Origin of the sequence: Pseudomonas sp. NY15463 (assembly GCF_048068415.1) — a bacterium.
Classification (GTDB): Bacteria; Pseudomonadota; Gammaproteobacteria; order Pseudomonadales; family Pseudomonadaceae; genus Aquipseudomonas; species Aquipseudomonas mosselii_C.
In genome coordinates this window covers 114,384-171,110 of the sequence record NZ_JBLUQD010000009.1, presented here as the reverse complement: position 1 = coordinate 171,110, position 56,727 = coordinate 114,384, and the positions used below count along the sequence as shown (strand labels likewise).

The window sequence follows — 56,727 nt, the reverse complement described above, 5'->3', positions numbered from 1 at the left end:
GCGCCTGTGTCCGGGTTGACCTCGGTGTACGGCGCGCCCAGGCCGCGCAGGAACGGTCCGATGTTCCCGTTCAGCGCACCGCTGAAGTTGCCAGGCGCGCCAATGCCGATGTCGCGCGTCAGGTTGATGGCTCGACGCCCAGGTGTGGTGACATTGAAGGTGTCCACGCCGAAGGGGTGGGTAACGGTATAGGTGCCGGCCGTGGGCACCGAGACGCGGATGCGAATGCGCGCGAAGCTTTGTTGATCGCCGTTGACCGGGTTTTCCGCCGCGAAGGCGGCCTCGACGCCCGCGACATAGGCGTCGAGCGCGTAGCCGCTATTGCCCACAGCCGGGAGGGTGGCCTCGGCGAGGAACCAGAACATCTCAGGCGGCCAGTTGTCCGGGAACACCAGCGGCAGTGCATCGTCGTAGATGCCCGGCTCAGGCAGCAGGGTGCACATGTAGGACGGTGCGCCTGGGGCGCCGGCGACCCGCGAACTGGTCGCGCGCGACTGGCACAACTCCAGCTTGCGGCCTTCGGCATCGCCGTACCACATCGGGAAGCCTCCGGTGGCGAAGGTATAGGGACCTGGGTCGACCTCGCTCAGCGCGGCCCAGGCCATGCTGCTCATGCTGAGGGTGAAACCGGCGGCATACAGCGCCTGGCGCGACCACGTATTCATACTGCCTCCTTGAAGGCGGGGGCTTTGGCTGTTCATGGCTTGAGCACCACGTCTTCGATATCGCTGCCGCCGTGCGCGCTGGTGACTCGTACGGTGGCGGGGGGAATCGGGGTATGCCCGAGCGACAGGCTTTTGGCCGGCCCGTCGCCGCTCAGGCCACCGATCGTGGTGCCGTTACCGGTGGTGGCGGTCAGGGCCGGTGGCGAGGTTTCGTCGCTGGTACTGGCCTCGATGCTCAGTTGGCCGCTGGCCAGGCTGTACTCGGCACGGGTGATGGTCACCAGGTCTGTCAGGGGCATGGGTGTGGTGGTGGGGGCGCTGGTGGCAATTGCCAGGCTGTTGTCGGCGGTCACCAGCAAGGTTTGCGGCAGGCTGGGGTCGAGCGCCGACTGGACATACCAGCTACCGGTCCCGTTGGCCTCGGTAAAGGACAGCGTCGGCGACTGGCTGTTCAGGGTGACGCTGGCCGGGGCGGGCGGGGCGAGCACGAAGACGTCCTGTTGGGCCTTGAGCGTGCCATTTTCGGTATGCCGGGAGTAGGTACTGCGCAGCGCAATCTGCGGGGTTGGCAGGTTGACGCTGGACAGCTTGCCGGATACCGCGAACAGCGTGGTGCGCAGGTCGATGCCGTTGGGGCCCTCGATGCGTACGAAGTTGGTATTGAACGGGCTGCCGGTGACGGCCTCCTCCAGGTTGGGGTCGCCCAGGAAGCGCTCGCTGGCCCCGGTGTTGGGATCGGTCTCGGTGTACGGACCGTTGACGCTACGCAGGAACGGCCCGACATCGCCCTTGAGGGCACCGGTGAAATCGCCCGGGGCGCCAATCCCGATATCGCGGGTCATGTTGATCGCACGGCGACCGCCAGCGGGTACATCGAATACTTCGACGCCGTACGGGTGGGTGATCACGTAGGTCCCGGCCACAGGTACATCCACGCGGATACGAATGCGCGCGAAGCTGATCTGGTCGCCATCGACCGGCTCGTCGGTACTGAACGCCGCCTCAATGGCGGCGCCATAACCCAGGTCGATGCCTTGGGCGGCGTTGACGATCGAGGCGTCAGCGGTGAACCAGAACGCCTCGTCAGGGAAGTTGCTGGGGAAATTGATCGGCTGGGTATCGTCGAACACGCCAGGGGTTGGCAGTAACGTGCACATGTACGAGGGCGCGCCGGGCGTACCGGCGATTCGCGAGCTTACGGCCTTGGACAAGCACAGGTCGAGTACGCGGCCGTGGCTATCCTGGTACCAACTGGGGAACTTGCCGGTGGGCTGGGCATAGGGGCCTGTGTCGACCGCATACAGCGCAGCCTGGGCCGGTAGCTGGAGCAGGCTGGCGAAAATCGCCGTAGCCAGCAGGTGGGGGGTCGGTCGGTGCATGAGTCGAATCTCCTGCAAACGGGCCCAGGGTATGGGGCGTCTGAGGAGGTGGTGGCAACAGTTGTGCCAGGTGTTGTGAGCACGGCTGCGGCCCTTGTCGTACAAGGGTTCACGCGTGAATGCGGGGGCGTGCGGGGGAAGCGGCGCAGTGGGCGGGGACACCCAGCTTTGGGGAATTGGGTACAACTGCGGCAGGGGTCAGCGCCAACCCTCGGCGACTACTCTGAGCGCTGCGCTGCGCTGCGCTGCAAAAGCAAAGCCCGCCATGTAGGCGGGCTTGCGGATATCGGCCTGGCTTCAACGCTGCGGGTTGAGGGTCAGGTGCACATGACGGTTGACGTCCTTGTACAACAGGTAGCTGAACGGACCTGGGCCACCGGAGTAGCAAGCTTGCGGGCAGAATGCGCGTAGCCACATGAAGTCACCGGCTTCGACCTCGACCCAGTCTTGGTTCAGGCGATACACGGCCTTGCCTTCGAGCACGTACAGGCCGTGTTCCATCACATGGGTCTCGGCGAACGGAATCACGCCGCCAGGCTGGAAGGTCACGATGTTCACGTGCATGTCGTGACGCATGTCGGCCATGTCGACGAAGCGGGTGGTGACCCAGCGACCTTCGGTGCCCGGCATCTCGATCACGGTGGCGTTGTCACGGTGGGTGACGAACGATTCCGGCACCGGCAGGCCTTCGACTTTCTGATAGTGCTTGCGCAGCCAGTGGAAGGTCACGTTGGCTTTGCTGTTGTTGCGCAGGCTCCATTCGGCGCCCGGTGCCAGGAAGGCGTAGCCGCCCGGGACCAGGGTGTGGTGCTTGCCTTCGACGGTGATGTCGATCTCGCCTTCGACTACGAACACCACCGCTTCGGCGTTCGGGTCCAGCTCGGGACGCTCGCTGCCGCCTTCGGGAGCGACTTCGACGATGTACTGCGAGAAGGTTTCGGCGAAACCGGTCAGCGGGCGGGCGATGACCCACATGCGCATCTTGTCCCAGAACGGCAGGTGGCTGGTGACGATGTCACGCATCACGCCCTTGGGGATGACGGCGTAGGCTTCGGTGAACATGGCACGGTCGGTCAGCAGCTCGGTTTGCGCCGGATGTCCGCCGTGGGGAGCGAAGTAGGAAGGTTTCGACATGAACGGTCTCGACTTGTTGTTCTCTCCCCAATGCCTGGGACCACACCGGCCGGTGCGTGCAGGGGATGTGCGGACAGCATAAGAGCCTGTCCGTAGCATCCACAAATTAAATGTTGAAATACAGCGTATTCAATTACTGAATGTGCGTCTGGCGCCCGACATGCGCTTCGGGCAAACCATCGCCCTGGCCGAACAGCTTGTGACGCAAGGTGCCGTCGCGGTAGGCGGTGGGATAACGGCCACGCCGTTGCAGCTCGGGGACCACCAGCTCGACCACCTGTGTCAGGTCGTCCGGTTGTACGGCGTAAGTGAGGTTGAAACCGTCGATGCCAGTTTGCTCGAGCCATTGCTCCAGCTGGTCGGCGATTTCGACGGGATCCCCCACCAGCACAGGTCCGCGTCCGCCCAGGCCGACGAATTCGGCGGCCTCGCGGACCGTCCAGCGACGATTCGGGTCGGCGGCAGTGAAGGCTGCCAAAGCGGTGCGTCCGGCGTCGTTTTCGACATATTCGATAGGTTCGTCGGGGTCTAGCCCGGCGAAGTCGATGCCGGTCCAGCCCGAGAGCAGGGCCAGGGCGGCGTCCAGGTCGACATAGCGGCGATATTCGGCGAAGCGGGCCTGTGCCTCGGCACGGGTGGGTGCGACGATCAGCAGCGCCTGGGCGTAGATCAGCACTTGGTCGCTGCTGCGTCCTGCCGCCGTGCTGGCTTGGCGTACCCCCTCGACGTAGCGGCGCAGCACGCTGGGCGTGGGCCCGCTGATGAATACGCACTCGGCGTGGCGGGCAGCGAATAGCTGGCCGCGAGCCGAGGCGCCGGCCTGGAACAGCACCGGAGTGCGCTGTGGTGAGGGCTGGCACAGGTGTATGCCGGGTACCTTAAAGTGCTCACCTTGGTGCGCGATGGCGTGCACCCGCGACGGCTCGATGTAGCGGCCAGTGTCGCGTTCGAGCAGCACTGCGTCATCGTCCCAGCTGCGTTCCCAGAGCTTGTACAGCACTTGCAAGTACTCTTCGGCCAGGTCATAGCGCTGGTCATGGCCCAACTGGCGAGCCAGGCCCAGGTTGCGCGCGGCGCTGTCGAGGTAGCCAGTGACGATGTTCCAGCCGACCCGCCCGTTGCTCAGGTGGTCGAGCGTCGACATACGTCGTGCGAACGGGTAGGGGTGTTCGTAGGTCAGCGAGAAGGTAACGCCGAACCCCAAGTGGCGTGTTACGCCGGCCATCGCCGGGACCACCAGCAGCGGGTCGTTCACCGGCACCTGCACGCCGCCGCGCAAGGCCGCCTCGGAGCTGCCCTGGTAGACGTCGTAGATACCCAGCACATCGGCGATGAACAGCGCATCGAACAGCCCGCGCTCCAGCAGGCGCGCAAGGTCGGTCCAGTATTCCAGGCGGTTGAAGGACACGCTGGTATTGCGCGGGTGGCGCCACAAGCCTGGGGACTGGTGGCTGGCAGCGTTCATGCTGAAGGCATTGAAGCGAATCGGGCGAGGCATTGTCGGGGTCCTATCAAGGCAGCACGGCAGTCGGGTATACCGCTTCGGCCACGTTCAGCTTGCGCGGAATCAGTCCCAGGCCCTGGAAGGTATCGGCCAGTTTCTGCTGTTCGGCGACGATCTGCGGGGTGATCGCCACGGCGTTGTAGTTGCGCCGTTCGCTGGCCACCTCCAGCACGTTGGCATTGATGCCCAGTTGCGGCGCCAGCAGGGCAGCCACTTCGCTGGGCTTGGCGTTGGCCCACTGGCTGACCTTGGCCAGCTCGGTGAAGAAGGTCTTGAGCAGGTCGCGATGCTGGTCGGCGAAGGTGGCGGTGGACAGGTAGAAGGTACGGTTGTTGGACAAACCGCTGCCGTCGCGCAGGTTCTTCAGCCCCGGCTGGCTTTCGGCGGCGGCAAGGAACGGATCCCATAAGGTGACCGCCTGCACGCTGCCCGACTGTAGGGCAGCGACGGCGTCGGCGGCATTATTGACGTAGGCGGGGGTAATGTCCTGGTAGCTCAGGCCGGCCTGCTCCAGGGCCACGGCCAGCAGGTACTGAGCATTCCAGCCGCGGCCGGTGGCCACGCGCTTGCCCTTGAGGTCTTCGACCTTGGCGATGTGGTCCTGCTCGCGCACCACCAAGCCGATACCGCGTGGGTAGGGCTGCTCGGCGGCCAGGTATACCACCGGCTTGCCGGCGGCCTGGGCGAATACCGAGGGCGCGTCGGCCGCATGACCCAGGTCGATGGCACCGGTGCTCAGGGCCTCAAGCAATTGCGGACCGGCGGCGAACTCGTGCCAACTGACTGTCACCCCTTGCGGGGCGAGGGCCTTTTCCAGGGCGCCGCTGCCCTTGAGGATGTTGATGCTGTTGAATTTCTGGTAGCCGATGCGCAGCGTCTTGGCATCTGAGGCGACCGCGAAGGACCCAGGCAACAGGGCGCTGGCGAGGCTCGCCAGAAGGCCGCCGAGCAGCAATCGGCGTAGAGCGGAGAAAGGACGGGCAGGCACGATGAAACTCCTTGGGATGGGCAAAGGACGTGCTTGCAGCCTAAAAAGGAAGTGGGATGACTTTCAATTTTTTTATTACTTAAAGTTAGAATGTTTTGTTATTTTTATATCCTTTTATTTTCACAATGAGCCGCGACTGGACGCGCATGACATTTTTTTCACATACCCTTGCTAGCATCGCCGCGACTTTCTCGGGGAAATCGAATCGATGATCAAGGTCTTGCGCAAGCGCGGTGTCAAACTGGCTCTGGCCAGCGCTGCCGGAGTGCTCGCCAGCGCGTTGGGATTCTTTGCCTGGCAAACGTTCTATCCGGTGCAGGCGGCCGACGGTTGGCAGGTGAGCGTGTTGCACGATTCGTTGGCCAAAGCCGCTTCGCTGCTGCCACAGGCCGATGGCAGCCTGCTGGTCAGCCGAGAGCTCAGCGCTGGGTTGGGCAGTATCGTGCGCATTACACCCGAAGGTGACCGGGTAGTGCTGATCGACGGTCTGTCCAAGCCCGACGGCATGGTCGCGGTCGACGGCGGCTGGGCGTTCAGTCAGGAGGTGAATCAGGCACCGGTCAGCGTTTCGCGCAATGGCCAGGTGCGGTCGCTGTTCCTCGGCAACAACGTGCAGGGCCTGTTCAATGAGGGCGACTACCTGTACGCCATCGAGGATCGCAAGGGTGACGGTCGTTTGATGCGCTATGACTGGCGCACGGGCCAGCTCGATGTGCTGCGTTCGGGGCTGAGCGAAAGCGAAGGCCTGACCCGCTGCAGCGACGGACGCCTGCTGTACACCGAGAAGGCCGCAGGCAAGATCCGCGCACTGACCACGGGCGGGCATGACCCGGTGGTGGTCGAGGGGCTGAAGAACCCTACGTTCCTGCTCTGCGACCAACGTGGGCTGTGGATCAGCGAAGATTCCACGCACCGTGCGCGTTTGCTGCGTATTGATGGCGACGGTTCACGCCACACGGTCCTGAGCTTCCTCAAGGCTCCACAGTCCATCGTGCCCGATGGCAAGGGTGGCTATTTACTCGCCGAAGGCGGGCGTGACCGGGTGCTGCGCCTGACCCCAGCGCGTGTGGCGCGCATGGCCCAGCTTTAGAGGCGCAACCTGCGCCGCGCCGTCACGCCATAGCCTTGCCATGGTGTAACACCCAAGCGATTCGGTAAAAGAGCACTGTGCAGAGACAGATCACCCGACAACGCCGTATGGCAACCATTCAAATGAATGCGTGGCGAATGGTCATTTCTGGTGCACACTGTTCAAAGGTATAAGGGCCAGCCGGTCGTTCAAGACCTTAGCGCGCCCGATTCGTATAGCAATCAATCGGGAGTGCGAGGATCGCAATGAGTGCACGGAGTGTGTGCCAATCGGTGTGGTTGTTCCTCGTCATGAGCTGTTTATCGGCAACGGCCTGCGCCCAGCAGGAGTGTCAGCACTTGACCGCCACGGGCAATCCTGAGTACCCGCCGTACCTCTGGCGCGACCCGCAAAACCCCCGGCACTTGATCGGTGCCAATGCCGACCTGCTCAAACAGGCGGCCAAGGCGCTAGGCCTGGAGGTGGACGTGTTGTACGTGGGGCCCTGGTCACGGGCCCAGGAAGAAGTCGCCAGTGGTCGTATCGACATGATGGCGGGTTACTTTCGCACTCAGGCGCGCGAACAACTGATGGACTTCATCAGTCCCGCGTTCCTGTACAACGCCAGTGTGGTCTGGGTGCGTCAGGGCGAGGCATTGCACTACAGCGATTGGGCTGACCTGCAAGGGCTGCGGGGCGGAACCTTGGTCAACAATAGCCATGGCCAGGCATTCGACGATTATGCCCGCGCGCACTTGTCCCTCGAAGCGGTGCCCAGCGCCACCCAGGCTTTTGAAAAACTACTGCGCAAGCGCAGTGACTACGTGATCTTCGAGCATTACCCCGGGCTGGCCCTGGCTCGCACCTTGGGTAAAGCGCAGCATCTGCAGGTGCTGGAGCCGCCGATATCCAGCGAAGGCTTGTACGTGGCGCTGTCGCGTAAATCGGCCTGCAATGTGCCGCAGTTGCGTGAGCAACTGGCGCGCCAGATCGAGGCGCTGACGGCCGGTGCGTTGCCTGAGCAATTGGTCGCGCACAACCTCGAACGTTGGCAGCGCCAGCAGCAAGAGGATCGCTAACGAGCGTCAGCGCGTGACGTTTTGCGTTGCGTGCCGTCGATCTCGACTGACCAGTCGTCGGACGCATGATCCACGCCGATCAAAGATTTTCCGCGCGTAGACAGGTGAAGTGCCATTATTCGGTGCCAGCATGGCTGCGCGCCAGGGGGAACCCCCCGTTTCATGCCGCTTCCAGATCCATTGCAAGGTGTGAAAACTCCGTGCGTTTGGTTAAAGCTTGAGTACAATCATCGGCTTTTTCGGGCCTTTCCCTGGCCTGTTCCTGGGTGTGCGCATGCTGACCGGTAGCTACTCCTCCTCGCTGGTGTTGATCTCTCTGTGCGTGGCTATTCTCGCTTCCTACACGGCACTTGATCTGACCGGGCGTATCGCCACGGCCAAGGGCCGTGCGGTGCATCTGTGGATGGCCGGGGGAGCGCTGGCCATGGGCATTGGCGTGTGGTCCATGCACTTCATCGGCATGCTCGCGTTCAGTCTGCCGATCAGCTTGGCTTATGACGCCGCGTTGACGGCACTGTCGCTGCTGATTGCGGTGCTTTCCTCGGGATTCGCGTTGTGGCTGGTGAGTCAGCCGAAGCTACCGTGGCTGCAATTGACCCTTGGGGCATTGGTGATGGGCAGTGGCATCGCCTGCATGCACTACACCGGCATGGCGGCGTTGCACATGCAGCCGGGCATCGACTACGACCCCAGCCTGTTCGCGGCCTCGTTGGCCATCGCTGTGGGCGCTTCGGCGGCGGCCCTGTGGATCGCCTTCCGTCTGCGTCAGCACACGCCCTACGTCCGTCAGATCCGGGGGCTGGCAGGGGGGGTGATGGGCATCGCCATCGTCGGAATGCACTACACCGGCATGGCGGCGGCGAATTTCCCCGAGGGCAGTTTTTGCGGTGCACTGCCCGATGGGCTCGCGGGCGACGGCCTAGTCTACCTGGTGCTGATCACCACCCTTGCGGTGCTTGCCGTGGCACTGGTGACCTCGGTGCTGGATGCACGCCTGGAGCTTCGCACTGCCGAGCTTGCGCGCTCGCTCACCCAGGCTAACCAGGAACTCACCCAGCTTGCCTTGCACGACACCCTCACCGGGCTGCCCAATCGCACGCTGCTGGCTGATCGCATCGACCAGGCCATGGGCCGGGTGGCCGAACAGGGTGGCTGCTTTGCCTTGATGTTCATCGACCTGGATGGTTTCAAACCAGTCAACGATGCCTTCGGCCACCATGTCGGCGATCAGTTGCTCAAGGCGGTGGCGGCGCGCTTGCGTGGCCACCTGCACAGCCAGGACACCCTGGCGCGCATCGGAGGCGACGAGTTCGTGCTGTTGGTTGAATTGCAGGAACCGGACGACGCCATGGGCGTGGCCGTCAAGCAGGTCAACCTGGTGGCCCGGCCTTATCGGGTGGCCGAACATGACCTGCAACTGTCGGCGAGTGTCGGCATCGTGCTGTACCCCGGCAATGGCGTCGACCAACAGGAGTTGCTGCGCAACGCTGATGCGGCCATGTACCACGCCAAGAGCGCCGGTAAGAACGGCTACAGCTTCTTCGACGCGTCGATGAACAGCAATGCCCGTCAGCAACTGCAATTGCTGCAGGACTTGCGCGTGGCGCTGGAGCAGGGCCAGTTACGTCTGCACTATCAGCCCAAGTTCGACGCCGTCGAACGCCAACCGATTGGAGCCGAAGCGCTGTTGCGTTGGGAGCATCCGCAGCTTGGCCTGATGCTCCCCGACCGCTTCGTCGGCCTTGCCGAAAAGACCGGGCTGATCATCCCAATCGGCGAGTGGGTGCTGAACGAGGCCTGTCGGCAGATGCGCGTGTGGATGGATCAGGGGCACGCGAACTGGCGCGTCGCGGTGAACTTGTCGGCGGTCCAGTTCTGCCACGCCGGGCTCGTCGACACGGTGGCGCGTTGCCTGAACCTGAACGGCCTGCCGGCCAACCGGTTGACCTTGGAGATCACCGAGACCACCGCCATGCGCGATGCCGACGCCAGCCTGACAGTGCTGCAACGCTTGTCGGACATGGGGGTGGACCTGTCCATCGATGATTTCGGCACAGGTTACTCAAGCCTGATGTACCTCAAGCGCCTGCCTGCCAATGAGTTGAAGATCGATCGCGGGTTCGTGCGCGACCTCGAACAGGGCAGCGACGATGCGGCGATCGTCTCGGCCATCGTCGCCTTGGGCCAGGCGCTTGGGTTGCGAATCGTCGCCGAAGGTGTGGAGACCGACCGCCAGCAGGATTTCCTCACTCAGCTGGGTTGCGATTCACTGCAAGGCTATCTGCTCGGCCAGCCCATGCCGGCAGACCGCTTTCTCGCCGGGCTCGGTGCGCGGTACGCGCAGGTGAGCTAGTCAGCCCACCGCTGGCAGGGGGCAGGGCACCAGGTCGAAGGTGTCCAGCTCGGCTTCCACGGCTTCGATGATCCGCTCCACATCGCTGGCGGCCATTATCGCGGCGCAGGGGATCCCGGCGATTGCCAAAAGCGTTTGCCCGGTGGCTCGGTCGAACAGCCGCGCCACCATGCTGCGCGGGGCGTCCATGCTGGCTTCGAAGCCCAGGGGATGGAAGTGCCAGCGCATCACCTGGCAGGCGTTGGGGAATGTCATCTTGTTCATGCCAGCCTCCTTGTTCGTGGGTTCTGAACGCGGTGATTCGTCTTGCTTGAGCCTTGCCTCAGGAAACTAACCATAGCACCGGTGTGACGCACGATCCGGGAAAAATATGACAAATGTGCCAAGGCATGACGTTGGTCACAGCCCCGATATCCGGGCGTGGGCCGCTGATGCACTGGGCAAACGTTTTCGCTGCGCAGCCTTGACCGGCGGGCTTGGGCCGCTTTCGGACCGGCGGTCAACCCAGCAGGCCAGCGGCGATGTTGATCGTGAAGCCCAGAATCGCGGTGTTGAACACGAAACCCACCAGCGAGTGCGCCAGCACTACCCGACGCATGGCGCGCCCGCCGATACCGACGTCGGAGGTTTGTACCGCGACGCTGATGGTGAACGAGACGTAGTGGAAGTCCCAGTAATCGGGGTTGCGCTCGCCGTCTGCGAAGCGCAGCAACGGCTCGCGGTCGCTGCCGGTGTAGAACAGCCGCGCGTAGTGCAGGCTGAAGATGCTGCCGATCAGCAACCAGGAGCCGGCCACGGTGAGGCCGGTATACAGGTAGTGCAGGGCCAGGGCACTGCCGGAAAGCCCCCGACTGGAGACCAGTTGCAGGGTGACCGCTGCCAGGCTGGCAATGGCCGCGACACTCACGGTGACCAGCACCAGCGCTGCGTTTTCGTCTTCGACGCAGGCAACCCGGCGCACCCGCTGGGCATCGGCGCGCAGGCTCAGCCACAGGACCATGGCCAGGTACAGCCATACCCCCAGGTTCCAACCGGCAAGGATATGCTGCACGGTGTCGGCTGCGGGTATCAGCCAGGCGCCGACGAGGCCGGCCAGCGTGGCGATACTCAGGCGCGGATGGGTGCGGGTAAGGCGGTGGAAGGCCATGCTGCCTCGCTGGCAGGGGTATTGCGAGCAACTTTAGACCATGTGCGCCACGCGCGGGACTTGCCTGCGAGCAGCGTGGCCCGGCGCCGAGGTTCGATCAAAGGCGTCGGATTGGGTTACCATCGTCGTCGCTTTCATTAATGAAAAGCCTTGTATGTCAAGGTGATAGCACGTGATTTTCGTAACAGGATTGCCGTTTTGACCGATCTTCTGCGCAACCCGCTGTTGCAGTACCTGGCCCGCCTGGCGCCATCGAGCCAGCTGACCATGCGCTATATCCTGCAGGATGTCGCCGACCGCCTGGGCTTCGTCGACGCCGACATCGCTGAGGTGCCCTGGCATCACCTGGAACCTGGGCATGTGGTGGCGTTGGTCGCCGCGTTGCGAGCCGACGGCTATGCCCCCAATACCTCGTCGCTGTACGTGAATGCCGTGCGCGGGGTGATGAACGAGGCCTGGCGCCAGGGGCTGATCGAGCATGCGCAGCTGCTCAGGATTCGTGAGGTCAAACCGGCCAGTGGCAGCCGCCTGCCGCCCGGGCGCAACCTTCGGCGTAGCCTGATTCGCGAGTTGATGGAGGTGTGCGCGGCTGACCCGCGTCCCCAGGGGGTGCGTGATGCGGCGATCCTGGCATTGCTTTACGGCACCGGGATGCGCAAGTCCGAGTCGGTGGACGTGGACCTGGCCCAGGTCGACTTCGAGCAACGCAGCGTGGTAGTGATGGGCAAGGGCAACCGCCAGTTGCTCAAGTATGCCCCGCCTTGGGCCTTCGACAAGCTACAGGCCTGGCTCGACCTGCGCCGCCAGCATTTGCCGGCTGGTGAGCGCGATGACAGCTTCCTGTTCAACCGCATTCGGCGGGGCAGCCATATTACCCGCGCACGCATCACCAAGCATGCCATCTACTACATCGCACGCCAGCGCGGGGCGCAGGTGGGGGCTAAGATCATGCCGCATGATTTCCGTCGGGCGTTCATCACTCGGGTCATCGAGGAGCACGACCTTTCGATTGCCCAGAAGCTGGCGCACCATGCCAATATCCAGACCACCGCGGCCTATGACCGGCGCGACGACAATGAGCGGCGCCGCGCGGTAGAGCAGTTCGACTACTGAAGCGGTGCCGGCACCTCGATCAGTGGATGCTTGAGGCCAGTTCGAAGATCGGCATGTACATCAGGATGACGATCAGGCCGATCAGCAGGCCGATGAACGTCATCAGCAGCGGCTCGAACAGCTTGACGAACCACTCCACCCAACGACCGATCTCCTGGTCATGGAAGTCCGCGCAGCGTTCGAGCATCTCGCCGAGGTTGCCGGACTGTTCGCCGGCGCGCAGCAGGCGCAACGAGACCGGCGTGACCAATTGCCCGGCTTCCAGCGCATCCGATAACGCCAGGCCCTCGGCGACCCGCCGGCTGGCGTGCTCCAGGCCCTCGCCAGCGGCGTTGCCCAGTAGCCCGCGCGCCATTCCCAGGGCGGTGAGGATGGGGATACCGCCTTGCAGCAGGATCCCTAGCGAGCGGTAGAAGCGCGCCAGTTCGTACATCATCAGGCGCTGGTGCAGCGCCGGCACGCGGCGCAACTGTCGGCTGGCCCAGCGGCGCACCGCCGGCTGGCGGCGCAGGGCCAGTAGCCACGCCACGCCGCCTGCCGTGCCCAGGGCCAACGGCAGCTGCTGGGCATGCAGGAACAGCCCTATCTGCATCAAGACCCGCGACAGCCACGGCAACTGCGTGCCCATACCCTCGAACACCAGGCTGAAGCGCGGCACGACATACCCGAGCAAGAACAGCACCACGCCACCGCCGACGAGTAACAGCAGCAGTGGATAGACCGAGGCCCCGACCAGTTTCTGGCGCACCAGATCCAGGCGCTGGCGATAGCCGATGTAGCGCGTCAGCGCTTCACCCAGCGCGCCGGTGCGTTCGCTGGATTGCACCAGGGCCACATAGAGCGTTGGGAACACCCGCGGCTGCTGTGCCAAGGCCAGCGACAACGACCTGCCTTCGTACAACTGGCGCACCAGCGCTTCGAGGGTCTTGCGCGGCGTGCCGCTGGGTGCTTTTTCGGCGAGGCTTTCCAGCGCGTCGATCAGTGGCAGGCCGGCATTGAGTAGGGTGGTCAGTTCCTGGCTGAACAGCACCAGGTCGAACGCCGGGGCGCGGCGCCAGGCAAGGCGCCCGAGACCATGGCCAGGCACACGCACGCTCAGCACGCGCAAACCTTGGTCTTCGGCTTGGCGCCGCGCTTGGTCGCTGTCCTCGGCGTCAATGTGCAACTGCACTACGCCCTGGCGACCCAAGGCTTTGAGTTCGTAGCGCATCGCTTTGCCCCTCATTGCCAACTGGTGATTTCGGCGTTCTCGCCGTCGCCGCCGGGCTGACCATCCTTGCCCATCGACAACAGGTCGTATTCAGCGCCGTTTTCGCCAGGCTGGCGGTAAAGGTAGGGACGTCCCCACGGATCTTGCGGTACCGCCTTTTGCAGGTACGGACCCGACCAACGCGCCTCGCCATTGGGCGCCACCACCAACGCCTGTAAGCCCTGCTCGCTGCTGGGGTAGTGGCCGACTTCCAGGCGATACAGGTCTAGGGCCTTGCCCAGGCCCTCGATCTGCGCCCGCGCCACCTTGGCTTCCGAGCGCCCGAGCTGGCTGAAGTACTTGGGTGCGACGATGCCGGCCAACAGGCCCAGCACCACCAGCACCACCAGCAGTTCGAGCAGGGTGAAACCGCGTTGGGCATGGATTCTGCGCTGCATGGTGAAATCCTCCGTTGCGTGTGCACAGCGTCCATGCAACAGGCGTGCACGGCTGCGTCGCGGCCTTGCGCCATGGGCTGTGCAGCGCAGCGTGTGCTCGGCACGCTGCTTGCGTCAGAGCCTTGCACCCGGATTTTCCGGGGCATATCCCCCCACTTCGGGGGGCCATGAATTGGAGGCGACCGGCATGCGTGGGCTGATGCTGATAGCGACAGGGGTGGCGGCCGGGCTGATGGCCTTGGGCGCCGAGGCTGATGTGTACATTTCCAGCGATGGCAAGGGCGGCTTGATTCTGTCCAACGTCCATCGCCCGGGGCGCCAGTACGAGCGGGTGGTCAGCGAGGTGCCCGGTGGCAGTGGGCCGGTGAATGCACAGTGGATCACTGGCCGCCCCTACGCCGAACTGGTGGCCGCCGCTGCACTGGCCAACGACGTGCCGCAGGCCTTGCTGCATGCGCTGATCAAGGCTGAGTCGGGTTACAACCCCAAGGCCCGCTCGCCCAAGGGGGCGCTGGGGCTGATGCAGTTGATGCCGGACACGGCCAAAGCCATGGGGGTCAAGGATGTGCTCGACCCTGAGTCCAACGTGCACGGCGGGGCACGTTACCTCAAGCGTATGCTGACCCTGTTCGACAATGACATCACCCTGGCGGTGGCGGCCTACAACGCCGGGCCCGAGGCGGTGCTGAGCCGGGGCCGGGTGGTGCCGCCATTCGCCGAGACCCGTCGCTACGTTCCCGCAGTGCTGCGCGACTATCGATTGCTGCAGGGGCTGGCCGAGCCTTGACCCTGATTCCCCAACTCTGGGCTATAACCAATGAATCGTGCCCAGTTGCGGAGCCCGTCATGGACCTCGTCCATCGCCCTGATTCAACTGCGCCCAGCGCTGAGGCGGGGGCCGTGCGCAAACCGTTCAACTTGCTGCGCTGGTACGCCTGGGTGAGCCTTGCGATCATCCTATCGGTGGCGGCGGGGCTGGGGCTTATCTCCAGCCGCTTCATCATCAACGAAAGCGTCGAGCGTGACGCCTTGCTGACTGCGCAGTTCATCACCGCCATTGCCGACGCTGAAGTGCGCCATGTCTCGATTCCCAACGTGCGCACCATGGGCGAGTTGCTCGACCCGCGGACCGACCGGGCCATGCCTGATGTTGACCCGGCCGCCCGGCGTAACGCCAGAGGTGAGTTTCTCGACCATATCGCCCACCTGCCGGACATACTGCTGGCGAATATCTATGCCCCTGACCGCACAGTGATCTGGTCGAGTAACCCGGCCTTGATCGGCAAGCTGATCGAGGGTGACGACGACCTGAGCCGGGCTTTCGAGTACAAGATGCGCGTGTCGGCCAGCTACCACAATGCCGAGCGCGCGCGTAGCGAGCAGGAGTTCGTCACCCCACCTGAGCAACTGTTCATCGAGAACTACATCCCGCTGTTCGACGCCGGTGGCGAGACGGTTACCGCGATGGTCGAGATCTACAAGGAACCGCACGACCTGATTGTGCGCATCGAACATGGCCTGATGCTGATCTGGCTGGCTATCGCCGTAGGGGGGGGGCTGGTGTACGTCGGGCTCTACGGCATCATGCGTCGCGCTGCGCGGCTGGTGGCCGTGCAGCAGAAGCGCCTGATCGGTAATGAAACCTTCGTTGCGTTGGGGGAGGTGTCCTCGGCGGTGGCCCATAGTTTGCGCAATCCATTGGCCAGTATCCGCTCAAGCGCCGAGCTGGCGCAGGCCTTCGACGAGGGGCCCGCACAGCGGCACGTCAACGACATCATCAGCCAGGTCGACCGCATGTCGCAGTGGGTGCGCGAGCTGCTTCAGTCGTTGCGTCCGCTCAATGACGAGGCGGTGGCTGTGAACCTGGCTCAGGTCCTGAATGAAAGCCTGCAAGCCTGCGACGGGCTGCTGCGTCGCGCCGGGGTGCAGGTGCGGGTGCCCACGATCGGGTCTGTGCGGGTGTTGGGGCAGCCGGCGCTGCTGGGGCAGATTTTCAGCAGTTTGATTGCCAATGCGCTGGAATCGATGGAGCAGGGTGGGCAATTGCACATCGAGTGTGTGCGCCACGACCGGCGGTACCTGGTGTTGCGTTTTGCCGACACAGGCAAGGGCATGAGCGAGCAGCAGCAGCGCATGGCCTTCAGGCCGTTTTTCAGCACCAAGCAAGGCGGACTGGGAGTGGGGCTGATGCTGGTCAAGCGCATCATGGAGCGCTTCGGTGGTTCGGTGCGATTGAGTAGCCGCCAGGGCGGTGGGACTCGCGTATCGCTGAGTTTTCGCGTAGCCAACTCTTGATTCTTTGCATTATAAAAAATGTAAATATTTGATTTTATTAGTTTTAAATTTTGGGGGAAATAGTACCCAACATTGGGGGTATATCTAGAATCTAGATTGCATAAAGTATTTAAGTTTTTGTTATTAAATACAAAATATTTTCAATGGATACTGGCTAGCTTTTTGCTACCTCATCAAGCAGATCCTGGCGGGGATCGCGGCGATATGTGGTTATCCACTGCCGTAGGGCGCCGCCATGGGATGCCCCTTCACCTCGCTGACAGGTGGATTCGACGCCATGCAGACATTTGAGCACGACGCCCATGGTGCGGTGCAGCCTACCCCCGCGGGATTGGCTGCGCCCTTGCGCGAATTCAACTTGCTGCGCTGGTTCTCGCTGGTCAGCCTGCTGATTATCGCCTCGGTGGCTGGCGGGTTGGGTTACGTATCGACCCGTTTCGTGGTGCGCGACAGCGTCGAGCGCGATGCGGTGCTCACTGCACGCTTCATCCAGGCCATGGCCCTGGCCGAGGTGCGTCACTCGCAACTGCCGCCAGGCACTACCATGGGCGAGTTGCTTGATCCACGCTTGGACCATGGCCATCTGCAGTTCTCCGCAGCGCTCGCCCAATCGACTCGCCTGGAGTTCCTCGACCATATCGAGCACCTGCCCGACACGTTGCTGGCCAACGCCTACGCCCGTGATCGCAAGGTGATCTGGTCGACCAATCCGCACCTGATCGGCAAGCACATCGGTCGCGACAGCGACCTGGAGCACGCCTTCCGTTCGCGCAAGTCCGTGTCGGCCAGCTACCACAAAGCGCACGATGACCGGGAAGAACAGAAGTTTCAGCGCGAGCCGCGCCACCTGTTCATCGAGAACTACATTCCGTTGTTCGACAGCCAGGGCGAGCATGTGCTGGCCATGATCGAGATCTACAAGGAACCCCAGGACCTGGTGCGACGCATTCAGCGTGGCTATGTGCTGATTTGGGTTTCGACCCTGCTGGGAGGGGCGCTGGTGTATTTCGGTCTGTTCTGGATCGTGCGCCGCGCTGCCAGCTTGATGCACCATCAGCAGGAGCGGCTGATCGCCAGCGAAACCTACGTCGCCCTGGGCGAGATGTCCTCGGCGGTGGCCCACAGTTTGCGCAACCCGCTGGCCACGATCCGCTCCAGTGCCGAGCTGGCCCAGGAAATCGCCAACCCGGCTGCGCAGAAAAATATCAGCGACATCATCACCCAGGTCGACCGCATGTCACGCTGGGTACGCGACCTGTTGGTGTCGTTGCGCCCGACCAGTGATGAGCCCGAGGCCGTGGAGCTGGTGGCGGCCATCGAGGATACACGCCAGACCTTCGCCCCCCAGATCGAACGCAATGCGGTGCGCTTCGTCTTGTGCGGGGCTGCCGAGCTGCGCGTGGCCAGCCAGCCACTGCAACTCACCCAGATACTCAATAGCCTGTTCGCCAATGCTTTGGAGGCCATGCCCCAGGGCGGCGAATTGCGCGCCGAGGTGCAACGGCTGGAGGGTGGCCAGGTGATGCTGTCGATCAGTGACACCGGCAAAGGCATGAGCGAGCAGCAGCGGCGCATGGTATTCAAGCCGTTCTACACCACCAAGCAGGGCGGGCTAGGCGTTGGCCTGGCCCTGGTCAAGCGCATCATGGAACGTTTTGGCGGCTCGGTCGAACTGAGCAGCCGCGAAGAGGAAGGAACCCGTGTCAGCCTGATCTTCAATATCGCAGTGGGAGGGGACCATGGAGCACAGCATCCTGGTGGTCGAGGATGATGAAATCCTTGCCGAGAACATCAGTACCTACCTCAAGCTGAAAGGCTTCGAGGTCGCCGTGTGTCACAGTGCAGAGCTGGCCTTAGAGCACGTCGCGCGGGCCTTGCCTGACGCGGTGTTGACCGACAACTCTCTGCCGGGCATGAGCGGCCACGACTTGCTCCGCGCCCTGGTGACGCAGGCGCCGGAGCTCAAGGTGGTCATGATGACCGGCTATGGCAACGTCGAGGACGCGGTGCTGGCCATGAAAGAGGGCGCTTTCCATTACCTCACCAAACCGGTGGTGTTGGCTGAACTCAAGCTGATGCTGGACAAGGCCCTGGCCGCCGAGCGCCTGGAGCGTACCTTGTCGTTCTATCAGGAGCGCGAGGCGCAGAAGTCCGGGTTGCAAGCCTTGATCGGCGAGTCCCCGGCGATGCTTGAACTCAAGCACACCTTGCGCCAGGTGCTGGAAGCCGAGCGGCGCATGGCCAGCGGCGATCTACCCCCGGTGCTGGTGGAAGGCGAAACCGGTACCGGCAAGGAACTGGTGGCGCGAGCACTGCATTTCGACGGTAGTCGGGCCAAGGGGCCGTTCATCGAGTTCAACTGCGCCTCGATTCCGGCCAACCTGTTGGAGGCCGAGTTATTCGGGCATGAGAAGGGCGCCTTCACCGATGCCAAGGAGCGCCGGGTGGGCCTGGTGGAAGCCGCTGACGGCGGCACGCTGTTCCTCGATGAGATCGGTGAAATGGACCTGGTGCTACAGGCCAAGCTGCTGAAGCTGCTGGAGGATCGCAGTATCCGCCGGATCGGCGCGGTGAAGGAGCGCAAGGTCGACCTGCGGGTGATCAGCGCCACCAACTGCAACCTCGAACAGATGGTGCAGCAGGGCAAGTTTCGCCGCGATTTATTCTTCCGCCTGCGCATCATCGCCCTGAAGGTGCCGCGCCTGCACGCGCGGGGTCAGGATATCCTGCGCCTGGCCCGGCATTTCCTGGCCCACCATGGGCGTCGCTACGGCAAGCCGAACCTGCGCTTTTCGGCCGAAGCCGAGGCGTTGATGCTCAACTACAGCTGGCCTGGCAACGTACGCGAGTTGCGCAACATGCTGGAGCAAACCGTTTTACTGGCACCCTCGGAGGTGATCGGTGCGCACCAGTTGAACCTGTGCCTGACGTTGGTCGATGACGTACCGGCCCAGCCGGCCGCCGTGCTGGCCTTCGAGGCCCCGCGCCGCGAGGTCGACGCCAGTGCCAATTTGCCGGACATGGAACGCGACATGGTCTGCCGCACCCTCGACCGGACCGACTGGAATGTCACCAAGTCAGCCCGGTTGCTTGGACTGTCGCGGGATATGCTGCGCTACAAGATCGAAAAGCTGGGCCTCACGCGGCCCGACAAGCGGCAGTGGTGAGCGTGATCTGAAGGGCCTGACCGGCTTCACGGCTTGCCGGTACTGCCGCCGTCACGCCCCATGCCTTCCGAGCCACTGCCGCCATCCATGCCTGGGAGGTCACGGTCATCGTTGTGTTTGGCCGGTGGGCTTTCCGGGTCGTTGCCCTTGATGCGTGGGTCGGTGTCCCTGGGCACGGGTTTCTCGATGGGGTTCAGGGTGCTGTCGACCCCCGGCTGGGGCGCCGGGTTGTGCGGGTCGTCGGGGTAGGTGGTGCCGGTCCCCACGGCAAAGGCCATGGGTGAGGCGAGCAGGGCTGCAAGCAGGAAGGCACGTGTCATCGGTCAAACTCCCTTGCGCTGGAAAAGTCAAAGGCCCTGCTCGGGCAGGGCCTCTGTCTCACTTGGGCCGTGGCCCGCTCAGCAAGGTGCCATCATCCCGATCAACGGTCACACCACCATCGACAGCAGCATGATGAAAATGATGCCGACCACCGACAGGATGGTTTCCATCATGCTCCAGGTCTTGAAGGTTTCGGCCACGGTCATGTTGAAGTATTGCTTGACCAGCCAGAAACCGGCGTCATTGACGTGCGACAGGATCAGCGAGCCGGCTCCGGTGGCCAGCACGAGCAGTTCGCGGTTGACCCCAGGCACCAGGTCGATCACCGGAGCGACGATGCCGGCGCCGGTGATGGTCGCGACGGTGGCGGAGCCGGTGGCAATGCGGATCACGGCCGCTACCAGCCAGGCCAGCAGAATCGGCGAGATCTCGGCCTGAACGGCCATTTGCCCGATCACGTTGCCAACGCCCGTGTCTACCAGCATTTGCTTGAAACCTCCGCCGGCGCCGACGATCAGCACGATGGCGGCCGTGGGGGCCAGGCTCTGGTCGAGCATCTTCATGATCTGCTGGCGGCTGAAGCCACGGGCCGAACCGAAGGTGTAGAAGGCCAGCAGCAAGGCGGCGAGCAGGGCGGTGATCGGGTGGCCGATCAGGTCCATCCACTGGCGTACGATGTGCTCGGCTGGTAGCACCACGTCGGCGAAGGTCTTGAGCAGCATCAGCACCACTGGCAGCAGCACGGTAACCAGGGTGATGGTGAAGCTTGGCAGGTTCTGCTGGTTGGAGTCCCGGGCGATCTGGTCCATCAGCTCCTGGGACGGGTTGCCGGGGATGTAGCGGGAAATGAAATTACCGAACAGCGGGCCTGCGATCACTGCCGTGGGCAACGCCACCAGCAGGCCGTAGAAGATGGTCTTGCCGATATCGGCGTGGAAGATGCCGATTGCCAGCAACGGGCCCGGATGTGGCGGTACCAGGCCGTGCACCACCGAAAGCCCCGCCAGCAGCGGAATGCCGATCTTCACCAGCGAAACCCCCGAACGGCGGGCGACGATGAACACCAGCGGGATCAGCAGCACGAAGCCGATCTCGAAGAACAGCGGGATGCCCACCAGGAAGGCGGCGAACATCATTGCCCAGTGCACCTTCTGCTTGCCGAAGGCGCGAATCAGGGTCTGGGCAATCTGGTCGGCCCCCCCGGAGTCGGCCATCAGCTTGCCGAGCATGGTGCCCAGGGCCAGGACGATGCCGACAAAGCCCAGCACGCCGCCGAAGCCGTCCTGGAACGATTTCATCACCTTCGCCACCGGCATGCCGGAGGTCAGGCCAAGGAAGCCTGCCGCCAGGGTCAGGGCAACGAAGGGATGGACTTTGAAATGGGTGATCAGCAGGATCAGCCCGACGATGGTGACCAGCGCGTCGAGCAGCAGGAAGGTATCAGTAGCTAGTCCGAACATGGATCGTCAGCCTCGGTCTTGTCGTTGTTTTAGGGGCGTAGCGTGGTGCGGTAACAGGGTAAGACAGCGCTATCTTTGGTGAGCTGGAGAACTGCCCGATCAGGCCGTGCGCGCCAGGCTCCGCTCACCGTGGGGCTTTAGCCAGTTGTCCACGGCATCAGCGAGGCGCTCGATGGACTGGGTGGCATCCAAGGCCAAGGTGAGCGGCTCTCCATGTGGCGCTTCGAGCGTCGCGAACTGGCTGTCGATCAAACTTGCGGGCATGAAGTGGCCGGGGCGTGCCAGAACCCGCTTTTCAGCTTCCTCCGGCGTCAGTTCGAGAAACACGAACCTCAGGTTCGGCACTGCCTCGCGCAAGGTCTCGCGGTAGCGGCGCTTAAGTGCAGAACAGGTCAGGATAGGGCGCTCGCCAGCGGCGAGGGTGTCCTGTAGTGCCTGACCCAGGCGTATCAGCCAGCCGGCGCGGTCGTCGTCGTTCAGGGGAATGCCAGCGCTCATCTTCTGGATGTTTTCGGCTGGGTGAAAGGCATCGCCTTCGATCAGGCGGCCGCCGCTGTGCCTGGCAATGGCGTCGCCGACGCAGCTCTTGCCGCAGCCAGCAACGCCCATGACCACGATCGCGGACAGGGAAGGGTTCATCAGTACCTCCTGCTGGGTGAGATAGCGCTGTCTCGGTCAGGCCGAGATAGAGTTGCGTGCGCCACCCTCCCGGGTGTTATTGGTCTTGTCTTAGGCAGTATGGACGCGTGCTGCATGACCGTTACCAGGTTTGCATTGCCTGCGTCCTGAGACAGCGCTACCTTAGTGACCGTTCCCCATTCCTGCAAGTAGTAAAATTACAACATCCATGTCCCGTATCGGCTCGCGCACCACAGGTCGTCCCACTCTGGCAGAAGTCGCCCGACTGTCCGGGGTCTCTCCCATTACCGCCTCGCGCGCCCTGCGTGGGGTCAGCACAGTGGCGCCGACGCTTGTCGAAAAAGTCATGAGCGCCGCCGCCAGCCTGGGTTACGTGGCCAACCCGGCAGCCCGCGCGCTGGCCTCGGCGCGCAGCCAGTCGGTGGTGGTATTGATTCCGTCACTGTCCAACCAGTTGTTCATCGATACCTTGGAGGCCATTCACGAGGTCATGCGGCCGCGTGGTCTTGAAGTGCTGATTGGCAACTATCACTACGATATCGCCGAAGAAGAGAACCTGATCCGCAATTACCTGGCATACCAGCCCTGCGGTATCCTGCTCACCGGCTTCGAGCGTAGCGACGGTGCGCGCCAGTTGCTGGCGGCCAGCGGGGTGCCACGGGTGCACATGATGGAGCTGGTTGGCGAGGCCGGCGAGCTGTCGGTTGGCTTCTCCCAGCACGAAGCAGGCCGGGCGGCGGCGCGTCACCTGATTGCCCGGGGCCGACGGCGCCTGGCGTTCATCGCCGCGCAGCTCGATCCACGGGTCATGCAGCGTGCCGAGGGGTTCCGTCAAGGGTTGGTCGATGCCGGATTGCACGCGCCCGAGTTGGAAATGCTCGACCCGCAGCCGTCATCGATCGGCCTGGGCGGTGCATTGTTCAGCGGCTTGTTGGCCAAGGCACCGGATGTCGACGGCATCTTCTTCTGCAACGACGACCTGGCCCAAGGCGCGGTGCTACAAGCCCTGCGTCAAGGCATCGAGGTGCCGCGTCAGGTGGCCATGGTGGGCTTCAATGACTTGCCGGCTTCTGCGCATATGGTGCCGCCGCTGACCTCTATACGAACGCCACGGGCAGCGGTGGGGCGGGTGGCCGCCCAGGCGCTGCTGAGCCTGCTCGATGGCAAACGGGTCGCAAGCGAGCGCCAGGACCTGGGATTCGAACTGGTGGTACGCGAAAGCTCCTGAGCAGTGCCGCGCGGTAGGGTCCACGCCGCGGTGATGTCAGTTCGCTTGCACGGTGCGCACGCCGATCTATGCTCAGGAACATCCTGTGGGCAGAAGGAGGCCCGGTCATGTTCGAGTACCATCGCAAGTCCGATCTGGTCGAGATTCAGCGTTGCCACCAAGCCCTGGAAGGCATTGAGGCAAAGTTTGCCGCGATCAGCCGTTCCATGGCGATGATCGAGTTCGCGCCCGATGGCACGATCCTCGATGCGAACGAGAATTTCTGCAAGACCATGGGTTACGCCGCCGACGATATTCGCGGCAAGCATCACCGCATCTTCTGTGACCCCAGCTACGCCAAGAGCGCCGAGTACAAACAGCTGTGGCAGGAATTGGCTACAGGCAAGGCCATCAGTGGCACCTTCGAGCGCTTGGACAAGAGCGGCCGCGAGGTGTGGCTGGAGGCGAGTTACATGCCGGTGCTCGACGCGCGCCAGCAGGTGACCAGCGTGATCAAGATCGCCTCCGACATCACCCGTCACGTGATGGAAGAGCACGAAAGCGAGAGCCTGCTCAAAGCCATCGGTCGATCCATGGCGGTGGTCGAGTTCACCCCGCAGGGAAGGGTCATCAAAGCCAACCCGAATTTCCTCGACACCATGGGCTACCGCCTGGAAGAGGTGGTTGGCCGCCATCATGGGCTGTTCTGCCTGGCCCACGAGCGCGAGTCGGCGCAGTACCGCGAATTCTGGGCTTCGCTCAACCGCGGCGAATACCACTCTCACCGCTTCGAACGGGTCGACAAGCACGGTCGCACGGTTTATCTGGAGGCCTCCTATAACCCGATCTTCGACAACAAGGGTCGTTTGTACAAGGTGGTGAAGTTCGCCAGCGACATCACCCAGCAGGTCAGCACCCAGCAGACCGCCGCCGATGCTGCCCATGCCAGCTCAGTGCAGACCGACGCCTGCGCGCGCAAGGGGACTGAAGTCGTGCAACAGACCGTGGAGGTGATCGAGCAGATCTCCGCCGAACTCAACGATGCCGCGCGCAGTATCGATGCGGTGAGTCGCCAGTCGGAGGCGATTGGCCAGATCGTGCTGACCATCCGTGGGATCGCCGATCAGACCAACCTGCTGGCCCTCAATGCGGCGATCGAGGCTGCGCGCGCGGGTGAGTTCGGGCGTGGTTTCGCGGTGGTGGCCGACGAGGTGCGTAGCCTGGCGGCACGCACCAGCAAGGCGACCGTGGAAATCGTCGAAGTGGTCAAGCGCAACCATGACCTGTCGTTGACCGCCGTGGCCAGTATGCAGTCAAGCTTGAGCCGCACCGGGATCGGCGTGGAGCTGGCCAACGAGGCCGGCACGGTGATCATGGAGATCCAGCAAGGCTCGCGGCATGTGGTGGATGCGATCAGCCAGATCAATTCGACCCTGCAATTGCATTGAAGCCTTGGCGCAGTTCGCGCTCCAGGCTTTGCAGGCTGGCCAGCAGTACGGCCAGCGGCCCTTGCAAGGCCTTGCCTTGTTCGATGGCCTGTTCCATGGCCTCGCAGTCTTCGACCACGCCACTGACCCTGAGCATCTTGGCGCCGCCCTTGATCCGGTGCACAGCCATCGCCAGCGCCTCGGGTGCCGCGTGCGTACCCAATTCGCGCAGCGCTTGCAAGTCTTGGGCTGTGCTGTCGGCTAGCTGGCCGAGCAGTGTGAGGGTCAAGTGTTGATCATCCTGGGTCAGGTGGCGCAGTTTCGCCAGCTCGAAGCCGCTGGCGCGTTGATGTGGCGTGTGCTCGCCGAACGGCAGTCGATCGACATGAGCCAGGCTGGCTTGTAAAGCGGCCAACCCGAGCGGTTTGAACAGGCATTCGTCCATGCCGCTGTCCAAGCAGCGCTGGCGTTCCTCGGCTTGCGCGTTGGCGGTGATCCCGATGATTCGACAGGCAGGCTGCTGGCGTTCGCGTTCCTGCGCGCGGATCTGTCGGGTGAGTGCGTGGCCGTCCATGTGCGGCATGCTGCAATCGGTGATCAGTACATCGAACTGCCCATCCTGCCAGAGCGCCAGCGCGGCCTGTCCATGCTCGGCCAGGCTAACGTGATGGCCGAGCGAGCGCAGTTGCTTGTCCAGCAGTAGCAGGTTGGCCGGATAGTCGTCTGCCACCAGGATGCGCAACGGATGCGGCGCGGCAAGCTCGGGCTCGGCGTCGGTGCTTGCCGGCGCGCTTGGCGCATGTGCGCGCGGCAGGTTCAGGCAAACATGTGCGCCAGTGCCCTGGCCTGGCTGGCTGTGCAGGTTCAGTTCGCCGCCCATCAACTCACACAGGTTGCGGCTGATCACCAAGCCCAACCCGGCGCCTTGGCGCCCCTTCTGCACGTCGGTCTGGGCGAAGGCGCGGAACAGCCGAGCCTGGTCGGTGGCACTGATACCGACGCCGCTGTCCTCGACCGACAGCCGGACCGCAAGGCTGTCTTCGGCGCCGGGCAGGGTCTGTAGTCTGACCTTGACCTGTCCGGTGTCGGTGAACTTGATCGCATTGCTCAGCAGGTTGGCCAGCACCTGCTTGAGCCGTAGCGGATCGGCTTCGACCCAGCAGGGGGACTCTGGCAGCGTAGCTTGGAGGGCGATGCCCTTGGCCCGTGCGTTGCCTTCGAACATGCGCAGGGTCGCGCGGACCAGAGTTACCAAATCCAGGGGCGCAGGTTGCAGGCTCATGTGCCCCGACTCGATCCGCGAGATGTCGAGCACATCGCCGATCAGTTCAAGCAAGCCGACCGCCGAGCTGTGCGCGGTCTGTAGTGCCAGGGTATCGCTGCGGCCATGCCGGCTGTCTTGCAGGGCCAGTTCCAGCAAGCCGATGACTGCGTTCATCGGGGTGCGTATTTCGTGGCTCATGACCGCCAGGAAGGTGCTTTTGGCTTGGCTAGCCTGCCCAGCATCGTTTTTCGCCTGGCTCAGTTGTTCAAGCAAGGCCCGGCTCAGCCCCAACTGTTCCTGCAGGGCGCGTTGGGCCTTGGTGCGCTGGTGAATCAACTTGCGCAGGTAATTGTTCCAGAACGCCACGCCTGCCAGCAGCCCGCCGGCCAGTACCAGTATCTGCAGGGCCAGGGTGCGGTAGTTGCGCCACGGGCTGTCGCTGGCCACGGCGCTGCTGGGCCAGCGCTTGACCAACTGGTCCAGCTCGTCCGGCGCTAGGCTCAACAGCGTCTTGTCCAGGATGGCCTGTAGCTGCGGGTGGGCAGGGTTGACGGCGAACGTGCCGGGGATGGGCTCGTCGCCGAACTGGCCGGCGATCCTGAGGCGGCCCTTGCCCATTTGATTGATGAAATAGGCCGCGTTGACCTGTGGGCTCAAGGCCACATCCGCTCTGCCTTCCTGCACCAACTGCAACAGTTGCAGTGGATTCTGCGCTTCGATCACGCGTGCGCGTGGCGCGCTTTGATGCAGGTCGCTGAGCAGGGGCGAGCCTTGCAGCACGGCGACACGCTGATCGTCGAGCGGGCGTTCAGGATCCAGGGGCGGTGCGTCGTTACGGGTCACCAGGACCCGAGGCGTGACCATGAACGGGCGTGTATAGCGCAGGCGTGTGGTTTGCTGCGGGTCATAGCCGATTGCCCCGAGCATGTCGACGTTACCCAGGGTCACGGCTTTGAGCATGTCGGCGAAGGAGTCCGACTCGACCATGTCGAAATGCAGGCCGGTGCGCCGACTGATTTGTTCGAGCACATCGATGGCCAGCCCGCGCGGTTGTCTTTGCGCATCGCTGAAGGTGACGGGTGCGAGGCTGGTGTTGATCATCACGCGGATGCGAGGGTGATGTTCGATCCACGCCCGCTCCTCGGCGGTGAGTGCGTCCAGGTTGCGCTTGAGTAGCGTGGTCGTGCTGCCTCGTGTCCAGCGACGCAGGATGTTCAGGCGTTCGCTGTCAGCGATCCGCAACAGGGCGGTATCGACCAGACGCAGCAGGCGCGTGTTGTCGCGATCCAGGGCGAACGCGAAAGCCCCGGCCGGAGCCATGACGAAGTGATCGATCCTGACCATTTCCTGATACCCCTTGCCGATCACGTAGTCGGTACTGATTGCATCGCCCAGGTAGGCATCGGCCTGGCCCAGCGCGACCGCCGCGACGGCCGATAGGGTCGAGCGATACAGGCTGAGGCGGGCGTCAGGGTAGAGCTGCTGTGCGGTTTCCAGGGGCAGGTAGTGATCGACCATGGCCAGGCGTACCCCGGACATGGCGCCGGGTTCGCGTAGCGACTGGCCCTGACGTGCAACGATCACTGGCAGGTCGTCGGCATAGGGCTGGCTCAGAGTCAGCTCCGCATCGGCAGCCTCGAACGCGTTCGAGGTGCCCAGCAGGTCGATCTCGCCGCGGTGCAACGCCGCGATGGCCAGGGCGCGGGTCGGGTAGCGCTTGATCTGGAACGAGACCCCGAGCTGCTCGCCGATCAGCCCGGCGTAGTCGGCGCTCAGCCCTTCGTAGTCCGCCTGGCTGGCGTTGATGTCGAAGGGCGGGTAATCAGGATGCGAGATGCCAAGGCGCAAATCGCCGTGGGTGGTCAGCCATGCCCGGTCAGGCAAGGTTAGATTCAGAGTGGACGCCGCGCTGTGCGAGCGTGCCAGCAAGTGGCGGCTTTCACTCGCAGTTTCGGCGTGCGCCCAAGGTATCAGCGCGACCAGCAGCAGGCAAAGCGCAGGCCCTTTGTACACTGGATCAGACCACTTTGTTGCGTTTGGCCAGATCGACCATCTCCACCAGCGACTCGGCCTTGAGCTTTTCCAGGATACGCCCACGGTAGGTGCTGATGGTCTTGGCACTGAGGTTCATCTGCTCGCCGATCAGCTTGTTGCATTGGCCGGCGCACAGCCTGCGCAACACCTCCATCTCGCGGTTTGACAGGCATTTGAGGCGTTCGCTTTCGCTTTCCAGGGAGTTACTGTTGACCGCCATTTGGGGAAAGGTCGAGTAGCCCTTGACCAGGGCCTTGAGGGCGAACACCAAAGCATCGAGGTCCTCGTCCTTGTTGACGAAGGCGCTGATGCCGGCATCCATGCAGCGGCGCACGTACAGGTCGGCAGGTTGGCCGGTCAAGGCCATGATCTTCGGGGGCGGCTCCAGCAGCTTGAGGCGCTTGATCACCTCCATGCCGTCAAGGTCCGGCAAGCCGATGTCGAGAATGACAACCTCGGCCCGGGTTTGCATCGCGAGGCTGGCTGCCTCCTTGCCTTTGCCGGTCTCGCCGACCACGGTGAACCGCTCACGCTCCAACAGCATGCGCACGGCAAGACGAACGATGTGATGGTCATCGACCAGCAGCACGGATGTCATGGTTAAACTCCTGTTCAAAAGTGCTCGCTTCCAGCCAACCAGCAGGCTCGGCCTGGGGCTGCAGAGCTGGGGGGAGCGCACATTACGGAGATTCAGGAGCCTTGGTAATAGGACAGTATAGGCGTGTTGAAAATACAACAGGGTTTTGTTGAAAAGGACTACAAGATGGCGTAGGACCGCCCTCGTGCTTCGAGACTCAAACGCAGGTGCTATGGGCCTTCACGACCCGTTGAGTGGAAGCAGGGTTATTCTGCAAGGCCTGGCCAACACGGGTCGGGCGGGGGCTCAGTTGGCCGGCGCAATTGGGGCAGCGGCCCTGAAGGCGCTCGACGGAGCAGTCTTGGCAGAACGTGCATTCGAACGAGCAGATGACTGCATCCGGGCTATCGGCCGGCAGGTCACGGTCACAACATTCACAGTTGGGGCGCAGTTCGAGCATGGTCATGGCCTCTGTCGGTAGGGGAGCACCAGTGTGCTACGTCGTAGCGTGATCGAGCAATCAGCTCAAGTGCCCGGGCGGTAAAGGTGGGCATGGCTGGCGCGGTACAGCGCCGAGTCGGCGAACGGCGCATCGCCCAGCACATGCCCGACCAGAATCAGCGCGGTACGCCGGAAGCCTTTGCGTGCGACGTGCTCGACGATATCTGCCAGGGTGCCTCTGGCCCAGTCCTGGTCGGGCCAGGTGGCGCGGTGCACCACGGCTATCGGACACTGCGCGCCGTAGTGCGGCAGCAGTTCCTCGACGATGCGCGCCAAGTTGCGAATGCCCAGGTGGATGGCCAGCGTGCTGCGGTGCCGGGCCAGGTCGGCAAGCTGTTCGCCGGCTGGCATCGGCGAGCTGTCGCCGTAGCGGGTGAGGATCACGGTCTGTGCTACATCCGGTAGCGTTAGTTCGCAGCCGAGCAGGGCTGCACTGGCCGCGGTGGCGGTGACTCCGGGGATGATCTGGTAGTCGATGCCCAGTTCGCGCAGGTGGCGAATCTGCTCGCCAATGGCACCGTACAAACTCGGATCGCCACTGTGCACCCGGGCCACGTCCTGGCCGTTGGCGTGGGCTTGGCGCATGGTCTCGATGATCTGCTCCAAGTGGAGTTCGGCGCTGTTGATCACATGGCTGGCGCTGTGGCCTTCGAGTACCGCCGGAGGGACCAGGGAGCCTGCATAGATGATCACCGGGCATTGGCGGATCAGGCGTTGGCCTTTGACCGTGATCAATTCCGGGTCGCCGGGGCCTGCGCCGATGAAGTAGACCGTCATGAAGGATCCTTGCAAAAAGTACGGATTATCCGCCGCAGGCCAGCGCTAGGGTTGCGCCACCCAAGACTTGGCGGGGCACATGTAGGCGTGGCTGTTGGGTCTGGCTGGCGGCCAAACACAATGCTGCGCTCTCGGCCACGCCCCAGCAACCGGTTTGGGCGAAGGCGGCGGCCGAACGCTGGCTGAGCAGTGGCTCGAAGGTCAGCAGGTGTCCTGCGTCGAAGCAGACAAGTGGCAGGTCCAGGTGCTCGGCCAAGGCTAGCAGCCCTGGCTCGCGGGCTTTGGCGTGGATGCTGGCGATACCGCGCAAGGCGCTGACGGGCAGGCCATGCCCGGCGAGGGTCCGGCGCAGCAGGGCGGCCAGGGTCTCTACCGGGCAGCCGCGACGGCAGCCAAAGCCCGCGAACAGCGCAGGCGGTTGTGTACAGGCCGCCATCAGGCTTGGCTGGAGCGGCGATACAGCCAGGCGCTGAGCAGGCCAAGGGCCAGCCAGAACGCGGCGTTGGTTAGCCAGGAAGCGACCTTGAACTGCGTTTCGAGCGCTTCGGGCGCCAGGCTTTCGTGCACGGGCGGCTGCGGTGCGCCGATCACGTGCGGGATCGCCAGCAGCGCCACGCCAAGCACCTTGAACAGCCAATGCCGGGCGAACACCAGCAGTGCCAGGCCTGCGGCCGTAGCGGCCGCAGTGCCGATCCACCAACTTTGGCGCAGCCCCAGATCGGCGGCGGCAGTGCCTGGCAGTTCCGGCGGCAGGCCCAGGGTCGGTGCCAGACAGAACACTGCAAAGCCGGCCAGGCCCCACCAAGCGCCCGTGCTGGTCCGGCCGGGGGCGCGCAAGCTATACAGGGCCACTAGGATCAGCGCGAACCCCACGGCAACCACCAGATTGCCACCGGTGGTGGACAGCACCCGTTGCCAGCCGTCTTCCGGCGCCCAGGCTTCGGCGCTGTGTTCATGTTCGTGGGTCGCAGTGGCATTGCCGTGTTCGTGGTGTTCGGTGACTGGTGCGGCGCTTTCGTAGGTTTCTGCCTGCAGAATCAGCGGGGCCACCCAGAAGCTCTGCAGCAACGTCAACAGCAGGGCGGCGAGCAGCCCGCTGAAACCCGCCGTGCGGGCAATGCGCATGATCATGCTGGGCTACTCAGTGGCAGGGGAATGCGGCGCTGTGGCGGGTGTCGTGAGCAGCGTTGTGTACCGCCTCGATGTGCGAGAAACCGGCGAAATATACCAGGCTCAGGCCCAGCAGGCAGGCGCCCACCGCGATGACCAGACGCTGGCTGAGGGTAACCGGGGTGGCGATGCTGTGTTTGGCACTGCTGATAGGCATGACGCGTTCCTCTGCTGCTTTTGTTTTGGCAACGGGCAAGCGCGGCGGCCCCGGGCGCGAAATGGCCCAGGGAGTACGACAGCGCCCGCCCACCGCGGGGTGTTGGTAGCACGCAAGGCCGGTCTCCGGGCTGGCGAGGTGGAGCCTGGCTCCAGCGTTGGCGTCACCTTCCCATGCCGGACTACTGGCACAGTGGATCAGACGCCTTGCTCGCTTACCGTTGCGGGGGCAGCACCGGCCTTGTCGGGCCTTTTCGATAGACGCACGACGCACCGGTTTCCCGTTTCACCCCCAAAGGGGCACCTTGACGCAAGGGCGCTAGCAAATCACGCGGCCGGACGTGCGTCAATCGTGTCGGGCGGTTGACCGTCGTGCGAGCACTGCGTAGCCTTGCCGGTTCGAGGTTCTCCGGCGCGCGCCGGAGCTAAGACGGGAACGCGGTAGAAGCCGCGGCTGCCCCCGCAACTGTAGGCACTCAAAGGTCTGGCACAGCCACTGCGCAGCGCGCGGGAAGGCGCCAGCCGGTCGGCTTTGGCCGGCACCGTGCAAGCCAGGAGACCTGCCTCGCGACGTTTTCGACATTCAACCGGGCGGGGTGATCCGGTGGCGAACGCGCCCGGCCGGCAACGCCCGTGGCTGTCGTACCGCTTGCCCGCGCCATAGCTGCCAAGGGCACTGCGACATGAAAACACTGGCCAAGCTTCCCGTCACCATCGTCACCGGCTTTCTCGGCTCGGGTAAAACCACGCTGCTGCGCCACATGCTCGACAACGCCCAGGGCCGCCGCATCGCGGTGATCGTCAATGAGTTCGGCGAGCTGGGCATCGACGGCGAAATCCTCAAGCAATGCAGCATCGGCTGCAGCGAAGAAGAAGCCAACGGCCGGGTTTACGAGCTGGCCAACGGCTGCCTGTGCTGCACCGTGCAGGAAGAGTTCTTCCCGGTGATGCGCGAACTGGTGGCACGCCGCGGCGACCTGGATCACATCCTCATCGAAACCAGCGGCCTGGCACTGCCCAAACCGCTGGTGCAGGCCTTCCAGTGGCCTGAAATCCGTAACGCCTGCACCGTCGATGCGGTGATCACCGTGGTCGACAGCCCAGCCGTGGCTGCCGGCACCTTCGCCGCCTACCCCGAGCAGGTGGATGCCCAGCGCAAGCTCGACCCCAACCTGGACCACGAATCGCCCCTGCATGAACTGTTCGCCGACCAACTGGCCAGCGCCGACCTGGTAGTGCTGAACAAAGCCGACCTGATCGACGCCGAGGGCTTGGCCAAGGTGCGTGCCGAGGTGGCCGAAGAGCTGCCGCCAGCGGTCAAGGTGATCGAAGCCAGCAGCGGTCGTCTGCCGCTGGACGTGCTGCTGGGCGTGGGCGCGCAGTCCGAGGCGCACATCGATGGTCGTCGCACCCACCACGACTCGCACCATGACGGCGATGAGCACGACGACCACGACCATGACGCCTTCGATTCCATTTCCATCGACCTGCCCGAGGCCGACGAAGGCCTGCTGCTCGAGGCCCTGAACCAATTGGTCACCGAGTTCGGCATCCTGCGCGCCAAGGGCTTCGCCGCCATCCCCGGCAAGCCGATGCGTCTGCTGATCCAGGGCGTGGGTACGCGTTTCGACAAGCACTTCGACCGCGCCTGGCGTCAGGATGAGCCGCGCATCACCCGTCTGGTACTGATTGGCCAGGATCTGGACGCCAATCAGCTGGAGGCGCGCTTGCGCCAGGCCCTGGGCGCCTGACCGATGCACCTGCTGCGGACCCAGCCCGGCGGCTTCGTGCCGGACGACAGCATCGCCGACCTCGGCCAGACCCCGGCAGAGCTGGTGATTCTCTGCAGCGGCGATTCGCACCTGGCACTGCTCGCCGATACCGCCGAGCAGTTGCCGGACGATTTCCCCAGCCTGCGTCTGGCCAACCCGATGCAGGTGCAGAACCACGCATCGGTCGACCTGTATGTCGACCAGGTGTTGCGCCATGCCAAGGTGATCCTGGTCTCCCTGCACGGCGGCGTGGGTTACTGGCGCTACGGTGTCGAGCAACTGGTGGAACTGGCCAGCCGTGGCGTGCACCTGATCCTGGTGCCCGGCGACGACCGCCCCGATCCCGAACTCACGGGGCTCGGCAGCGTGCGCGGCGAGCAGGCCGAGCGCCTCTGGCACTACCTGCGCCAGGGTGGCAAGGCGAACGCCGTCAACCTGTTCAACTGCCTGGCCAGCCAGTGGCTTGGACGTGACTACGCCTGGGATGAACCGCAGCCGTTGCCGCGCACGGCGGTGTACCACCCGGCCAGGCCCAGCGCGCAGCTACAGGACTGGTACGCCGAATGGAACCCACAATGGCCGGTGGCGCCGTTGTTGTTCTATCGCTCGCACTTGCAGGCAGCCAACACCGCGTTCATCGACGTGTTCTGCCAGCGTTTACAGGCCTGTGGCCTGAACCCGCTGCCGATTGCCGTGGCCAGTCTCAAGGAGGCCGGTTGCCTGGATCAGGTCGAGCAGTGGCTCGATGAGGTGCAGGCGCAGGTGGTGATCAACACCACAGGGTTCGCCTTGTCCAGCCCCGAGCGGCCCAACTTGCGTCCACTGCGTCGCGACGTACCGGTGCTGCAGGCAATCTGTGCCCAGGACAACCAGCCAGCCTGGGAGCAGAGCGAGCAGGGCCTGGGTGCCCGGGACCTGGCCATGCATATCGCCTTGCCGGAGCTGGACGGGCGCATCATCACCCGACCTGTGAGTTTCAAGGACCTGGCCTGGCGCAGCGAGCGCAGCCAGTCGGATGTCGTGTGTTACCGCGCGCATCCCGAACGCATGGATTTTGTCGCCGAGCTTGCCCGGCGCTGGGTGGTGCTACAGCGCCTGGACAATCAGGAAAAACGCGTGGCCCTGGTGCTGGCCAACTACCCGACTCGCGATGGGCGCATTGGCAACGGCGTAGGCCTGGACACTCCGGGCGCGGCGCTGAACATCCTCAACGCTCTGCAAGCCCAGGGCTATCCGGTGGCCGGTCTGCCGGACAGCGGCACGCAACTGATCCACCAGTTGCTGGGCGGAGTGACCAACGACCTGGACCACCTCGACCAGCGCCCCTGCGCCCAAAGCCTGAGCATGGCCGATTACCACGCCGCCTTCGCCGCCTTGCCTGAGGCCAACCAGCGCGCCGTACTCGAGCGCTGGGGCGCGCCTGAACAGGACCCGATGTATCGCGCCGGGCGCATGATGGTGGCGGGCCTGCGCTACGGCCTGACCTTCGTTGGCATCCAGCCAGCACGGGGCTATCAGGTCGATCACAGCGCGGTCTACCACGACCCGGACCTGGTGCCGCCGCACGGCTACCTCGCGTTTCATTTCTGGCTGCGCAACGGCTACGCTGCCGACGCGGTGATTCACGTGGGCAAGCATGGCAACCTCGAATGGTTACCGGGCAAGGGCGTTGGGCTGTCCAATCAATGCTGGCCGGACGCGCTGTTGGGGCCGCTGCCAAACATCTATCCGTTCATCGTCAACGATCCGGGCGAGGGCGCCCAAGCCAAGCGCCGTACCCAGGCGGTGATCATCGATCACCTGATGCCGCCGCTGACCCGCGCCGAATCCTATGGCCCGCTGCGCCATTTGGAGCAACTGGCCGACGAGTACTATGAAGCGCAGTTGCTCGACCCGCGCCGCGCGCGTGAGTTGCAGCGCGATATCCTCGAACTGGTCAAGGCCAACCATATCGACCGCGAGCTTGCGCTCGAAGGCCAGCTCGACGACGCGGCGGTCTGGCTGCCACGCCTGGACACCTACTTGTGCGACCTGAAAGAGTCGCAGATCCGCGATGGGCTGCACATTTTCGGTCAGTCGCCCGAGGGCCGTCTGCGCCGTGACACGCTGCTGGCGCTGTTGCGGGTCGAGCGCGGCGATGGCAAGGGCGGCAACGCCAGCCTGATCCGCAGCCTGGCCAAGGCGTTGGCGTTGGGCATCGACCCACTGGATTGTGACCTGGGTCTGCCGTGGGAGGGGCCGCGTCCGGCGATGCTGCAAGCACAGGACGCAGCGCTATGGCGTACTGCCGGTGACACCCGTGAGCGTCTGGAGCAACTGGCACTGGCGCTCATCGAACAGACCTTGGACGGTACGCTGGCACTGCCCACGCAGGAGGACTGGGAACCGGTGCGCCAGGTCTTGCAAGCGCTGGCCGAGCAGGTGGCGCCGCAACTGGATGCCTGTGGCGCTGCGGAAATCGAGGGTGTGCTGGCGGCACTGGCCGGGCGTTTCGTGTCCGCAGGGCCCAGCGGTGCCCCCAGCCGTGGACGCCTGGACGTACTGCCGACTGGGCGCAATTTCTACACGGTCGATGTGCGCAACCTGCCCACCACCACGGCCTGGCGCTTGGGTTGGGCGTCGGCCAACCTGATTCTGGAGCGCCATCTGCAAGACCACGGTGACCACCTGCGCCAGTTGGGCCTGTCGGTATGGGGCACTGCCACCATGCGCACCGGTGGCGACGACATCGCCCAGGCCATGGCGCTGATGGGCGTACGCCCGGTATGGGCCACTGGCAGCCAGCGGGTCGATGACTTCGAGATTTTGCCGTTGAGCCTGCTGGATCGCCCGCGCGTAGACGTCACCTTGCGGGTGTCGGGATTCTTCCGCGATGCCTTCGGCAATCTGATTCGCTTGTTCGATGCTGCCGTGCAGGCGGTAGCCGCGCTGGATGAGCCGGATGATCTGAACCCGCTTGCCGCGCGGGTACGCAGTGACCGCCAGGCCTTGCTCGATCAGGGCATGGATACCGAGCTGGCCATCCGTCAAGCCGGCTGGCGGGTATTTGGCGCCAAGCCCGGCGCCTACGGCGCAGGCGTGCAGAACGCCATCGACGGGCGCCTGTGGCACGGACGTGAGGATCTGGCCGAGGTCTACCTCAACCATGGCGGCTACGCCTACGGTGCCAGTGATGAAGGCACCCCCGCGCGTGAACGCTTCGCCCAGCGCCTGAGCCAGGTGCAGGCGGTGTTGCAGAACCAGGACAACCACGAGCACGACCTGCTCGACTCCAACGACTACTACCAGTTCCAGGGGGGCATGCTGGCCGCAGCCGAGACCTTGGCTGGCAGTTCTCGCGCCAGCTACCACGGCGACCACAGCCAGGCCGACCGGCCACGCATCCGTACCTTGAAGGAAGAACTCAACCGGGTGATCCGTGCCCGTGCGCTGAACCCCAAGTGGATCGACGGCGCCAAGCGCCATGGCTACAAAGGGGCGTTCGAAATGGCCGCGACAGTGGACAACCTGTTCGCCTTCGATGCCACCACGCACTTGATCGATGACCATCATTACCAAGGTCTGGCCGACGCCTACGTGCTCGACCCGGCAACCCGTGATTTTATGCGCGAACACAACCCCGAAGCCCTGCGCGACCTCACCGAACGTTTGCTGGAAGCCCAGCAGCGTGGTCTGTGGCAGCATCCGGGCGATTACCGCGAAAGCCTCGAACAACAGCTGCTCGACGGCGAGGAAGACTGCTGACCATGAGCGAACCCGTACAATTTCCCCTGGCCGCCGTTGTCGGCGCCGAGCCGCTGAAACTGGCGCTGTGCCTGACCGCCATCGACCCGAAGATTGGTGGTGTGCTGATCGAAGGCCCGCGCGGCATGGCCAAGAGCACCTTGGCCCGAGGCTTGGCTGACTTGTTGGGCGACGCACCGTTCGTCACTCTGCCGCTGGGGGCTACCGAGGAGCGCGTGGTGGGCACGCTGGACCTGGACGCCGCGCTGGGCCAGGGCCAGGCGCGTTTCTCGCCGGGGCTGCTGGCGCATGCCGATGGTGGCGTGCTGTACGTGGATGAAGTCAATTTGCTGCCCGACCCCTTGGTCGACCTGCTCCTGGATGTGGCCGCCAGCGGCACCCACCGCATCGAGCGTGATGGCATCTCCCACCGGCATTCGGCGCGTTTCGTGTTGATCGGCACCATGAACCCCGAAGAAGGCGAGCTGCGCCCGCAGTTACTCGACCGCTTCGGGCTCAATGTCGCCCTCGACGGCTTGCCAACGCCTGACGCACGGCAACAGATCATCCGTCGGCGGCTGGCGTTCGATAGCGACCCACAGGCGTTCTGTGCGCAATGGGCCCAGGCCCAGGGGGCGTTGCGCGAGCGCTGCCATGGCGCCCGCGAGCGCTTGGCTGCGATTGCCCTGGACGATCAAGCACTGGCGTTGATCACCGAGCGCTGCTATGCCGCGGGCGTCGACGGTTTGCGCGCCGACCTGGTCTGGCTGCGCGCCGCTCGTGCTCACGCCGCCTGGCGCGGTGCACCGGCCATCGGCGAAGAAGATATCGACGCGGTGGCCGAATTCGCCTTGCGTCATCGCCGTGGCGCCCAGGCCCCGCAACCGCAGGCGGCACCGCCACAACAGGCCGGACAAGCCGAGCCACGTCAAGGGCAGGGCGACTGGGGCGCGTTGCCGCCACAGCCGGTAGATGCTGGTGCGCGGCGCGAGGTGCCGAACTGGGCAAAAAAGCCCTGAGCATCCGTCGTCACCCTGATCAGGCCACGGATGCCAGGCCCCGTATCGGCAAGCTGCCAAGCGCTGCGCGTGGCCGTGCTCGCGCGGCCGAGCAGGGCCGTATCGCCTGGCTGGCTACCTTGCTCAAGGGCCGTCCTAGGCAGCGTCGCGACCTGTGCTGGCAGCAGCGTCAGGCCCAGGCACCCGAGCTATGGCTGGTGATCGTCGATGCGTCGGCTTCCACGCGTCGGCATCAGGCGTTGTCCCAAGCCAAGGGGCTGTTGGCGGCGTTGTTCGACCAGGCTTACCGGCAGCGCGCGCGCCTGGCGTTGCTCACTGCCAGTGGCGATGCGCCGCGTTGGCAGCGTCACGGCCTCAAGGCGTCTGCTGCGTTACAACCCTGGTTGCAGGCGTTGGGTGCAGGCGGAGGCACGCCGCTGTTCGCTGCGCTGGAAGAAGCGCGCCAATGGTTACTGGCGCGGGGCAAGCGGGTACCCCATGAAGTGCAGCGCTGCCTGCTCCTGACCGATGGTCGCCTGGCAAGATGGCAGGCGCCTACACCGTTACCGTGCAGCACGTTGGTGGTGGATATGGAACTTGCGGCTGTGCGTCTGGGGCGGGCACGACAACTTGCCGAGCAACTTCAGGCCCAATACCAGCACATCGAACAGTTGCCGCAATGTCAGCGAACTTAATAGCTGCGACATAACGTCGCGAACAAAGAAAGTTGCAGCTGGGCGATTTGAAAGTTGCAGCAGGTGCGTGCCGAGCACGCACCTGCAATTACAACATCACTTACGCGGGCATCGACCAGGGCTGAAGGTCGTAGCCTTTCTGGCGCAGTTCGGCGCGCACTTCCTCGATCAGGCTGGCCCACTGCGCAGGGTCCGAGTAGACCCGCGAGGAGACTTGCTTGGCGCCAATGCGGGTGCTGGTCCGATCGACCACTGCCAGGGTCAGCTCACCGGTCCCGTTGGGGGCGTCCCAGGCAACGCACTGGAACGGTTCGAAGGCGTGGTCGGCAATCAGCAGGGCTTCGTTGACACGCAGCGGGGCATTCATGGTTCGGTCTCTCTATGGTCCCAAACAGCGAAAAGGTCTTTCCGCGATGTTGTTCCTGTCTCACATGCAGCGCGGGGTTAATTGTACTGATGCTCTTGATCAGGGTTGGAGTCACACACCTTTGAAAATTTTTTAACCGGTCATGTTGCAGAGTTGTCGGTGTTCGCGAGTGGGACGCTGATCAGGCCTGAAAATTCCCTGTAGGCCGCGTCTGGGATAAAACGGACTGACCAACGGTAGTGGGGCGCGTCAAGTTCATTGCTACTGTTTATTTGGCGTCGCAACTTACTGTTTATACGAAAAAAACCTAAAACCGGCGCCAAGGAAAGGTCATGCTTGAACCTTCATCCCAGCGTCGCCTGCTCATCGTCGACCCCTGCGAGGATTGCCATCGCCTGCTTCCGGTCCTGCGCAGTGTTGGCTGGGATGTCAGCAGCTGCACCCTCGACGCGGCACTTGAACACCCCTGCGATGTCGGCTTGGTGCGTTTGCAAGCCTCGCACCTGCGCCACCCCGATGCGGTCAAGGACCTGATCAAGCGCAGCAAGACCGAGTGGATCGCGGTGCTCAGCGCCGAGGAATTGCGCATGCAGAATGTCGGCGACTTCGTCTGCGAATGGTTCTTCGACTTCCATACCCTGCCGTTCGACGTGTCGCGGGTACAGATCACCCTCGGGCGTGCTTTCGGTATGGCGCGCCTGCGTGGTCAAGGTGCGGTGCGGGTCGATGAACACGAGCATGAACTGTTGGGCGAGAGTCGAGCGATCCGCGAACTGCGCAAGCTGCTGGGCAAGCTGGCACCCACCGAGTCGCCAGTATTGATCCGTGGCGAGAGCGGGACCGGCAAGGAATTGGTGGCGCGCACCCTGCATCGGTTGTCGCAGCGCCATGACCAGCCGTTCATCGCGATCAACTGCGGTGCGATCCCTGAGCACCTGATCCAGTCCGAATTGTTCGGCCATGAAAAAGGTGCGTTCACCGGCGCGCACCAGCGCAAGGTCGGGCGCATCGAGGCGGCCCATGGCGGTACCTTGTTCCTCGACGAAATCGGTGACTTGCCATTGGAGCTTCAGGCCAACTTGCTGCGTTTTCTGCAAGAGAAACAGATCGAGCGGGTCGGCGCGAGCCAGCCGATTGCGGTCGATGTCAGGGTGCTCGCGGCGACCCACGTCGACTTGGAAAAGGCCATAGGCCTGGGGCGTTTTCGCGAGGACTTGTACTACCGCCTCAACGTATTGCAGGTCGTGACCGCACCGCTGCGTGAGCGACATGGCGATTTGTCGATGCTGGCCAGCCATTTCGCGCGTTTCTACAGCCTGGAGACCGGGCGGCGCCCGCGTTCGTTCAGCGACAACGCACTTGCCGCCATGGGGCGGCACGACTGGCCGGGCAATGTGCGTGAGCTTGCCAACCGTGTTCGGCGTGGTTTGGTTCTGGCCGAAGGGCGGCAGATTGAAGCCCAGGACCTGGGCTTGCAAGACTTGCACGAACAGGACCAGCCCTTGGGCACGCTCGAAGACTACAAGCACCGCGCCGAGCGCCAGGCGTTGTGCGACGTACTCGACCGGCATAGCGACAACATGAGCATCGCCGCCAAGGTGCTGGGGATTTCCCGGCCAACGTTCTATCGGCTGCTGCACAAGCACCAGATTCGTTGACGGGTGCTCGCTCAGTGCAGCGCCCGCTCGATTCCTCCTAGCACCAGGCTTTCCATCAACGCCAGTCCTTGCGCCTCGCTCAAGCGCCGGGCACGCAGTAGGGTGGGTAACTGGTTGAGTTGGGTGGCCAGCACCTGGCCGGCGGCGGCCAGTGCTTCACCGCTCAGGCGTGCATTTGGCGCGACCAGGCGCAGCAGGCCGTCTTCGTAGCGTTGGCGCAATTGCGCGAGGTCCTGCTGCTGGATCGGGGTCAGGCAACAGAAATCGCGCTCCGCCAGGCGATACAGCAAGGGCCGTTGCGCGTGCAGCCGCCAATGCGCGGCAATCAGGCAGACCAACACGGGTTGCCCCTGTGCCTTGGCGCGCCGCCCTTGATCGAGCGTGGCGTGCAACGCGTCGAACAGCTCCTCGATCAAGTCGTACAGCAAATCCTGCTTGCTGGGAAAGTGGTGGTACAGCGAGCCTGCGGCCAGGCCTACATGGGCGGCCAGTTCACGCATGCTGACCTGGCCGAAACCTTTTTCGGCGAACAGCGCCATGGCCCGCTCGCGACGCTCTTCGAAACGGGCACAACGCAGGGCGGCATCGAACGCGGGCATGGCGCGTCTCCGTCAGTAGTTGAAGAAGCCGCGACCGCTCTTGCGCCCGAGGTAGCCGGCGGCAACCATCTCCTTGAGCAGCGGGGCAGGCCGGTACTTGCTGTCGTTGAAGCCCTCGTGGAACGCTTCCATGATCGCCAGCAGGGTGTCCAGGCCGATCAGGTCGGCCAAGGCCAGTGGGCCAATCGGCTGGTTGCAGCCCAGGCGCATGCCCGTGTCGATGTCCTCGGCACTGGCCAAGCCTTCCTGGCGCACGAAAATCGCCTCGTTGATCATCGGCACCAGGATGCGATTGACCACGAAGCCTGGGCGATTACCGGCGCTGATCGGCGTCTTGCCGAGCTTTTCGGTGACCAGCAGCGCCTTGGCGTAGGTGGCGTCGCTGGTTTGCAGGCCGCGAATGATCTCGACCAGTGCCATCATCGGTACCGGGTTGAAGAAGTGCACGCCGATAAAACGCTCGGGGTGCTCGATGCTGGCGCCGAGCGCCGTCACTGACAACGACGAGGTGTTGGTGGCGATCACACACGTTTCGCTGACGTTGGCTGCCACTTGCTGCAAGATGCGCTGCTTGAGTTGCAGGTTCTCGGTTGCCGCCTCAATCACCAGCTGTGCGCCGCCCAGTTGGGTGTAGTCGGTGCTGGTGCGAATGCGTGCCTTTGCCGCAGCGGCTTTGTCGGCGTCGACAGTGCCTTTGCTCACCTGGCGTTCGAGGTTCTTGCCCAAGGTGGTGACACCGCGCTCCAGGGCGGCGTCGGACACATCCACCAGCAGCACCGGGTAGCCTGCCAGTGCGCACATCTGCGCAATGCCATTGCCCATGGTGCCGGCGCCGATCACGGCAATCTGTTCGATACTCATGCTGCGCTCCTCAAACCCGTTCGAAGACCACGGCGATGCCTTGGCCGCCGCCGATGCACATGGTAGCCAGGGCATAGCGGCCCTGCACACGCTGCAATTCATGAATCGCCTTGGTGGCGATGATCGCCCCGGTAGCGCCTACCGGGTGGCCTAGGGAGATGCCCGAACCGTTGGGATTGACCTTCGCCGGGTCGAAATCCAGCGCGCGCGATACCGCACAGGCCTGCGCCGCGAAGGCTTCGTTGGATTCGATTACATCCAGGTCACCGACCTTAAGGCGCGCCTTTTGCAGCACCTTCTGGGTGGCCGGTATCGGGCCGAGCCCCATCAGTGCTGGCTCCACCCCGGCGTGGGCGTAGGCCACCAGCCGCGCCAGCGGTTTGAGGCCCAGGCGGCGCACCGCATCCTCGGTGGCCAGTACCAGCCCGGCGGCGCCGTCATTGATGCTGCTGGCGTTGCCGGCAGTGACGCTGCCGTCCTTCTTGAACACAGGCTTCATGCCGGCCAGTTGTTCTGCTGTCACCTCAGTGCGCACGTTTTCGTCCACGGTGAACTGCACGACCCCTTTGCGCGTCTTGACTTCGATGGGCACGATCTGCCCGTCGAAACGCCCCTCGGCAATGGCCTGGGCGGCGCGGCGCTGGCTGGTCAGGGCCAGTTCATCCTGCATCTGTCGGGTGATGCCGTGGGCGGCGGCGACGTTTTCGGCGGTAATGCCCATGTGGAAATGCTCGAACGGGTCCTGCAGCACGCCGACCATGTAGTCGATACCTTGCAGGTCACCCATGCGCGCACCCCAACGTGCCTGGGGCAGCAGGTACGGGCCGCGGCTCATCGCTTCGGCGCCAGCGGCCAGGGCGATGTCGCTGTCGCCCAGCAACAGGCCTTGGGCCGCAGAGACGATCGCTTGCAGGCCCGAGCCGCACAGGCGGTTGACGCTAAAAGCTGGGGTTTCCTTCGGGATGCCGGCGTTCATCGCCGCCACACGGCTCAGGTAGGCGTCGCGCGGCTCGGTGGGGATCACGTGGCCCATCACCAGATGGCCGATCTGTGCGGCCTCGACCCCGGAGCGTTCGATGGCGGCGCGGGTGACTTGCGTGGCCAGTTCGGCCAGGGGCAGGTCCTTGAGGGCCCCGCCAAAGCTGCCGATGGCCGAACGTACCGCACTGACGACGTAGATTTGCGTGCTGCTCATAGAGGGCTCCATATGCGAAGACGTGGCAAGGCGGGGCAGGGCTCTGCGAGAATGACCGCCGCCGGTGAGGCTGCAAGGAGTCTAGACAAAGGCCTGGCGCGGACCTATGCCGGATCTGTTCAGCCAACTTGGCGTTTTTTGCCACTCAGTAGCGGATTTCTGTCATGCGCGATACCGACACGGTCGCGGTGTACTTTCTCAAGGCCATGCTGCATGCCCTGCGCGATCAGCCACAGGTACGCGACGCGCACCTGCGCGCGGTAGGCATCGATCCGGCGCTGTTGGCCCAACCCCAGGCGCGGGTGCCGGCCAAGGCATTCGCGCGTCTGTGGCTGGCGTTGATCGAGGCGCTGGGCGACGAATTTTTCTGCCTCGACAGCCATGGCATGCCGTTAGGCAGCTTCGCGCTGATCTGCCGTGGATTGATCCAGGAGCCGACGCTGGAGAAAGCCTTGCGCCAGTGCCTGGGTAATTTCGGCCTGTTCCTGCGTGAGCTGCGCGGCAGCCTCACGGTGCGTGGCGCACGGGCGGTGATCAGCCTGCAATCGGACATACCTGATCCACAGACACGGGTCTACGCCGAGGAAACCTATCTGGTGCTGGTGATCGGCCTGTTGTGCTGGCTGGCCGGGCGACGCATCGCCATCGACCGTACCGAAATGGCCCTGGCGCGCCCCGCCCAGGAAGACGATGCGCTGCTGTGGGGCCCGGATGTGCGCCTTGGCACCGGGCGGACCGAAGTGGAGTTCGACAGCGCCTGGCTGCGTCTGCCGGTGGTACAGGACCTGGCGGCCCTGAAGACCTTCCTGCGTAGCGCACCGCAGGGGCTGGTGATTCGCTTTCGCAACCACGATGGCTTGGTGGCCGAGGTGTATCGTCACCTGCGCACCCATCATTACGGGCAGTGGCCGACCCTCGATGCGATGGCCGAGCGGCATCGGCTTAGCGCCAGCAGCTTGCGCCGACGCCTGGAGCGCGAGGGGCGTTCGTACCAGCAGATCAAGGACGAAGTACGGCGTGCCATGGCATTCGAGTTGTTGCGTGAGGGCCGCCTGAGCATCGGCGACATCGCCGCACAGACGGGCTTTCAGGAGCCTAGCGCGTTTCACCGTGCGTTCAAGAAGTGGACCGGGCACAGCCCTGGGGTTTACCGAGCCAAGCTCAGTGGCGCGGCTCAGTCTTGAAGCCGTTCCGGGCTGTTGAAATTGCTCAGGCGCGGATCATCCTCGGCACACTCCAGTGCCTGAATCGGCGCCACGCGCAGGGCTTTTTGCAGGCTGCGTTCGCCGCTCGCCCAGGCCTGTTCCAACTGCGCCAGCATGCGTCGCGGCAAGACGCTGAACATCGGCTGCCAATAGCCACTCTGGTGCACCATGGCGGCGCTGTCATGCTCACAGGCCTTGGCCAGTAGCGCCTCTACCAGCGTGCGCTCGATCTGTGGCGCGTCGCACGCCAACAGCACTACCCAATCATGCCGCGCGACCTTGAGCCCGGCGATAACGCCCGCCAACGGACCAGGGAAGTCCGCTTCGGCATCGCTTACCAGTTGATCGGCGTAGTGGGCATAGGCGCTGTGGTTGCGGTTGCAGGAAATCACCACGTCGTCGCTCAACCCGCGCACCGCTCGTTGCACATGCGCCACTAGCGGCTTGCCACGCCACGCCACCAAGCCCTTGTCACGACCGCCCATGCGTTGGCCGCGACCGCCGGCGAGGATCAGGATGGAGCAGGGGGGGAGAGCATCAGGCATGGCAAGCAGGTCCACAGAGACGATGTGCCAACCCTCTCATTCACGCGGCCGACTGTCCAGTTGGGGCCTGTGTTGTGAAAATATGTGAACAGGCGGCGAGGAGCATGGTGAATTCGTTATCCTGCACGTTCTTCACACGCACATGATCCGCCCATGCCGAACATTCTCCTGGTCGAAGACGACAGCGCCCTGTCCGAACTGATCGCCAGCTACCTGCAACGCAACGACTTCCACGTCCAGGTGATCGCCCGGGGGGATCATGTGCTGGAGGCGCTGCAACGGGCGCGGCCGGACCTGGTGATCCTCGACCTGATGCTGCCAGGGCTTGATGGCCTGCAGGTGTGCCGGTTGCTGCGCCAGCAGTCGCGCAGCCTGCCAATTCTCATGCTGACCGCTCGCGACGACAGTCATGACCAGGTGCTAGGGCTGGAGATGGGCGCCGACGACTACGTGACCAAACCTTGCGAACCCAGGGTCCTGCTGGCCCGCGTGCGTACCCTGTTGCGCCGTAGCAGCGTCAACGAGCCGCGTCTGGACGGCGAGCGGATCCAGGTCGGCGGGCTAAGTATCGCGTTGGACGAACGCGTGGTCAGTTGGCGCGGCGAGGAAGTCGAGCTGTCCGCCAGCGAGTACAACTTGCTCGTGGTGCTGGCGCGCAATGCCGGCGAGGTGCTCAGTCGCGACCGGATCCTGCAACAGTTGCGCGGTATCGAATTCAACGGCACCGATCGTTCGGTGGATGTGGCCATCTCCAAGCTGCGGCGCAAGTTCGATGACAGCGCGGGCGAGGCGCGCAAGATCAAGACCGTGTGGGGCAAGGGTTACCTGTTCAGCCGGGTCGAGTGGGAGTACTGAGCCGTCATGCTGAAGATCCTGGTGCGGCTGTACCTGCTGATCATCGTCGCCTACGCCGGGGCTTTGTTGCTCATACCTGATGCCATCGTCGGCGCTTTCCACCAGCGCTTCGTGAATTTCAACCTCGATCAGGCCAAGGGCGTGCAGGCGTTGATCGTGCGCCAGTTCCAACAGGCCCCGGTGGAGCAGTGGCCTGCCGTGGAGCAGGAGCTAGCCACGGCGTTCGCGCCGCTGCAACTGAGCCTGCTGCCGATTGGCGACGCCGACCTGCGACCAGAAGAACGCGCGCGTCTGGAGCACGGCCTGCATGCCGTGCGCATCGGCGAGTGGGGCTACTACGAAACTGTGTTGGCGCCGCTGGGCGATGGCTGGGTGGTACGTCTGCATTCACCGCCCGACCCTGTGGACATCAACCTGCTGTCCTGGGGCGTGACGGTGCTGATAGGCGCAGCCATGCTCGGTTGCCTGTTGCTGTGGGTGTGGCCGCACTGGCGCGACCTGGAGCGCCTCAAGGAGACTGCGCGGCGTCTGGGGCAGGGGGTGATGAGCGAACGTACGCACATTTCGCCGCGCTCGAACATCGGCGAACTGGCCGGGGTGTTCGACGCCATGGCGGGCGACCTGGAGCGCCATGTCAATCAGCAGCGCGAACTGCTCAATGCGGTTTCCCACGAATTGCGCACGCCGCTCACCCGCCTGGATTTCGGCCTGGTACTGCTGTTCGACGAAGTGCCGCCGGATTGCCGCAAGCGCCTGTTGGCGCTGGTGGGGCATGTGCGCGAGCTGGACGAACTGGTGCTGGAGCTGCTGTCGTACAGTCGCTTGTACAACGCCGACCAGGCCCGCGAACGGGTCGAGGTGTCGCTTTTGGAGCTGGTTGACAGTGTACTGGGTGGTTTTGCCGAAGAACTCGATGGCCGGGGTATCCACTGGGAAGTACGTTGCGAAGGCGAGCTGCCGCGCTTCGTGCTCGACCCGCGGCTGACCGCGCGTGCCGTGCAGAACTTGGTACGCAATGCCATGCGTTATTGCGACGCAGCCTTGATGCTGTGCCTGAGCCAGGACGCAGCAGGCTGTCTGCTGACGGTCGAAGACGACGGTATCGGTATCCCGCCACAGGAGCGTGAGCGAATCTTCCAACCGTTCTACCGTCTGGATCGCAGCCGCGACCGCAGCACGGGCGGTTTCGGTTTGGGCCTGGCGATCAGTCGACGGGCCATCGAGGGGCAGGGTGGCAGCCTGACGGTGGCGCAGTCGGTACTCGGCGGTGCGCAGTTTCGCATCAGGTTGCCCAAGGCTTGAGGGCTGCGCCGTACGTGCTTTTTTACGGTGTACGGCGTTCTTGGGGCGCGCTGGCGCTGATTGTGCTGCCGCTGCCGGCGCAGCAGGCCAGCAAAGCGTGTTGACTTGCCATGTATGGGCAGGATAAGTTCCCTGCCTATGAACACATTCCCGCACGCTCACGCCGCCATTATTATTACCGCCATTATCGGATTGGCGGGCTAGCGCGTACGTGCACCGAACCCGCCCTGGAGGCGGGTTTCTTCTCTCTGACTCCTGGGCAAATCGAAGAAAACCAGGAGTCATCGATGACCAATCTGAGCGTCAGCCCGCGCGCCGCCGTCACCCCCCAGCAACTGCTGTCCGAGCAGGTGCGCCGCATTCTGTCGGCACCCGTGTACGACCTGGCCATCGAAACGCCCTTGCAGGCCGCGCCGGCTTTGTCGGCAGCGCTGGGCAATCCGGTACTGCTCAAGCGCGAAGACTTGCAGCCCACGTTTTCATTCAAGATCCGCGGCGCCTACACCCGGTTGTCGCGCTTGACCACTGTCCAGCGTGAGCGTGGCGTGATCACCGCCTCGGCGGGCAACCATGCCCAAGGCGTAGCGCTGGCAGCGGCCCACCTGGGGATCCGTGCGACCATCGTCATGCCCACCACTACCCCCTCGTTGAAGGTCGAAGGGGTGCGTTCGCGGGGCGGCAATGTAGTGCTGCATGGCGAGAGCTTTCCGCATGCGTTGGCTCATGCGTTGACCCTGGCTGACCGCGACGGTGCGACGTTCGTGCCGCCCTATGACGATCCAGATGTGATCTCCGGGCAGGGCACCGTGGCCATGGAAATCCTGCGTCAGCACCCCGGCCCGCTGCATGCGATCTTCGTTCCGGTGGGCGGCGGCGGACTGATCGCAGGCATCGCGGCCTACGTGAAATACCTGCGCCCAGAGGTGAAGGTGATCGGCGTCGAACCAGAAGACTCCAACTGCCTGCAAGCGGCCATGGCCGCAGGCGAGCGGGTAATCCTGCCGCAGGTCGGAACCTTCGCCGACGGTGTGGCGGTAGCGCAGATCGGCGCCCACTGTTTCGAGCTGTGCCGGCATTTCGTGGATGAAGTGGTCACCGTCAGCAGTGACGAGCTGTGCGCTGCGATCAAGGATATCTACGACGACACCCGCTCGATCACCGAGCCGTCCGGTGCACTGGCGGTGGCGGGGATCAAGAAGTACGTGGCCCGAGAGGGGGTGCAGGGTCTGGCGATGGTGGCCATCGACTCCGGTGCCAACGTCAACTTCGATCGCCTGCGTCACGTGGCCGAGCGTGCCGAACTTGGCGAGCAGCGCGAGGCGATCATCGCCGTGACCATCCCCGAGCGACCGGGCAGTTTCCGTGCGTTCTGCCAGGCCCTGGGCAAACGCCAGATCACCGAATTCAACTACCGCTACTACCCCGGCAAGGAGGCGCGCTTGTTCGTCGGTGTACAGACCCATCCGCAGCACGACCCTCGCGGGCAATTGCTCGCCAGCTTGGGTGAGCAGGGCTATCAGGTGCTCGACTTGACTGACAACGAACTGGCCAAGCTGCATGTGCGCCACACCGTTGGTGGGCATGCAGCACCCGGGACGCAGGAGCGCGTGTTGCGTTTCGAATTTCCCGAACGGCCTGGGGCCTTGCTGGGCTTTCTCGAACGCCTGGGCAAGCGCTGGAACATCAGCCTATTCCACTACCGCAACCATGGGGCGGCCGAGGCGCGCGTGTGCGCGGCGCTGGAGGTGCCGCACGATGAGCTGGCGGGGCTGCCGCAGGCACTGGCGCAGATGGGCTATCGGTATTGGGATGAGACCGATAACCCTGCTTATCGGCTATTTCTGGGTTGACACCCACGCGGGGCCGTACTGCGGCCCCGCGCGCCGGGCCTTGGTTTGCGCTGCACAACGCTAGCGTTCGCGCATGAAGAACCCGGCCACGTACTTGCGGAACGTCTCGAGGCTCTTGAAGTCGGCATAGCGTTTGAAGTTCTCGGCATCCGGTTCGGGGCCGACAGGCTGTTCGAGCAACGACACCGACAGTACCCGATCACCGTCGGAGGTGAGCACCAGTTCATCCATCACCTGGCCGCCGATGACGGGGCGGCGCATCAGCACCTTGACGCCCTTGCTGGCCATCCAGTCGATCAGCGACACCAACGCCTTGAGCGGCTCGCGTTCTTCGTCGCGATACACCGGGAACAGGTGCCCGCGCGACAGTACCGGCACGCTGGCGACATGGATCAGTTCATAGAAATGGCTACCTGCGGTGGTCGGCGAGTACAACGCCAGCGCCAGCAGGGGCCCCGTGGTGCGACTGCCGCCCCAGAACTGGTGATGGCCCTGGAAGTCGATGCCGTCCTCGCTACGGGCGCCGATTACCTTGCGTCCCTTGATGTGTTCGACGCAGTCCAGCAGCAGACCGTGGCGGCGGTGGTTGCCGAACACCGTGGCTTCGCGCAGGCGGGACTTGAGCATCATCATGTGCTTCATGTCCAGGCGGGTTTCCAGGTAGTTGCTGGCCGGCACCCGCTCCAGCAGTGGGTAGCGACCGGCCACGCCGCGCAGCTCGGCGAACTGGGCGCTTAGGTCTTTCTTCAGATGCGTGGCATAGACATTTAGCCCGCTGGCCTCGATCCAGGTCAGCAACAGCGACAGCAGACGTTGTTGCTCACGGCGTTCGCCACCCTCGCGCGCCGGGCTCGCAGCGGTTTCACCTGGGTTGGTGCGGCGATAGTCGCCGATCAGCCGCAGCGGGCTGTCGGGGGCCAGCCAGGCGGCCGGTTGGCTGTTGGTCTCGCTGCGCTCGCCGGGTTCGCGTTCGTCCTTGCTGAACGCGCAGCCAGCGGCGTGTTCCGGGGTGTCGGGGTTATTACGCAGGAACAAGGTGCCGGTATTGCCGTTCAACGAGATGTTGAGCACCGGCAGGGCGTCCTTGCGACAGTCGCAGGCCAGCCATTGATTGGCGCCGCGCACGTTCATCAGCCACTGGTTGGCTTGCAGCAGGCGCGGGCCTGCGAGTTGGCCGGTGGCGAAACCGGCCAGCAATTCTTCCTCGGCCGGCGTGAGGCTGCGTACCTGTACGCCGGATTTTTCGATGATTCGCATTGAGAAGCAGCTCCAAGCTACAAGACTCAAGCTTCAAGCAAAGTGGTGCGGCTTTCAACCGGCTTGGTCGCTGCTTGCAGCAGTCGGTCGCCATCGCGCACGCCCCCGATGGCCACCGCGCAGTCTCTAATCAGAAAATGTAATCGGTGGTCAAGAAGCTCGACTGCCGATGACGGATGATTTCACTGATCAGTTCCTTGTTAGCCGCTTGGAACCGCGTTGCGACCAAGGTTCGAATCGAAAACACGCGCAATGCGTCATGCACCGACAAGGTCCCCTCGGCACTGTTCTTGCGCCCGTTGAACGGATAGGTATCCGGCCCGCGCTGACATTGGGCGTTGATGTTGATCCGCCCGACCTGATTGGCGAAGGTGTCCACCAGCGCTCCAATGGTCTCGGGATCGTTGCCGAACAGGCTCAGCTGCTGGCCGAAGTCAGAGTCGAGCACGTAATCGATCACTGTCTGCAAATCGCGGTAGGGCACCACCGGCACCACTGGGCCGAACTGCTCCTCGTGGTACACCCGCATCTGCTGATTCACCGGGTAGAGCAGGGCCGGGTAGAAGAACGAACCACGGCTGCGTCCGCCACCTTCATTGATGACCTGGGCGCCTTTGGCGGTCGCATCGGTCACCAGGGCGTCGAGGTAGTCCAGCTTGCCCGGCTCTGGCAACGGGGTCAGTGCCACGTCCGCCTGCCACGGCATGCCGGGCTTGAGAGTCGCGAGCTTGCGTTGGAATTTGTCGAGGAAGGGCTCGACGACGTCTTCATGGACGAACAGGATCTTCAGGGCCGTGCAACGCTGGCCGTTGAACGACAGAGCACCGGTGACGGCTTCTTCCACCGCGTTGTCCAGGTCGACCTGGGGTAACACGATACCCGGATTCTTCGCATCCAGACCCAGCGCTGCGCGCAAGCGGTGCGGGCGCGGATGGAGTTTCTTCAGGTCGCTGGCGGCTTTGTGGGTGCCAATGAAGGCGAATACATCCACCTTGCCACTGGCCATCAGCGCGCTGACGGTCTCGCGTCCACGCCCGTAGATCACGTTGATCACCCCGGCCGGGAAGCTGTCGCGGAATGCTTCCAACAGCGGGCGAATCAGCAGCACGCCGAACTTGGCGGGCTTGAACACCACGGTGTTGCCCATGATCAGCGCCGGGATCAGCGTAGTGAAGGTCTCGTTGAGCGGGTAGTTGTAAGGCCCCATGCAAAGCGCTACACCCAGCGGTGCACGTCGGATCTGGCCGAGCGTGCCTTGTTCGAGTTCGAAACGGCTGGAACGACGGTCAAGGTCCTTGAGGGCATTGATGGTATCAACGATGTAGTCGCAGGTGCGGTCGAATTCTTTCTCCGAATCCTTCAGGTTCTTGCCGATTTCCCACATCAGCAGCTTGACCACTGCGGTGCGTTGTTCACGCATGCGCGCCAAGAACGCTTCGACATGCTGAATACGTTCGGCAACCCGCATCGTCGGCCAGGCACCGCGACCTTTGTCGTAAGCCTGCACTGCCGCATCCAGGGCTTGCAGCGCGGTGTCGGCATCGAGCAGGGGCGCACTGCCCAACAGCACCTGGCGCTCGCCTTCGGCGTCCTTGAGCCACACCGGGCTGCGTACCGTGGCCAGTGGGCCGTCCCAGTGCCTGAGTTCGCCTGCGACCAGATAGTCGCGTTGCTCCAGTGGTGCGTCCAGACGCCATGCTTCAGGAATGTCTTCGGGGGCGGGAAACAGCGAGTCGAGCAGACGATCCATGGTTACTGCACCTCATGTGTTTGGCTAGGTGAAACGCTTCAGCTCCTGAGCATGCGCTTACCCTTGGAAAAACACCAGTCTGGCTCAACATTGCCCCAGCTGCGCCGATACAGGATAGATCGCGTTCGATTTCAGGCCTATGACCGGTAGCCATTCCTTGTCCGTTGACCAACCGCCCTCACCCTTTGGCGCTCTGCGCCGCACCCTCAGTCGCTTGCTGCCGGTGGGCTTTGCCGTGGTCGGAATCGGCCTTTCGGCACTGCTTGGGCAACTGGATGCGCAACGCGCGCAAAATGAAGAAGTGGCGAGCCTTGCGTCCAGGTTGTCCGGGGTGCGCGCGGCCCTCGAAGGTCAACTGCGTGCGGCGTTCGCCGAAGCCGAAGGCATCGCGCAACTGATCAGCACCGACGGTGGCATCAGTGAGCCGCACTTTCAGGCCATGGCTCGCGATGCGCTGGTTTCGGTGCCCTACATGCGTCATATCGCCCTGGCCCCAGCCGACGTGATTCACGATGTTTATCCGCGGGCGGGCAACGAAAGCATCATCGGCCTGGACTATCGCTACCTGCCGACGCAGATGCCGCTATTGGAGACGGCGCGCGAGCGCGGCGAAGCGGTGTTGGCCGGCCCCTTGCCATTGAAGCAGGGCGGACGCGCGCTGATCTATCGGCGCCCGGTATTCATTCCCGGCAAGCGTGGGGTGAAGTTGTATTGGGGTAACCTGTCGATCGTGGCCGATATCGATCGTCTGCTGCGCGCTGCGGGGGTGAGCCCCGACGCCGGCCTGGAGCTGGCGGTGCGTGGGGCTGACGGCAAGGGCGCCGAGGGCGAGCTGATCTGGGGGGATCCGCAGCTGTTCGACAACCCCCAGGTAAAACTGGACGTCGTCGTGCCAGGCGGCTCGTGGCAACTGGTGGCGGCGCCCCGTGGAGGTTGGTCGTTGCCGCATGCGTTCACTTCGCCGCTGTTCTTCCTGGCTTTGGCCTGTACTGGCCTGTTCAGTCTGTTCGTGGCTCAGCTCAATCGCAAACAGTACCTGTTGCAACTGCGTAACCGTGAGCTGCGCCAGTCCCAGGCCTTGCTCGAGCGCTTGGCTCACTACGACACGATTACCGGTCTGCCCAACCGATTGCTGTTCCAGCAACAGCTGACCCAGGCAATTCGCGGTGGCCAGGGCTTAGCGGTACTGATGCTGGACATCGACGGGTTCAAGCAGATCAACGACAGCCTCGGCCACCCCATGGGCGACCTACTCCTGCAACAAGCCACTGCGCGCTTTCTGCAGGAACTCGATACCCAGGATCGGGTATGCAGGCTAGGGGGCGATGAGTTTGTGTTCATGCTCCAAGGCGCGCAGGGCCAGGTCAGTCATCAGGTCCAAGCCTTGTTACGTTGCTTGCAGCGCCCCTTCGATCTCAACGGCAACGCAGGCTTGGTGACCGGCAGCATTGGTCTGGCGTGGTCGCCGCAGCATGGCGAGGATGCCGACGCGCTGCTGCGTCATGCTGACACCGCCATGTACGCGGCCAAGGAAAGCGGGCGCAATGCCTGGCGGCCCTATCACCCGGACATGACCGCGCGCTTGCAGCAGCGCCTGGAGTTGGAACGCAACCTGCGTCGGGCGTTGGAGCACAACGAGTTCGAGCTGTGGTATCAGCCTAAACTTGACTTGTTCAGCGGTCGCCTGGAAGGGGTCGAGGCCTTGCTACGCTGGCGCGACCCGGAGCATGGACTGGTCTCGCCAGGTGCGTTCATTCCCTTGGCCGAACGTACAGGGTTGATCATTCCCTTGGGCGAGCGGGTATTGGAGCTGGCGTGCAGGCAACTGGCCGAATGGCGCGCCAGTGATTCGCTGCCAGGGCCGTTGGCTGTGAACGTCGCAGCTTTACAGATCGAACGCAGCGACTATGTCACCAGCCTGGCCTGTGCCCTGGAGCGGCACGACCTGCCTGCCAACCTGCTGGAGGTGGAAATCACCGAAAGCCTGCTGATGGAAAGCCAGCAACAAGCCTGCGCAGTATTGGCGCAGCTTCAGGCGATGGGGGTGGCTACCGCCGTGGACGACTTTGGCACTGGCTACTCGTCGCTGGCCTACCTGCGCGCCTTACCTATCGATCACCTGAAGATCGACCGTGCCTTCATCAAGGACCTGCCCGACGACGACGATGCGATCGCCATCGCCCGGGCGATCATCGATCTGGGACATGCCCTGGGCTTTCGTATCACCGCCGAAGGCATCGAGACCCAGGCGCAGTTCGACTTTCTGCGCCATGCCGGCTGTGATCAGGGCCAGGGCTATCTGTTGGGGCGGCCCATGCCCGCCGAAGCGCTGCGCCAGTGGCTGCAACACCATCATGCACAGCGACGCCCGGCGCTTGAGTGACTGCCGGGCGGGGCTCCTGGGTTCGTAAGGGCCATCGGCAAAGGCAGTGAACGTTGATGCAGGGCGGTAGATAAATCGCGTATGGATTGATGCGTCGGCCGTTCGGCGTCATGAAATCTTTACCAGTGATGTCATAACGCCGCTTGCGAGGTTCGTCGGTGGCATCTTTACTTGTGTTCAGTGGTGCCGCCCGACTCGCCCCAAATAGTCAAGGGATATCAAGATGTTGGGTGACGGCAACGATAATCCACCGGGCATTTGCGCCCTGGCCTCAACGCTTGGCAAAGGATGTGGGCGACGACATGAAAGCATTGCTGGCGGCCGCTGCGCGCAGATTCATCTCTCCTTCCATGCGGTATGAGTTGCGTAACGCTGCCAATGCGCTACGCGACCTGCTGGGGCGTGCCTGCTTCTGGCGTTGGGAAGTGGCACGTTTCAAGTTGCAGGAGCATAGCCCCTACGAAATTCTCTACATCGGTCGCAAGCAGCAGCGGGCGATGGCCAAGCTGCTCATCGCCGGCAAGGACCGCCAGGGGCAGCCCGAATTCAGCGTAGAGCCGGCACCTGACCGCGCGCGCCAGGTCGTGGTTATCAGTGAAATGCCGACTGCCGGCGCGTTGTCTGTACCGCATTACCTCAGTGCAGTGGTGCCCCTGGGGCGCCCGCTGGATGACATCACCGCGCGTTATGACAGTGAACTGCGCCGCAGCATCCGTAAACATCGACCGCTCTATCGGATGCGCCAAACCACTGACGATGCCGAGATCGCCATGGCCGACCGCGACTTGCTAAGGCCATACGCCAGCGCTCGCCAGGGCGTGCATGCCGCGCAGTTTCCCAGTGATGATGTGGTGCGCTTGGCCAAAGGCGCCGGGCGCCTGGACCTGATCACCCTGGGCGATGAGGTGGTGGCTTGCCATCTGGGCTGCGAGATCATCCGTGGTGGCAAACGTTATTGGAGTACCCTGCGCTTCGGTTACTGCGAAGCGGTCTTTGCAGACGCCAAGAGACTGCGTGAGGTCAACTCCATCACCACCTTCATGGCCTTGGAGTGGGCCTTGGAGAATGGCTACGACTATTACGATATCGGCTTGTGCCTGGCCCGCCCGGACGACGGCCTGTTGAAGTGGAAGCGGCGGCGCGGCGGCGATATCGACGGCCTGAACAACCATGCCTACCTGTTCGTGCGCCTGCCCAAGGTCGGCCGCGCGAGTTTCTTGTGGGAGACCCCCTTGTTCGCGATGGAGGGCGACAAGCTGACCCTTCATCTCGGTGTGCCGGACGGTTCGAGTGCGGCGCAAGTCGCCAGCCGCTACCAGGAAATGGTGTTCGGCGGCTTGCACAAGATCTACCTGTATGGCGAGGCGAGTGGCGGCGAGCAGTTTCTCGAGATCCTGCGTAGCCGCTATGCCAGCTTGCCGTCGCCACCGGCGATGGAGTGCGTGCAGTGCAGTTGAACCAAGGTCGCGACCTGCGGAGGGCGTTGCATGGGAACCGATATCTCCAAGCCTGGACGCGCGCCGGCCGCGCGGGGGTACACGTGGTCGCTGGCCGCGTATCGGCACATGGCCAGGAAGCGCCTGGCACGGCAACCTGACATCGACATCAAACAAGTCGCCGACAAGTGCTGGGACATTGCCCCAGGCGAAGTCACCGTCTCACCGCCTGCGTTCTACCTGCCGGATCAACTGGCACGGGTGACCGGTTGGGAGGGGAAGCGTTTCTATCCTTACGTGCACCCAGGCCCCACCATGCAGGGTGGCGTGCGCATGCAGCAGGGGCCGACGCGGGGCTACCTGATCAAGGATGTCTGGCTACTCGAAGGGGCTTTGTACAAAGGCGCTGCATCCCATTGGCTGTCGCTCAAACCCAACCGTTTTCCGCCGCTGAGGGTGGAGAGCGAGATCGAACGCGCAGCGATCTACTGCACACAGAACGGTAACGCCTGGTTCGGTACCTGGCTGATGGAGGACTGCGCCACCTACGCGCTGGCCTGCGATGAAGGGGTGCCGGTAACCACCGCGCCCTCAGCCAGATACCCGGTGTTCACTCAAGGGCCGGCCTATGAGGATTGGTTGGGTATGAACCCGTTGCGCTTGCGCACGGCGTTCTTCCACGAACTGGTGGTGTTCGACGACACCAGCAACAACCGCAGCCGCTATCAGCGCTACCGGGACATGGGCAACAAGCTGTTGGCACATGTCGAACACGCACCGCACCCCGGCGTCTTCATCCTGCGTGGCAGTGAAGGCGACTTGCGCCTGTTGCGCAATGAGCTGGAAATTGCCGAACACCTGCGCCAGACCCGGGGTTTTCGGGTGATCAACCCCATGCAGCTGGATGTACCGGCCATCGTCGCGGCCTGTGCCGGTGCGCAGGTGGTGATGGGGGTGGAGGGCAGCCAACTGGTGCACGGGGTCAATGTATTGCAACCCGGTGGTACGATTTTCCCGTTGCAGCCGCCAAACCGATTCGTCAGCTACTACAAGTACCTGGCTGACCGCGATGGTCAGCACTTCGCATTCGTTGTCGGCACACCTCAGGGCGAGGGTTTTACCATTGATATCAATGAAGTAGAGCGCACTCTGGATTTGTTGCCGCGAGCGTGACACGTTTGCGACGCGAGCCTTGACGATAGC

At 63.7% G+C, this 56,727-nt stretch carries 48 protein-coding genes, 1 pseudogene and 2 riboswitches (1 of these 51 cut by a window edge); of the genes and pseudogenes, 23 read left to right on the top strand and 26 right to left on the bottom strand.

Features of this window, described 5'->3' with window-relative positions; all coding sequences use genetic code 11:
* The 5 genes from ACNFIC_RS22125 to ACNFIC_RS22105 all read right to left on the bottom strand — a co-directional run.
* On the bottom strand, positions 1-665 hold the 5' portion of the coding sequence (locus ACNFIC_RS22125; RefSeq protein ID WP_138217958.1) for an Ig-like domain-containing protein. 1,570 nt of this gene lie to the left of the window's left edge; the window shows 665 of its 2,235 coding nt (coding positions 1-665); it begins with the start codon at positions 663-665; the stop codon falls past the left edge of the window.
* Between the two features lie 32 nt (positions 666-697).
* A complete protein-coding gene (locus ACNFIC_RS22120; protein ID WP_416782010.1) occupies positions 698-2,044 on the bottom strand; it encodes a hypothetical protein in 1,347 nt (448 codons plus the stop codon).
* 297 nt (positions 2,045-2,341) lie between these two features.
* Positions 2,342-3,178, bottom strand: coding sequence for a bifunctional allantoicase/(S)-ureidoglycine aminohydrolase (locus tag ACNFIC_RS22115; RefSeq protein ID WP_138217956.1), 837 nt, complete (start codon positions 3,176-3,178; stop codon positions 2,342-2,344).
* Positions 3,179-3,311: 133 nt separating this feature from the next.
* Positions 3,312-4,676, bottom strand: coding sequence for an LLM class flavin-dependent oxidoreductase (locus ACNFIC_RS22110; protein ID WP_416782008.1), 1,365 nt, complete (start codon positions 4,674-4,676; stop codon positions 3,312-3,314).
* A gap of 13 nt (positions 4,677-4,689) precedes the next feature.
* The gene (locus ACNFIC_RS22105; RefSeq protein ID WP_138217954.1) at positions 4,690-5,670 is read right to left on the bottom strand and encodes an aliphatic sulfonate ABC transporter substrate-binding protein; all 981 of its coding nucleotides are present in this window, start codon (positions 5,668-5,670) and stop codon (positions 4,690-4,692) included.
* Between the two features lie 208 nt (positions 5,671-5,878).
* Between ACNFIC_RS22105 and ACNFIC_RS22100 the strand changes: the two genes are divergently transcribed.
* The 3 genes from ACNFIC_RS22100 (at position 5,879) to ACNFIC_RS22090 (ending at position 10,171) form a co-directional block, all read left to right on the top strand.
* Positions 5,879-6,760 carry a hypothetical protein gene (locus tag ACNFIC_RS22100; RefSeq protein ID WP_138217953.1) on the top strand — a complete coding sequence of 294 codons (882 nt, stop codon included), beginning with the start codon at positions 5,879-5,881 and terminating at the stop codon, positions 6,758-6,760.
* Positions 6,761-7,050: 290 nt separating this feature from the next.
* Positions 7,051-7,818 (top strand): substrate-binding periplasmic protein, encoded by a 768-nt coding sequence (locus ACNFIC_RS22095; protein ID WP_416782025.1) that lies wholly within the window; start codon positions 7,051-7,053, stop codon positions 7,816-7,818.
* A 274-nt stretch (positions 7,819-8,092) separates the two neighbouring features.
* Positions 8,093-10,171, top strand: a complete 2,079-nt coding sequence (locus ACNFIC_RS22090; protein WP_416782024.1) for a putative bifunctional diguanylate cyclase/phosphodiesterase — start codon at positions 8,093-8,095, stop codon at positions 10,169-10,171.
* Here ACNFIC_RS22090 and ACNFIC_RS22085 read toward each other — a convergent pair whose 3' ends face one another.
* Positions 10,172-10,435 carry a DUF1652 domain-containing protein gene (locus ACNFIC_RS22085; protein WP_138217951.1) on the bottom strand — a complete coding sequence of 88 codons (264 nt, stop codon included), beginning with the start codon at positions 10,433-10,435 and terminating at the stop codon, positions 10,172-10,174.
* A gap of 235 nt (positions 10,436-10,670) precedes the next feature.
* Entirely contained in the window at positions 10,671-11,318 is a 648-nt protein-coding gene (locus ACNFIC_RS22080) for a DUF1345 domain-containing protein (RefSeq protein WP_138217950.1), read from the bottom strand.
* 198 nt (positions 11,319-11,516) lie between these two features.
* Here ACNFIC_RS22080 and ACNFIC_RS22075 point away from each other — a divergent pair, with 198 nt between their 5' ends.
* A complete protein-coding gene (locus ACNFIC_RS22075) occupies positions 11,517-12,431 on the top strand; it encodes a site-specific integrase (protein ID WP_416782005.1) in 915 nt (304 codons plus the stop codon).
* Between the two features lie 19 nt (positions 12,432-12,450).
* On the opposite strand, the gene ACNFIC_RS22070 is transcribed toward ACNFIC_RS22075, so the two are convergent.
* Positions 12,451-13,641 (bottom strand): type II secretion system F family protein, encoded by a 1,191-nt coding sequence (locus ACNFIC_RS22070; protein WP_416782003.1) that lies wholly within the window; start codon positions 13,639-13,641, stop codon positions 12,451-12,453.
* Positions 13,642-13,652: 11 nt separating this feature from the next.
* Positions 13,653-14,078 carry a type II secretion system major pseudopilin GspG gene (gspG, locus tag ACNFIC_RS22065; protein ID WP_138217947.1) on the bottom strand — a complete coding sequence of 142 codons (426 nt, stop codon included), beginning with the start codon at positions 14,076-14,078 and terminating at the stop codon, positions 13,653-13,655.
* 187 nt (positions 14,079-14,265) lie between these two features.
* Here gspG and ACNFIC_RS22060 point away from each other — a divergent pair, with 187 nt between their 5' ends.
* From ACNFIC_RS22060 to ACNFIC_RS22045, 4 genes are all read left to right on the top strand, one after another.
* Positions 14,266-14,865, top strand: a complete 600-nt coding sequence (locus ACNFIC_RS22060) for a lytic transglycosylase domain-containing protein (RefSeq protein WP_138217946.1) — start codon at positions 14,266-14,268, stop codon at positions 14,863-14,865.
* Between the two features lie 59 nt (positions 14,866-14,924).
* A complete protein-coding gene (locus tag ACNFIC_RS22055; RefSeq protein ID WP_416782002.1) occupies positions 14,925-16,373 on the top strand; it encodes a sensor histidine kinase in 1,449 nt (482 codons plus the stop codon).
* A gap of 277 nt (positions 16,374-16,650) precedes the next feature.
* Positions 16,651-18,144 (top strand): sensor histidine kinase, encoded by a 1,494-nt coding sequence (locus tag ACNFIC_RS22050; RefSeq protein ID WP_138217944.1) that lies wholly within the window; start codon positions 16,651-16,653, stop codon positions 18,142-18,144.
* A complete protein-coding gene (locus ACNFIC_RS22045) occupies positions 18,113-19,540 on the top strand; it encodes a sigma-54-dependent transcriptional regulator (protein ID WP_416781999.1) in 1,428 nt (475 codons plus the stop codon). Before ACNFIC_RS22050 ends, ACNFIC_RS22045 begins: the two co-directional genes overlap by 32 nt.
* Positions 19,541-19,566: 26 nt before the next feature.
* On the opposite strand, the gene ACNFIC_RS22040 is transcribed toward ACNFIC_RS22045, so the two are convergent.
* The 3 genes from ACNFIC_RS22040 to ACNFIC_RS22030 form a co-directional block, all read right to left on the bottom strand.
* Entirely contained in the window at positions 19,567-19,860 is a 294-nt protein-coding gene (locus tag ACNFIC_RS22040) for a hypothetical protein (protein ID WP_138217942.1), read from the bottom strand.
* Between the two features lie 108 nt (positions 19,861-19,968).
* The gene (locus ACNFIC_RS22035) at positions 19,969-21,321 is read right to left on the bottom strand and encodes a GntP family permease (RefSeq protein ID WP_138217941.1); all 1,353 of its coding nucleotides are present in this window, start codon (positions 21,319-21,321) and stop codon (positions 19,969-19,971) included.
* A gap of 99 nt (positions 21,322-21,420) precedes the next feature.
* The gene (locus tag ACNFIC_RS22030) at positions 21,421-21,960 is read right to left on the bottom strand and encodes a gluconokinase (protein ID WP_416781998.1); all 540 of its coding nucleotides are present in this window, start codon (positions 21,958-21,960) and stop codon (positions 21,421-21,423) included.
* A gap of 208 nt (positions 21,961-22,168) precedes the next feature.
* Here ACNFIC_RS22030 and ACNFIC_RS22025 point away from each other — a divergent pair, with 208 nt between their 5' ends.
* From ACNFIC_RS22025 to ACNFIC_RS22015, 3 genes and pseudogenes are all read left to right on the top strand, one after another.
* Positions 22,169-23,188 (top strand): LacI family DNA-binding transcriptional regulator, encoded by a 1,020-nt coding sequence (locus ACNFIC_RS22025; protein ID WP_138217939.1) that lies wholly within the window; start codon positions 22,169-22,171, stop codon positions 23,186-23,188.
* A 68-nt stretch (positions 23,189-23,256) separates the two neighbouring features.
* Positions 23,257-24,078 (top strand): annotated as a pseudogene (locus ACNFIC_RS22020) (PAS domain-containing protein); the annotation flags it as partial.
* Between the two features lie 42 nt (positions 24,079-24,120).
* Positions 24,121-24,615 (top strand): methyl-accepting chemotaxis protein, encoded by a 495-nt coding sequence (locus ACNFIC_RS22015; protein WP_416782023.1) that lies wholly within the window; start codon positions 24,121-24,123, stop codon positions 24,613-24,615.
* On the opposite strand, the gene ACNFIC_RS22010 is transcribed toward ACNFIC_RS22015, so the two are convergent.
* The 7 genes from ACNFIC_RS22010 to ACNFIC_RS21980 all read right to left on the bottom strand — a co-directional run bounded on the left by ACNFIC_RS22010 (position 24,590) and on the right by ACNFIC_RS21980 (position 31,074).
* Complete coding sequence (locus tag ACNFIC_RS22010) at positions 24,590-27,871, bottom strand: transporter substrate-binding domain-containing protein (protein WP_416781996.1); 3,282 nt, start codon at positions 27,869-27,871, stop codon at positions 24,590-24,592. The two genes, ACNFIC_RS22015 and ACNFIC_RS22010, sit on opposite strands and share 26 nt — an antisense overlap.
* 4 nt (positions 27,872-27,875) lie before the next feature.
* Entirely contained in the window at positions 27,876-28,490 is a 615-nt protein-coding gene (locus ACNFIC_RS22005; protein WP_138217936.1) for a response regulator transcription factor, read from the bottom strand.
* Between the two features lie 196 nt (positions 28,491-28,686).
* Positions 28,687-28,929: a DUF1272 domain-containing protein gene (locus tag ACNFIC_RS22000; RefSeq protein WP_138218172.1), complete on the bottom strand. Its 243-nt coding sequence runs from the start codon at positions 28,927-28,929 to the stop codon at positions 28,687-28,689.
* 65 nt (positions 28,930-28,994) lie between these two features.
* The gene (gene cobM, locus ACNFIC_RS21995; protein WP_416781994.1) at positions 28,995-29,747 is read right to left on the bottom strand and encodes a precorrin-4 C(11)-methyltransferase; all 753 of its coding nucleotides are present in this window, start codon (positions 29,745-29,747) and stop codon (positions 28,995-28,997) included.
* A gap of 25 nt (positions 29,748-29,772) precedes the next feature.
* Positions 29,773-30,183, bottom strand: a complete 411-nt coding sequence (locus tag ACNFIC_RS21990; RefSeq protein ID WP_138217934.1) for a cobalamin biosynthesis protein — start codon at positions 30,181-30,183, stop codon at positions 29,773-29,775.
* On the bottom strand, positions 30,183-30,878 hold the full coding sequence (locus ACNFIC_RS21985) for a CbtA family protein (protein WP_138217933.1): 696 nt from the start codon (positions 30,876-30,878) through the stop codon (positions 30,183-30,185). The genes ACNFIC_RS21990 and ACNFIC_RS21985 overlap by 1 nt, the downstream gene beginning before the upstream one ends.
* Before the next feature lie 10 nt (positions 30,879-30,888).
* Positions 30,889-31,074 carry a CbtB domain-containing protein gene (locus tag ACNFIC_RS21980; RefSeq protein ID WP_138217932.1) on the bottom strand — a complete coding sequence of 62 codons (186 nt, stop codon included), beginning with the start codon at positions 31,072-31,074 and terminating at the stop codon, positions 30,889-30,891.
* A gap of 98 nt (positions 31,075-31,172) precedes the next feature.
* A riboswitch (cobalamin riboswitch) is annotated at positions 31,173-31,396 on the bottom strand.
* 62 nt (positions 31,397-31,458) lie between these two features.
* Positions 31,459-31,656: riboswitch (cobalamin riboswitch) on the top strand.
* Between the two features lie 100 nt (positions 31,657-31,756).
* Between ACNFIC_RS21980 and cobW the strand changes: the two genes are divergently transcribed.
* The 4 genes from cobW to ACNFIC_RS21960 are packed head-to-tail and all read left to right on the top strand — an operon-like array spanning position 31,757 to position 38,261.
* Positions 31,757-32,824 carry a cobalamin biosynthesis protein CobW gene (cobW, locus tag ACNFIC_RS21975; protein ID WP_416781992.1) on the top strand — a complete coding sequence of 356 codons (1,068 nt, stop codon included), beginning with the start codon at positions 31,757-31,759 and terminating at the stop codon, positions 32,822-32,824.
* A 3-nt stretch (positions 32,825-32,827) separates the two neighbouring features.
* Positions 32,828-36,589 (top strand): cobaltochelatase subunit CobN, encoded by a 3,762-nt coding sequence (cobN, locus tag ACNFIC_RS21970; RefSeq protein WP_416781991.1) that lies wholly within the window; start codon positions 32,828-32,830, stop codon positions 36,587-36,589.
* Positions 36,590-36,591: 2 nt separating this feature from the next.
* Positions 36,592-37,587, top strand: a complete 996-nt coding sequence (locus tag ACNFIC_RS21965; protein ID WP_138217929.1) for an ATP-binding protein — start codon at positions 36,592-36,594, stop codon at positions 37,585-37,587.
* Positions 37,588-37,640: 53 nt separating this feature from the next.
* Complete coding sequence (locus ACNFIC_RS21960; protein WP_416782021.1) at positions 37,641-38,261, top strand: vWA domain-containing protein; 621 nt, start codon at positions 37,641-37,643, stop codon at positions 38,259-38,261.
* Between the two features lie 100 nt (positions 38,262-38,361).
* Here the strand turns inward: ACNFIC_RS21960 and ACNFIC_RS21955 are convergent, their stop codons facing one another.
* Positions 38,362-38,628 carry a hypothetical protein gene (locus ACNFIC_RS21955; protein ID WP_138217928.1) on the bottom strand — a complete coding sequence of 89 codons (267 nt, stop codon included), beginning with the start codon at positions 38,626-38,628 and terminating at the stop codon, positions 38,362-38,364.
* A gap of 332 nt (positions 38,629-38,960) precedes the next feature.
* On the opposite strand from ACNFIC_RS21955, the gene ACNFIC_RS21950 reads away from it, so the two are divergent.
* On the top strand, positions 38,961-40,286 hold the full coding sequence (locus ACNFIC_RS21950) for a sigma-54 dependent transcriptional regulator (protein ID WP_138217927.1): 1,326 nt from the start codon (positions 38,961-38,963) through the stop codon (positions 40,284-40,286).
* Between the two features lie 11 nt (positions 40,287-40,297).
* On the opposite strand, the gene ACNFIC_RS21945 is transcribed toward ACNFIC_RS21950, so the two are convergent.
* The 3 genes from ACNFIC_RS21945 to ACNFIC_RS21935 are packed head-to-tail and all read right to left on the bottom strand — an operon-like array spanning position 40,298 to position 42,941.
* The gene (locus ACNFIC_RS21945; RefSeq protein ID WP_138217926.1) at positions 40,298-40,885 is read right to left on the bottom strand and encodes a TetR/AcrR family transcriptional regulator; all 588 of its coding nucleotides are present in this window, start codon (positions 40,883-40,885) and stop codon (positions 40,298-40,300) included.
* Between the two features lie 12 nt (positions 40,886-40,897).
* The gene (locus ACNFIC_RS21940) at positions 40,898-41,746 is read right to left on the bottom strand and encodes a 3-hydroxybutyryl-CoA dehydrogenase (RefSeq protein ID WP_416781990.1); all 849 of its coding nucleotides are present in this window, start codon (positions 41,744-41,746) and stop codon (positions 40,898-40,900) included.
* A 10-nt stretch (positions 41,747-41,756) separates the two neighbouring features.
* Positions 41,757-42,941, bottom strand: coding sequence for an acetyl-CoA C-acyltransferase family protein (locus ACNFIC_RS21935; protein WP_416781989.1), 1,185 nt, complete (start codon positions 42,939-42,941; stop codon positions 41,757-41,759).
* Between the two features lie 164 nt (positions 42,942-43,105).
* Here ACNFIC_RS21935 and ACNFIC_RS21930 point away from each other — a divergent pair, with 164 nt between their 5' ends.
* Entirely contained in the window at positions 43,106-44,125 is a 1,020-nt protein-coding gene (locus ACNFIC_RS21930) for an AraC family transcriptional regulator (RefSeq protein WP_416781988.1), read from the top strand.
* On the opposite strand, the gene mobA is transcribed toward ACNFIC_RS21930, so the two are convergent.
* Positions 44,116-44,691, bottom strand: coding sequence for a molybdenum cofactor guanylyltransferase MobA (mobA, locus tag ACNFIC_RS21925; protein ID WP_416781987.1), 576 nt, complete (start codon positions 44,689-44,691; stop codon positions 44,116-44,118). The two genes, ACNFIC_RS21930 and mobA, sit on opposite strands and share 10 nt — an antisense overlap.
* A 153-nt stretch (positions 44,692-44,844) precedes the next feature.
* Between mobA and ACNFIC_RS21920 the strand changes: the two genes are divergently transcribed.
* The 3 genes from ACNFIC_RS21920 to ilvA all read left to right on the top strand — a co-directional run bounded on the left by ACNFIC_RS21920 (position 44,845) and on the right by ilvA (position 48,698).
* Entirely contained in the window at positions 44,845-45,546 is a 702-nt protein-coding gene (locus tag ACNFIC_RS21920) for a response regulator transcription factor (protein ID WP_138217919.1), read from the top strand.
* A 6-nt stretch (positions 45,547-45,552) separates the two neighbouring features.
* Positions 45,553-46,848: an ATP-binding protein gene (locus tag ACNFIC_RS21915; RefSeq protein WP_138217918.1), complete on the top strand. Its 1,296-nt coding sequence runs from the start codon at positions 45,553-45,555 to the stop codon at positions 46,846-46,848.
* A 287-nt stretch (positions 46,849-47,135) separates the two neighbouring features.
* Complete coding sequence (gene ilvA, locus ACNFIC_RS21910; RefSeq protein ID WP_138217917.1) at positions 47,136-48,698, top strand: threonine ammonia-lyase, biosynthetic; 1,563 nt, start codon at positions 47,136-47,138, stop codon at positions 48,696-48,698.
* A gap of 60 nt (positions 48,699-48,758) precedes the next feature.
* Here the strand turns inward: ilvA and ACNFIC_RS21905 are convergent, their stop codons facing one another.
* On the bottom strand, positions 48,759-49,955 hold the full coding sequence (locus ACNFIC_RS21905) for a hypothetical protein (protein WP_416781984.1): 1,197 nt from the start codon (positions 49,953-49,955) through the stop codon (positions 48,759-48,761).
* A gap of 130 nt (positions 49,956-50,085) precedes the next feature.
* Complete coding sequence (locus tag ACNFIC_RS21900) at positions 50,086-51,705, bottom strand: NADP-dependent glyceraldehyde-3-phosphate dehydrogenase (RefSeq protein ID WP_416781983.1); 1,620 nt, start codon at positions 51,703-51,705, stop codon at positions 50,086-50,088.
* Between the two features lie 157 nt (positions 51,706-51,862).
* On the opposite strand from ACNFIC_RS21900, the gene ACNFIC_RS21895 reads away from it, so the two are divergent.
* The 3 genes from ACNFIC_RS21895 to ACNFIC_RS21885 all read left to right on the top strand — a co-directional run bounded on the left by ACNFIC_RS21895 (position 51,863) and on the right by ACNFIC_RS21885 (position 56,697).
* Positions 51,863-54,088 carry a putative bifunctional diguanylate cyclase/phosphodiesterase gene (locus ACNFIC_RS21895; RefSeq protein ID WP_416781981.1) on the top strand — a complete coding sequence of 742 codons (2,226 nt, stop codon included), beginning with the start codon at positions 51,863-51,865 and terminating at the stop codon, positions 54,086-54,088.
* A 302-nt stretch (positions 54,089-54,390) separates the two neighbouring features.
* Entirely contained in the window at positions 54,391-55,545 is a 1,155-nt protein-coding gene (locus tag ACNFIC_RS21890) for a GNAT family N-acetyltransferase (protein WP_138217913.1), read from the top strand.
* A gap of 30 nt (positions 55,546-55,575) precedes the next feature.
* Positions 55,576-56,697, top strand: a complete 1,122-nt coding sequence (locus ACNFIC_RS21885; RefSeq protein ID WP_138217912.1) for a glycosyltransferase family 61 protein — start codon at positions 55,576-55,578, stop codon at positions 56,695-56,697.
* Positions 56,698-56,727: the final 30 nt, after the last annotated feature.

Excerpts from the sequence above, each read along its gene's own strand:
- ACNFIC_RS21985 (WP_138217933.1), bottom strand. The coding sequence starts at position 30,878 with ATGATCATGCGCATTGCCCGCACGGCGGGTTTCAGCGGGCTGCTCGCC.
- ACNFIC_RS21990 (WP_138217934.1), bottom strand. The coding sequence starts at position 30,183 with ATGGCGGCCTGTACACAACCGCCTGCGCTGTTCGCGGGCTTTGGCTGC.
- ACNFIC_RS21905 (WP_416781984.1), bottom strand. The coding sequence starts at position 49,955 with ATGCGAATCATCGAAAAATCCGGCGTACAGGTACGCAGCCTCACGCCG.
- ACNFIC_RS22095 (WP_416782025.1), top strand. The coding sequence starts at position 7,051 with ATGAGCTGTTTATCGGCAACGGCCTGCGCCCAGCAGGAGTGTCAGCAC.
- ACNFIC_RS21950 (WP_138217927.1), top strand. The coding sequence starts at position 38,961 with ATGCTTGAACCTTCATCCCAGCGTCGCCTGCTCATCGTCGACCCCTGC.
- ACNFIC_RS22050 (WP_138217944.1), top strand. The coding sequence starts at position 16,651 with ATGCAGACATTTGAGCACGACGCCCATGGTGCGGTGCAGCCTACCCCC.
- ACNFIC_RS22030 (WP_416781998.1), bottom strand. The coding sequence starts at position 21,960 with ATGAACCCTTCCCTGTCCGCGATCGTGGTCATGGGCGTTGCTGGCTGC.
- ACNFIC_RS22040 (WP_138217942.1), bottom strand. The coding sequence starts at position 19,860 with ATGACACGTGCCTTCCTGCTTGCAGCCCTGCTCGCCTCACCCATGGCC.
- ACNFIC_RS21945 (WP_138217926.1), bottom strand. The coding sequence starts at position 40,885 with ATGCCCGCGTTCGATGCCGCCCTGCGTTGTGCCCGTTTCGAAGAGCGT.
- ACNFIC_RS22115 (WP_138217956.1), bottom strand. The coding sequence starts at position 3,178 with ATGTCGAAACCTTCCTACTTCGCTCCCCACGGCGGACATCCGGCGCAA.
- ACNFIC_RS21965 (WP_138217929.1), top strand. The coding sequence starts at position 36,592 with ATGAGCGAACCCGTACAATTTCCCCTGGCCGCCGTTGTCGGCGCCGAG.
- ACNFIC_RS22025 (WP_138217939.1), top strand. The coding sequence starts at position 22,169 with ATGTCCCGTATCGGCTCGCGCACCACAGGTCGTCCCACTCTGGCAGAA.
- ACNFIC_RS22120 (WP_416782010.1), bottom strand. The coding sequence starts at position 2,044 with ATGCACCGACCGACCCCCCACCTGCTGGCTACGGCGATTTTCGCCAGC.
- ACNFIC_RS21885 (WP_138217912.1), top strand. The coding sequence starts at position 55,576 with ATGGGAACCGATATCTCCAAGCCTGGACGCGCGCCGGCCGCGCGGGGG.
- ACNFIC_RS21940 (WP_416781990.1), bottom strand. The coding sequence starts at position 41,746 with ATGAGTATCGAACAGATTGCCGTGATCGGCGCCGGCACCATGGGCAAT.
- ACNFIC_RS21920 (WP_138217919.1), top strand. The coding sequence starts at position 44,845 with ATGCCGAACATTCTCCTGGTCGAAGACGACAGCGCCCTGTCCGAACTG.
- ACNFIC_RS22060 (WP_138217946.1), top strand. The coding sequence starts at position 14,266 with ATGCGTGGGCTGATGCTGATAGCGACAGGGGTGGCGGCCGGGCTGATG.
- ACNFIC_RS22000 (WP_138218172.1), bottom strand. The coding sequence starts at position 28,929 with ATGCTCGAACTGCGCCCCAACTGTGAATGTTGTGACCGTGACCTGCCG.
- gspG (WP_138217947.1), bottom strand. The coding sequence starts at position 14,078 with ATGCAGCGCAGAATCCATGCCCAACGCGGTTTCACCCTGCTCGAACTG.
- ACNFIC_RS22035 (WP_138217941.1), bottom strand. The coding sequence starts at position 21,321 with ATGTTCGGACTAGCTACTGATACCTTCCTGCTGCTCGACGCGCTGGTC.
- ACNFIC_RS22110 (WP_416782008.1), bottom strand. The coding sequence starts at position 4,676 with ATGCCTCGCCCGATTCGCTTCAATGCCTTCAGCATGAACGCTGCCAGC.
- cobW (WP_416781992.1), top strand. The coding sequence starts at position 31,757 with ATGAAAACACTGGCCAAGCTTCCCGTCACCATCGTCACCGGCTTTCTC.
- ilvA (WP_138217917.1), top strand. The coding sequence starts at position 47,136 with ATGACCAATCTGAGCGTCAGCCCGCGCGCCGCCGTCACCCCCCAGCAA.
- ACNFIC_RS22090 (WP_416782024.1), top strand. The coding sequence starts at position 8,093 with ATGCTGACCGGTAGCTACTCCTCCTCGCTGGTGTTGATCTCTCTGTGC.
- ACNFIC_RS21935 (WP_416781989.1), bottom strand. The coding sequence starts at position 42,941 with ATGAGCAGCACGCAAATCTACGTCGTCAGTGCGGTACGTTCGGCCATC.
- ACNFIC_RS21900 (WP_416781983.1), bottom strand. The coding sequence starts at position 51,705 with ATGGATCGTCTGCTCGACTCGCTGTTTCCCGCCCCCGAAGACATTCCT.
- cobN (WP_416781991.1), top strand. The coding sequence starts at position 32,828 with ATGCACCTGCTGCGGACCCAGCCCGGCGGCTTCGTGCCGGACGACAGC.
- ACNFIC_RS22045 (WP_416781999.1), top strand. The coding sequence starts at position 18,113 with ATGGAGCACAGCATCCTGGTGGTCGAGGATGATGAAATCCTTGCCGAG.
- ACNFIC_RS22100 (WP_138217953.1), top strand. The coding sequence starts at position 5,879 with ATGATCAAGGTCTTGCGCAAGCGCGGTGTCAAACTGGCTCTGGCCAGC.
- mobA (WP_416781987.1), bottom strand. The coding sequence starts at position 44,691 with ATGCCTGATGCTCTCCCCCCCTGCTCCATCCTGATCCTCGCCGGCGGT.
- ACNFIC_RS22070 (WP_416782003.1), bottom strand. The coding sequence starts at position 13,641 with ATGCGCTACGAACTCAAAGCCTTGGGTCGCCAGGGCGTAGTGCAGTTG.
- ACNFIC_RS21890 (WP_138217913.1), top strand. The coding sequence starts at position 54,391 with ATGAAAGCATTGCTGGCGGCCGCTGCGCGCAGATTCATCTCTCCTTCC.
- ACNFIC_RS21930 (WP_416781988.1), top strand. The coding sequence starts at position 43,106 with ATGCGCGATACCGACACGGTCGCGGTGTACTTTCTCAAGGCCATGCTG.
- ACNFIC_RS21955 (WP_138217928.1), bottom strand. The coding sequence starts at position 38,628 with ATGAATGCCCCGCTGCGTGTCAACGAAGCCCTGCTGATTGCCGACCAC.
- ACNFIC_RS21915 (WP_138217918.1), top strand. The coding sequence starts at position 45,553 with ATGCTGAAGATCCTGGTGCGGCTGTACCTGCTGATCATCGTCGCCTAC.
- ACNFIC_RS22005 (WP_138217936.1), bottom strand. The coding sequence starts at position 28,490 with ATGACATCCGTGCTGCTGGTCGATGACCATCACATCGTTCGTCTTGCC.
- ACNFIC_RS22085 (WP_138217951.1), bottom strand. The coding sequence starts at position 10,435 with ATGAACAAGATGACATTCCCCAACGCCTGCCAGGTGATGCGCTGGCAC.
- ACNFIC_RS21980 (WP_138217932.1), bottom strand. The coding sequence starts at position 31,074 with ATGCCTATCAGCAGTGCCAAACACAGCATCGCCACCCCGGTTACCCTC.
- ACNFIC_RS22080 (WP_138217950.1), bottom strand. The coding sequence starts at position 11,318 with ATGGCCTTCCACCGCCTTACCCGCACCCATCCGCGCCTGAGTATCGCC.
- cobM (WP_416781994.1), bottom strand. The coding sequence starts at position 29,747 with ATGACGGTCTACTTCATCGGCGCAGGCCCCGGCGACCCGGAATTGATC.
- ACNFIC_RS22055 (WP_416782002.1), top strand. The coding sequence starts at position 14,925 with ATGGACCTCGTCCATCGCCCTGATTCAACTGCGCCCAGCGCTGAGGCG.